This is a genomic window from Spirochaetota bacterium, assembly GCA_035477215.1.
Taxonomy (GTDB): Bacteria; Spirochaetota; UBA4802; order UBA4802; family UBA5368; genus MVZN01.
Genome location: DATIKU010000008.1, coordinates 115,343 through 160,532, shown reverse-complemented (window position 1 = coordinate 160,532; position 45,190 = coordinate 115,343). Strand labels below are relative to the sequence as shown.

The window sequence follows — 45,190 nt, the reverse complement described above, 5'->3', positions numbered from 1 at the left end:
GGTCATTCCGAACCGATAGTGTCCGCCTCGAGTTCTGACGGTGTCCGGCGCGTCCGATGGGCAGTGTATAGCATCGCAGCGGCGCACCTGTCAACGGATATATCATCCACATGATACTTGACATCCTCGCCGGGACCGGTTTGGCCATGGGCGCGAAGCCGCAGGCAGGCTGGTATGCCGGCTGGGTGGAGACGGACGACGATACATGGTTCTTCGCGATCAACCTGGATGTTCGCAAACCGGAGGATATACGCTTTAGGAAGGAGGCGCTATACGCGGCGATGCGCGAGACAGGGCTTGTCGAGTGATGTGGTGGGAATCAAGGCGAGCACCGTACTGTAAAATTAATACTTGATATATGTTTGAGTTGTGTATATAACTCAACGAGCGCCTGTCGAGTAAAACGGCGACGATCGTCGGAACCATTCCAGGCGGGACGGTTTCAGGATGGCAAGAGAAATAGATACAAAAGCACTCAAGCATATCGATGATCTCGACAATCCGTACCTCAGGCACTTCGTCAGGATACACAATCTCGACGATAAGGAGACCCTTATGCTCGGGCTGCTCATGGAGCAGACCGACCACATGCGCGTGGCGCTTCGAACGCGCTATCCCGTCCTCGCGCGCGATGCCGGCGTTTTCACCAGCGAGGCATATCGCCTCGTCCAGGCACTCCACCGTCGACGCATCCTGGAATCGCGAACCGACGGCGAGTATATTCGAATTACATTCTATCCCATCACGGAAACCGTGGACGAGATACGCCTTGCGTATAAGAACGCGCGCAGGCTCGATGTGGTAGAGAAGGATCTGCGAACCGTCAAAGGGAGGGACTATCTCCCGCGCGCGGACCTCTTCGACGAAATCTATCCCATCATGGGAGCGCTCATCGCGAAGAAGATGAGCGAGGCCCTGCGTTCACTCGCCCAGTACATCGACAAGAGGCTGGAGGCCGCGACAAGCCTCAGGCTGTGGCGCTACCGGGCACGGTCACGCATCAGCGGAGTGCCGGTGGGAGAACTGATTCTGCGCGACACGCTTCCGTTTATCGTAGAGGAGCTTTTCATCATCGAGAAAAAGAGCGGCATCCTCCTGGCCCACCATTCGCGAAAGGCCGAGGGCGATGTGGACCGCGACCTGGTTAGTGGAATGCTGACCGCCATCAGGGACTTCATCAAGACTTCATTCAGGAAGAAACACGACGAAGAGGTAAACGAGATTTCCTACGGTGATGCCCGTATCATGATCCGTGCGGAGCCGTATTTTTTTGCCGCGTTCGTCGTCAGCGGCACTCCCGATATGGAGTTCAATCTTGAAATGAACCGCTTCACGCTCGAGCTGCACCGGGGTAATCGCTCGCTGGTGCGCGCCTTCAAAGGCGATATGGATTCTCTCGAGCCGCTGCGTGGTCCGGTCAGGGGTTTCGTCGAGCGTTTCAGCACGCTTCCCGCAAAGGATACGGGTGAAACGGCCCCATTCGCACGCCTGAAGGCCGCGGGAGTGATTCTCGCCCTCATTTTTTTCTATCTGGGCGGCGCGGCACTCTATCACGTGTGGAACGATTCCCGTATTGAAGCCGCCCTGAACGAACGGCTGGGACGCACGATGCCGGCGCACCTGTACGACGTGAGTCTTGATGTCAACCGCGGCGCCGTAACGGCCACGGGGGTGGCTTCGTCGGAAGATGTTGTGCGCGGACTGGGCGAAACGCTTGCATCCGCGCCCGGGGTAAAAGGGTTGGACAACCGGGTGCTGGTGGTCGATATCGAGCGAATAAACCGTTTCCGCGAGGAGATGGGGGATATCAGGCGGCGCATGGACGCCGTTTTGCTCGCCCAGACCAGGGAGGAGCTCGAGAAGATCGTCATCCGCTTCCCCATTAATGTCGCCGTGATCGGTAAGGAGCAGGATTTTTTGGTCAAACGGATCTATGAAATCATTCGCCACCATCCGGCCGTGCATGTGGATGTTGTGGCTTTCGCGGACAATACGGGCAGCTTCCAGATAAACAAGTCGCTGGCCGAGCGGAGGATGGCGGCGGTGCGCGGCGGTCTTATCGCGAGGGGAATGGAGCCGGCGAGGGTGCATATGTTTCCGTTCGATCCGGCCCTGATAGAGTCCGATCCCCGTATGGCGGCGCACCGCGAGGAGCGGGGCATAATGATATTTGCCCGGGTGGCGGAAGGGAGATAGGCCATGCGGGAGACAAACAGGCGGGGAAAGGGGGCGTCGACTTCATGCTGATACGGAAGAAGGTGTGCCTTTTGGGCGATTTCGCGGTCGGCAAGACAAGCCTCATACAGCGATATGTGTACAATCAGTTCAGCGAGAACTATCTCACGACAATCGGCGTACACATCACCAAAAAAGAAATAACCCTTGGCTCCGACTCGATCGTTCTCATCATCTGGGATCTCGCTGGCGATTACGGGTTCCAGAAGGTCGCCGCTTCGTATCTTGCCGGAGCCGCGGGCGCCGTATTTGTCGGTGACCTCAGCCGCCCGGAAACGATCGGCGACATCCCTTCCCAGATGCGCGCGTTCGAAGAAGTGAATCCCGGTTCGTCCAGCGTGATCGCTTTCAATAAGAAAGATCTGCTTGCAGGGCCGGTTGACGTTCAGGAGATTGCCCGGAGGACCGGCATCTCCGGCGATATCCCCGCGTTATTAACAAGCTGCAGGACGGGTGAGAACGTGGAGAGGGCCTTTGCGTTGCTCGCTTCCCGGCTTCTGGATTGATGTCATGCGACGGAAATCTTATATGGCGCCTCGTGTCAATGCCAGTGCCCCGGAATGATGCTCCCCGACCCGGAAATAATAACGGCGCTCTGCGATCGTTTCGGCCTTCATTTCGTCTATCTCAACGGCGACCTGACCCTTTCCGATTCCGGCGAAAATATTTCGAGGACACTGGGACGTGAAATCCCCGACGGTGTTTCCGCGTTCATTATTTTTCCGGAGCTCGTCGGCCGGGAGGACGACATCGAAAGGGTGCTCGATGGAGGCGGCGAATTGTCTATCGCGAATATTCTATGCGCGAGCGGCAAGGTCTACTATGATCTCCATATTTACTCTTTGGCATCGAAAACCCGGCGTGCTCTCGTGGTCCTCCATGATGTAACGGGAGAACTCGAGGCCCGACGCCTGCTCCAGCAGGCGGGGCATGAGGTTTCGCTTCTCAGTGAAGCGCTCAGGCGAAAAGACGAGAACCTGAAAGCACTCAACGAAACGACCCTTCGGTATATAAACATGCTCCATGCCACCGAAGAATCGTTGACGAGGAGCCGCGAGGAGTTGCTGCGTCGTAACGACAGGATGACCAGGGAGCTGCGCATGGCCGAAAAGGTGCAGCGTGAGCTGGTCGAATTCACCCCGCCGGAGGTTTCGTGGCTGCGCACGGCCTATACCTATCGTCCGCTGGAGGAGGTTGGCGGGGATTTTTTGGCGCTCATGGAGATGGATGATGGCGCCTTCGCGGTCTATGTCGGTGACGTTACGGGACACGGGGTTACGGCCGCTTTATTCATCGCGCTCCTGAAGTCCTCCATCAGGCAGGTCTTCAGGGATTACGGCGCGACACCGGACGTTCTGCTCGAGCGACTCAATGAAATGCTCATCGGCAATCTGAACGAAAGCTATGTCACCTGCATTTACGGCATTCTCTCAAGGGTGGATGAGAATAACGCCCGGTTCGTGTTCGCGTCCGGAGGGCATCCGTCGCCGGTGGTGGTGCGTTCCGGCGGCGCGATCGATTTTCTGCGGGGAGATGGAATGATGCTGGGATTCAGGTCGCCGCTTCGGACAAGGACGGTAACGGTGTCGCTTCACCCGGGTGACAGATTGTTTCTCTATACCGACGGTCTTCCCGAATCGGGGAACGGCGCCGGCGGAATGATCGGTTTCGACGAGGGGCTCGAGGAGATGTTCGCCTTTTCCCGGGCATCGACCCTGGAAGAAACTCACGGAAGAATACTCGAATTCTGCGACCGGTTCCGTGATGACGAGTCCTTGCATGACGACATCACCATTCTTTCGTTCGAGATTACCGGCGTTCCCTAGTCATCCCATCTGAACCCTTTTTCCCTGAACAGGTTCAGACACGTGCCGACGATCTGAGAATCGTACAGCTTCCCGCTGTTCTTTTCGATTTCATCCAACGCGCTTTCAATACTTGACGAGTAGCGGTACGGACGGAACGTCGCCATGGCCTCGACCACATCGGCTACGATTATGATTTTTGATTCGAGCAGGATTTTATCCGCCGTGAGGCCGTCGGGGTATCCCGAACCGTCGCATTTTTCGTGGTGCTGGAGCGTAATTGTCGCGACCGGCCACGGAAACTCGATGTCGCGGAGTATCTCGTAGCCGACGCGTGAATGTGTCTGGACGACGCTGAATTCAGCTTCGGTGAGCCGCATGGGTTTGGTCAGAAACTCGCTCGGCACGTATATCTTTCCTATGTCGTGGAGCCGGCTCGCCATGTTTATTCCCTCGATGACATTGTCCGAAAGGCCGAGCTCCCGCCCGATGGCCGCCGCGAGGATGCTCACGCGCTGCTGGTGGCCGACCGTGTAGGGGTCCCGCTTTTCCATCGCGAACATGAGAGCGTTGACGGTCTGGCTGAAAAGCCTTTTGGAAAGATCAATGCTTGCCTGGAGCTCGTGGGTGCGTCTGTCCACCACCTTCTCGAGATCGCTGTTGAGCCGCTGAAGCTCTTCCTGGCTCCTGATGAGCTGATGGTTCTTCTCGGTGAGGTCTCGCTGGAGCAGTTCTATGTCGTTTCGTCGCTGCTGGAGGGATTGTCGTATCAGGCACTCGCCGGTCACATCCCTGATGATCAATGCAAGGGTCCCATCTTCGCTATCGTCTTTCAATATGTAAAGGTCGAAGAATATCTCCGAACCGTGATGATCGTTTAAAATCCTGTTGATACGTTTGATGGCGGTTTCGCGGCTTCCGCCATCGAGAATGGTGTGGATTTTATGTTCTATTCCGACGATTTCGGGGAAAAGAATACTTGCGTCGACGGTACTTTGGCCAACCTCGATCCCGAGGTAACGCTGGATCGAATCTCCATTAAGGTGAATGACAAGCTCGCGATCGATACGCGCCCGGTGCAGGCCGAACCTGTTGGTCATAAGCGCGTTCTCAAACATTGGGCGACCTCCCGGTTGGAAGCGTGGCGTGCGCATTGAAATCCCGCCGAATCATGATGTGTCCGAATGCCGAAATGGCAATGATTAATTGTAGCGCGGATCGGATGTTCTGGAATAATTTTATTGCATGCCCTCGGCCGATGATGTATAATTCAGCCAGCAGGAGGAAAAGCCCATGGCCCCGCGAAAAAAGCCGAACCCGAACCTTTCCCCGTCCACCAACGAGCTCAAGGGGGGCGATGCTGAATCGCTTAAAGTGTCTTTCGTCAACCATCTGGAGTTCTCGCTCAGCAAGGACGAGTACTCCGCCACGGAGCGGGACCTCTTCCACAGCCTTGCGCTCACGGTGCGGGACAGGCTCATCGAGCGTTGGATCGAGACCCAGCAGTCCTACTACAAATATGATGTGAAACGCGTCTACTACCTTTCCATGGAATACCTCATGGGACGGGCCCTGGGGAACAGCCTCATCAACCTGGGCCTCATGGAGAGCATGCGCCGCGCGGTGGATGAGCTCGGCCACTCCATGGACGCCCTCGCGGACCTGGAATGGGACGCGGGCCTGGGCAACGGCGGTCTCGGACGGCTTGCCGCCTGCTTCATGGACTCGCTCGCCACGCTCGAAATCCCCGCGGTGGGATACGGCATCCGCTACGACTACGGCATCTTCTTTCAGCGCATCATCAACGGCTATCAGGTGGAGACGCCGGACAACTGGCTGCGCTTCGGCAATCCCTGGGAGTTTCCGCGTCCGGAGTTTCTCTACCCGGTGAAGTTCTACGGCAGGGTGCACCAGTACCACGACGACGCGGGCCGCTTCCGCTCCGACTGGGTCGACTCCGAGGTCCTCCTCGCGATGGCCTATGACACGCCGGTACCGGGATTCCGCAACAACACGGTGAACAACCTGCGCCTGTGGTCGGCAAAGTCCACGCGCGAGTTCGATCTGGGCTATTTCAACCACGGCGACTACGAGAAGGCCGTGTCCGAGAAGGCCCAGTCCGAGACCATCTCCAAGGTGCTCTATCCAAACGACAACATCTTCGAGGGAAGGGAGCTGCGGCTCAAGCAGGAATACTTCTTCGTCTCGGCCACTCTTCAGGATATCATGCGCCGCTACCGCAAGACACACGACGGCTTCGCCGAGTTCCCGGAGAAGGTGGCCATCCAGCTTAACGATACGCACCCGGCGATCGCCATCCCCGAGCTCATGAGGGTTCTGGTCGACCGCGAGCGCCTTGAATGGGACGAGGCCTGGGACATCTGCCGCGGCACCTTCGGCTACACCAACCACACGGTGCTTCCCGAGGCGCTCGAGAAGTGGCCCGCTTCGCTGATGGAACGGCTGCTCCCGCGCCACCTGCAGATCATCTACGAGATCAACCGCCGGTTCCTGGAGCGCGTGAGCGTCGCCTTTCCCGGCGACCCGGCGCGGCTCTCGCGCATGTCCATCATCGAGGAGGGGCCCGAGAAGCGTGTTCGCATGGCCAGCCTCGCCATCACCGGAAGTCATTCGGTGAACGGCGTCGCCGCGCTCCACACGGACATCATCAAGGCGACGCTCTTCAAGGATTTTAACGAGCTGTGGCCCGAACGATTCAACAACAAGACCAACGGCATAACCCAGCGCCGATGGCTCATGCACTGCAACCCGGCCCTCTCGGCACTCATAAGCTCGCGTATCGGCGACGGCTGGGCGAAGGACCTGAACCACCTGCGCGCCCTCGAGCCGCTGGCCGGGGACGCCGCGTTTCGCGCGGAGTGGATGCGGGTAAAGAGGGCGAACAAGCAGGGACTGGCGCGCTTCATCGACGAGCGGTGCGATGTCGTGGTTGACCCGGAGTCGATCTTCGACTGCCAGGTGAAGCGCATACACGAGTACAAGCGGCAGCTCCTCAACGCGCTTCATGCGGTGACGCTTTACAATCGCGCGCGCAAAGGCCGCGATACCGGCGCCGCGCCGCGCACCATACTCTTCGCGGGAAAGGCCGCTCCGGGATACCATATCGCCAAGCTCATCATCAAGCTCATCACCTCGATCGCGCGCCTGGTCAATTCCGATCCGGCATCCCGGGATCGGCTTCGCGTCGTATTCCTGCCCAACTACTCGGTCTCCATGGCCGAGAAGCTCATCCCCGCGGCCGACCTCTCGGAGCAGATCTCGACGGCGGGCACCGAGGCCTCGGGCACCGGCAACATGAAGTTCGCGCTCAACGGTGCGCTCACCATCGGGACGCTCGACGGCGCGAACATCGAAATAGCGGAGGAGGTGGGGGATGATAACATCTTCATCTTCGGCCTCAAGGCGAACGAGGCGAACGAGCTTCGCGCGGGCGGCTACTCGCCGCGCGACTACTACGAGCGCGACGGGGAGCTTGCAGAAGCGATCGACATGATCGCCGGCGGCTTTTTCAGTCCGTCCGAGCCGGCGTTCTTCCGCTTGCTCACCGACTCGCTCCTTGGAGGCGATCACTATCTGCTGTGCGCCGATTACACGGCGTATGTCAGGTGCCAGGAGCGCGTTTCGGAAGTCTACGCGGACGTCGATCGATGGGCGCGCATGTCCATTCTCAACGTGGCGCGCATAGGGAAGTTCTCGAGCGACCGCACTATCGCCGAGTACTGCCGCGATATATGGGGGGCCGTGCCGGTTCCGATAGAGTTGGGCAGAAAAAAGCGCGCCTGACGGGTGGCGGGCCTGAGGGGAAGGGCTACCGTACTGGTTCGGCGTGTTTCACGCCGGGTGCGGCGGCGTTGTAGTCGTCAAGCGCCCTGAAGAGCGCGTCGATATTACCGGGCGGCGTTCCGGGGGGAATGTCGCACCCGGACGAGAGGACGAAATTGGGGTGGAGCGCGGTCTTCATCAACAGTTCGGCCGTTGTACGGTGTACACTCTCCTCCGTCCCGTTTTTTAGAATTCCCGCCGGATCGATGTTGCCGAAGGCGAGGGTTCCGGACGGCACCACTCCGAGAACCTCCGCCATGTCCGCGGCGTTGCCGAAGTGCAGTCCCATCGCCCCGGTCGACGCCATCGAGCCGACGTGGCGCCCGGACGCGGCGCAGTTGTGAAGAATTATCATGAAATGATCGTCCTGCACCGCCTCGACGATCGACCGGATATACCCGGATGAAAACTCGTCGCAGTGGGCCGGCGAAATGAGCCCCGCCGCGGGTTCGGCAATGACGAGCCCGTTGACTCCCGAACCCCTGAACGCACGGGCATACTCGACAAGGAACCCGGTCGCCTTCCTGATCACAACATGAAGCGTCTCCGGCTCGGCGTGGACGTTCATGAGCGCCTCGGTCATGCCGCACAACCTTCCGGCAAGCGAAAACGGTCCGATATGACAGCCGAAAACCGGCCTGTCGGTAACGGCCGAAGCGGTAAGAGCCGCCGCCTCCAGGTATATGCCGCTGCGTCCGGAGCCGACGGAGGGCGGAGAAAGGGCGTGCGCCCCGTCGGCATCCTTTACCAGGCTTCCGGTGATCGTCGGCGGTTCGTTCGGTATGCGGCGCACCTCGGCGCCGAAGGCCTCGGCCTCGACCGAAAGGTCCATCGCCGTTATCAAGGCAGCCGAGGGGTAACGCGCGGCGAGCGCGGCAAGACAGGAGGCCTGAATGCGGGCGTTTGACAGCATGTCGTCGACGGTCGCGTGCGTCAATTCGGCGCCGCTGAAAACCATGAGCGGGAAAGCCCGCCTTTTATTGGAGGACAGAATCTCGCCGACCCATTCACGCATGTTTCGCTTCATGACCGTCCCCCTCTTCTCGAATCGGCAATTCCACAGGAATCGCACCCGCGCCCGCTATGCAAGCAGGCGTTTCACCACGTCCACCGCGCTGGTGGCGTCGGAGGCGTATCCGTGCGCGCCAATCTCGTCGGCGAAGGCCTGTGTTACCGGTGCGCCGCCGATCATCACCTTTACCCTGTCGCCAAGCCCGGACACGCGAAGCGCTTCCATAACGACCTTCATGTACACCATTGTGGTGGTCAAAAGCGACGAGAGCCCGATGATCTGCGCGCCGCTTTCTTTCGCGGCCTCGATGAACTTCTCGTCCGGAGCGTCGATGCCGATGTCGATCACGTCGTAGCCGGCGCCCTGAAGCATATAGCAGACGATGTTCTTGCCGATGTCGTGGAGGTCGCCGAGCACGGTGCCCATCACGATCGTGCCCTTGGACTGCACCTTTTCCCGCAACAGAATGGGCTTGATGATCTCCAGCCCGGCCTTCATCGCGCGCGCCGCCACCAGCACCTCGGGCACGAACACCTCGTTTTCCCTGAACTTTACGCCGATCGAGTTCATGCCCGCGACGAGCCCGCCGTTGAGGATGTCGCTGACCGCGACTCCCCGTTCGATGCACGATTCCACGAGCGATTTGACGTCGTTCTGCCTGCCCGCTTCGACCTTCTCGGCGATCTCTTTTAGAATCTCCATGTCGTTTCCTCCGCAGGGGTAATCCCTGAATCTGTTCGCGTCATGCGACGTGGCGCCATCTCAAGGCCTTCTCTTCCCGTATTTTTTGCCCGACTCGAACATGGCGATGCAGTTCTGCGGATCGACCCCGGGATGAAGCGAATTCGAATCGCACAGGATGTAACCGCCCCCCTCGGCCGCGTCGGCGATCGCCTGGCGCACGGCTTCCTCCACTTCGGCCGGGGTGCCGTGCGGGAGCAGGTCCACACAGTCGATGTTCCCCACCAGGCAGAGCCGGTCACCGTAATGTTCCTTGACCTTTTTGAGCTCCATTCCCGCCTGCGGCTCGAGCGGATTGAGTCCGTCGTAGCCGGTTTCGAGTATGATGTCAAGCAGGGGCCAGAGGTTCCCGTCGCTGTGGGTGACGACCTTCATGCCCTCCCGGTGGGCCTTCGTGACAAGTTCCATATTATAGGGCGTGATGAATTCCTTGTATTGTTTGGGGGAGATGAGCGGCGAGTGCCTGTCGGCGATGTCGTCCTCGACCACCAGCACGTCGAGCCCGGCATCGACCAGCATGTCGAGCTGTTCCAGGCTGTAGTCGGTCACCATGCGGGCCACCCGGTGAACGAATTCGGGATTGTCGAACATCTGTACCATCAGGTTTTCCATACCCATCAGCCGCCACGAGCGGACGAACGCCCCGCGCATCAGCCAGAAGAGGGCCTTCTCTCCCTTAAAGCGGTCCCGGCCGAGGTCGAGGAGTAACAGGTGCCCCCGGTTGGGACGGGGAGGGGAGAAGCCGGCAAGGTCGCCCGGCTCCCGCACGGGATGCCCGGTCGCGACGGGAAGGCCGTGAGGGCTACGGGTATACACCACGCCCCAGTCGTCGGCGACGTGGCGCTCGTCCACTTCGGCCTCGTGGCCGATCTCGAACGAGGTGAATCCGTCGATGCCGAAATGCTCGTGTATAAGGAAGAGCGTATCCAAAAGTTTGCCCTTTTCCCGGTCGTTCATCTCGCGAAACTCCTTCGGATCGGGCAGGCCGTCGGTGATCTGCCGTCCGATTCCGATTATCGGGGCTTCGTTTATGCCGTGGATGTACAGCGGTACCCGGTCGGGCTCCCGTATGCTCAGAGCGGCCAGTATCCGCTCTTTACCATTCATCTCATCACCTCCCGTTGGCGCCGGTTCATCTCATCAAGGAATAATGATTGACAAAACATGATTATTAATCACAATGAATACGGTTCTGTTATTGAATTATATTCGTAATTCGAACACTGTTCGATTGTCAATACTTTTTTAGCTCCATAGTCCACTGTTGACGAATTCAGTGTAGACGGCTGTACCCGCCTGATCAGCGTGGAGGGGACGGAATTAAGCGTCGATTCGTCAAACCCCTGTAACCCGGGAGTCAGGCGGGGAACGTTGTAGCGTCTTTAAAGCGGTTCTCGGGCATGGTTACTGTTATAGGAAGCAGCATTGCCGTGATGAGCCGCCGCGCCCATGAAAGGCGGCACGCTGCTTGTAAAACTATCAGTACATGGAGATGAACTATGGTTATCCCTTTTCCTTTTGAAGCCCTGCTGGGGTTCGGATGGCTGGGCGTGATGCTTCTTCTCGGCGTATTTCTCCGCGCGAAGGTGGGCCTGTTACAGCGGTTTCTCTTTCCCAGCTGTCTCATCGGCGGGCTGGCGGGCCTGGCGCTTCTGCAGACGGGCCTGTTCAAGGTTGAAACATCCCTGCTCGAGACCTTCGCCTATCATCTGTTCAATATTTCGTTTATATCCGTCGGTCTTACCATTCGCAGCCCGGAGGAACAGAAAGCCTACGGCGGGCGGGAGGTTTTAAAGGGGTCCATCTGGATGGCCCTGGTGTCCGGTGTCATGATGCCCATGCAGGCTATTGTAGGGGGAGGCATGGTGCTGATGTTTAATTTTTTCGATTTCAATCTTTTCAAGACCTTCGGTTTTTTCGCCCCCCTGGGTTTTGTTCAGGGTCCGGGGCAGGTGCTTTCGGTCGGTAAGGTGTGGGAGACCCTGGGTTTCGCAAACGCCGCCACCATCGGCCTGACCTTCGCTACCATCGGCTTTCTTTTCGCATTCTTCGTGGGCGTGCCCATGGCGAACTGGGGTATTCGCAGGGGCATGGCGGAGTACGCCCCGAAGAGTTTACCTAAAGATCTTCTCGTGGGGATCGCCCCGAAGGGAGCGCCCCTGGAACCGGCGGGCAGGCTTACCATGCATTCCGGGAACATAGATACCCTCGCTTTCCAGTTCGCACTGGTCGGGCTGGTCTATCTGCTGACCTATGCGCTGGTGCACTGGGTTGCGGGACTGCTGCGGCCCGAGCTTGCCGCCACGCTGTGGGGATTTTTCTTTTTCGTCGGCCTGCTGGTTTCCATCGCGGTGCGGACCATTATCATTAAAATCGGGTACGGTCACATGGTCGATCCGGGAGTCCAGCGGAGAGTAACCGGGTGGTCGGTGGATTTTCTGATCGTGGCCACGGTGATGGCGGTGCAGCCGGCGATTGTGTGGCAATACGCCCTGCCCATAGGGACGATTTCGCTGGCGGTCGGCGTTCTTACCACGCTGGGGATCGTCTATCTGGGGAACCGGCTCTCGACGCTCAACATCGAACGAATGGTCGGCATTTACGGCATCTGCACCGGAACGGCCTCCTCGGGGCTGCTTTTGGTGCGGGTCGTGGACCCGGAGTTTCGCACAACCGCGGCGATGGAGCTTGGCTTTCAGGCGATTTTCGCCTCGGTGCCGGTGCTAAGCTGCATGCTTCTGGTAAGCGCGCCTCTGATCTGGAACTGGAGTGTTGAGCTCACCCTGGTAGTGTTCGCCGGGTTGATGCTGGTGTTTCTCGCGCTCCTGAAGATTTTAAAGTTCTGGGGAAAAAAACGGTTCTGAAATGACCGTGTAGTCCGGTGTACAGGTTAATACCGGCGCTTTTCATTAATGTTTTGCGCGAATTTTCCGGGATGCGTGGTGAGGTGGATGCTTGATTGCCAAGAAGATGTCGGGTCGGAAACAGATGGAAAAGGAGCACCGGAGGCGGGCCATTCTCGAGGCGGCGCGTGGCCTGCTTCTTGAAAAGGGCTATGATACCGTATCGATCCGTCAGATAGCCGGGATATGCGAACTCGGAACCGGCACCATCTACTCGTATTTCTCCGGCAAATTGGAGATTTACGCCACGCTCTCCACCGAGGTATTCGACCTTCTGCACGATCACTTTCAGGCCGCGTTCGCTCCCGGTGATGAACCGACCGAAAGTTTGCGCGCCATCGGTGCGGCCCTCCTCGACTTCAGCGTGAGGCACAGGGCCTATTACGATTTCCTGGATTATTTCATATCCTCATCCCGTACGATCTTCCCGGCCGAGATGAAGTCGCGTATCGACGAATACGGAGGGAGGGTGCTCGCGCCAATAAGAGATGCCATCGAAGCGGGGATACGCACCGGCGAGTTTATCCGAGTTGATTCCACACGGTACGCTCTTTTATTTGTCGGAATGATGCACGGCGTGATTCATTTCCGGAAACTCAAGGGCACCCTGCTGACCGAAACGGGTTTCGACGCGCTGTACCGTCAGGGCGTGGAATCCATGATCGATTCGCTCCGCGTTTCGCGTTAGGCGTGTGTCGACAGGACCGGCTGTTCGCCGCCTGCCGCACCGACCGGTCTTTTTCCCGCCTTTACCGCGTGCTTCGCGCTTCGATACGACGACTGCCGCGATACGACCCGCATGGAGCCAACCGACGATATCAGGGCGGCGATTGCCGCGCGCGGCGTGATGCAGGGGTATTCGCTGAATGATTGAGTGGGATTCTCCGGGGGTGCAACATATCAACAGTCGGGGGCGTCGGGCGGTTTTCCGGCAGCGCGGCCGGGGCATGTGCTGTTTTGCGTAAGTATTGTTCGACGGGTTTCCTGTGGAGGGAAACGGCCCGGGTGACGGGCAAATGAAAGAAGTGCTCTGCCGGGTCAGCGAAGTCCGGACAACTTGAAAATGACCGTATCACGGTCGAAGGGCTTTTTTATATATCCGTTGATTCCCAGCTTGATCAGTTCCTCTATCTTTTCACGTTCGCTATGTGAGGTAACCATCACGATTTTACAATCCGGAAGAGCGCCCCTGACTGTTTTAACCACTTCCACTCCGTTCAGGACCGGCATTTCGACGTCCACAAACAGGTAGTCGACGCGCAGGTTCTGGTTTTTCAGCTTCTCCACCGCGGCGCCTCCGTTGTCGATTTCCTCGATGACGTCGAATTTTACCGAGAGGAGTATCTGTTTTAAAATCTGACGCGCGGCGCGCGAATCATCGACGATTATCGCGCGATAGGATTTGCCGTCGGGCCTGATTCCCGGAGGCGGTTTTTTATAGATATTCTCGTTGTCTGAAACGGTGCCCATCTAAGATTTCACCTTTATCGTATCATTAAAGGATCTAAGTAACTGCAAATTGCCAAACTCCCTGATCCGGCGTCAATTTCAGTTCGAACATGCTTTCATAACTCAGTTTACCGTCAGAACCGTAGTTTTTCAACTAAAAACTGGAATGTGCTCCGATAAAACGAAAACAGCTCCCTTCATCATATAGCACGGTTATTTGTCGTGTGTCAATTTAAAATAAACATTGACAGATGCTCCGTGCAGGCAGTGATGCATGAATCATTGAAGTTATTGTTAATTAAAGGGCCTGGAGCGACAGTATTTTGTTCACGAAGAAACGATTGGCGAGATCACGGAAATGGAGTACGGCATTCCGGTGACATTCTTCTTATTGGTTCTGTTTACAAAAAACTTTAATTCTTGTATTGATTTTATTGAAGGGTATGCGTACCATGCTGTTTCACGGCATGATGGTGTCGAGAAGCCACCGGCTTCCGCCAATCCATCCAGAGAATCCACATCAGGAAGACTGTCATTATGAAGGTTCTGCTCATTAATGCGCCGTTCCCCTTCGAGGAGGCTCCCACGCCCCCGTTCGGATTAATGTCCCTGGCGGGCTATCTGCTTCGTGAGGGAATCGAGGTGATCATTGAAGATTATATCATCCAGCCCTATTCCAGGGAGCGGGTAAGGAGGGTTCTGAGGGAATTCCGGCCCGACGTAGTGGGAGCCACCGCGGTGACCATGAACGTGAAAAAGGCCCTGTCAATACTTAAAGATTTCCGCGAGGAAGATCCCGGCCTTGCGACGGTCATGGGCGGGCCCCATGTTTCTTTTGACGCGGACGGAATTTTGAAGAACAATCCCTTCGTTGATTTTATCGTCAGGGGCGAGGGCGAGGTGAGTTTTACCGAGCTCCTGGATTGCCTGAAGTCCGGGGGCAATCCTTCCGGCGTAAAGGGCGTGTCGTTCCGCCTTGGCGGGGAGGTCGTACATAACAAAGACCGGCCCCTGATACCCGACATCAATATCCTTCCCGAACCGGCGCGACATCTGGTACCCTTGAGCCGGTACCGGGCCCTGGGCTTTCCCATCAGCATGGTGACCTCCCGGGGCTGTCCCTACAAGTGTATCTTCTGCGTGGGGGCCCGAATGGTGGGACGAAAAGTGCGCAATTTCGAAGTAGGGCGGGTGGTTGACGAGTTCGAAGCGCTTTCGCAGATGGGGTTTGTACAGATCAATATCGTGGACGATCTTTTTACCGCCAACCAGACCCGCTGTAAGGAGATATGCGACGAGATAGTCCGCAGGGGCGTCGTTCACCCCTGGGGGGCCTTCGCCCGGGTCGACAGCGTGTCGCCGCAATTGTTGGAAAAGATGAAAACGGCGGGCTGCACCGCGCTCTGTTACGGCATAGAGAGCGGGGACCAGGCGATCCTCGACCGTATCAAGAAAAAGACCACCCTGGAGAAGTGCCGTGTAGCGGCCCGGATTTCCCGGGAGGCCGGAATAGAGCCCATGATGTCATTCATCCTGGGGCTTCCGGGGGAAACGGCCGAAACGGCGCGCACGACCATGGAGTTCGCCCGTACCCTCAGCACCAGTTACGGCTTTCATGTGCTGTCGCCCTTTCCCGGCACCGAGGTAAGGGACAGGGCGGCGGAATACGGCATGAAGGTGCTCACCGACGACTGGGACCTCTACGACGCCAATCACGCCGTCATGGATCCGGGGTCCATCGCGCCCGAAGAGGTGGAGCGTCTGGCCAACTGGTATGTCGACGGCATAACCGACTATATTGATGACCTGGAGCCCAGGAAGGCGCGGGGGGACGTTCTTTCCGAGGCGGATGAACGGGCCCTCCGGGGGGTCAGGGCGTTTCGCTTCAACCGCACCCTGATTCTTGACGAATTGATCGAACGGTATCCGGGCATAACCAATTGCGCACAGCGGGACACCATCCTGCTGGATTTCGCCGATTACCTCGAGCGCTTATTCGGGTACTCCAGGGACGAAATAAACGATCAGCTTCAGCGGCTCATCAATCTCAAATGCATCGACCTGTGCAATGACGCGCGGGGTTCCAGTGTCTGCTGGACCTGAGAGGCCGCGCGCGGGCGCAATTTTTCGCGCGCTTCGTTGAAATTCTTTCATTGATAAAATGATAAAATGCGTAAAACGTTTATTTGATGCGACAGATCAGGGTATTCGAGGAGGAGCCATGAAACGAACGCCTGTCATGATGATTATAACGGTCATCGTCGCACTATATCAGGTCTCCGCCGGTGCACAGACTTCAGCTGATGTCGCTCTTAAAAAGCCATCCATCGCTGGTATGAATCTAATCGAAGCGCTCGCCGCGCGCAGCTCGGTGCGCGCCTTTAACGAAAAACCGCTTTCAAATGACGATCTCGGCGCCATCCTCTGGGCCGCCAACGGCGTCAATCGCCCGGGCGGAAAGCGCACGGCGCCCGCGGCCTATGGAAGGCAGTATATCAAGCTCTATGTCGTTTCCGACGAAGGCGCCTGGCTCTACGATGCGGAGGCCCACAGACTCGCGGCGATCGCCAACGCCGGACGGAAAAAAGACGTTGCCACACAGGGATACGTGACCCGGGCACCGCACATCCTGGTGATCGTCGCCGACCTCGGCCGCTTTCCTCTCTTTGTCACCGGCAGGGATGACCGTATCCGCGTTGCGCATTCCACCGCCGGCTGCGTCGCGCAGAATGTTTACCTGATGGCCGCGGCGCTGAAGGCCGGCACCTGCATGGTGGCGGGCGTGGATGAGAAGGGGGCGCGCAGGGCGCTCAGTCTCACGAAGGATGAACTTCCGCTCTATGTGATGCCGCTCGGTTATCCGGCGAAATAAAGGGTCCTTTGCATGGCGTTCATTCACGGCAGGATTATTGTTTCAGATAATAAAACAGGTGTTTCCGTATGTTAATTTTCCCTGAATAACGACCGGCAGGGCCGGTCTTTTCCTGTCCGGAGGAAGCGATAAGCGACACGAGCGAGTAACTCAAAGAACAGGCCCTCTCCGATTTTGCCGAATACACCGATCCAATGAAGGTGCGTACGCTCAAGAGCGCCGGCATCGACATCATCGGGAAGAAGCGCGCCGGCGCCTGTACCCGGGACATAACCGGCAAACGCTACATCGATTGCCAGACCGGCTCGGGCATAATGAATGTGGGCAGGCGCAATCCCGAGATCGCCGCGGCGCTCAAGCAGGCGCTCGACGCCTACGACATGGGCGTCTTTCCGCTCTGCTCGCGCCGGGAAGCTCGCGGAGATCGCGCCGGGAGACGATCTCAGGGGAGTCATCTTCGGCGCGGAGGGGGATGAACGGTTTCGGGACCTCTTCCCTGAAAGTCCGCCTTAATGGCGGGAGCATCGCGAGGGAATCCGAAAGTCGTTGTTATGAACAGCGCACCATCTGCACGGGCCGCCCGGCCTTTGCGAGGCTGTCCGGCCCGGAAAATCCACCCCGACAAGTATATATCGCATAACATACATAATAACCGGTTTCCGCGGTTTTTTCCTGAAAAAAAGTATTATGTCTCATTTAATGCTTGCAATTTCAGGCCAAATGGAGTACAATATCTCAAGTTATACGAAAATATAGTGCTGTCGGTGGTTCCCCCGCCGAAGGCGGGGAGGGGGGTGTTGTAGAATCGCAAATAATTTTTTACGGATTCAAAAATAATAGTAAAATATTTGCGAAAAGGAACGAAAACAATAATAGACGGACAGCACGGCAGATTCTAAAAAATTATAATAGAGGAGAGATACAATGCCCAAGTGTGCAACCCCAAAGAAAGCAACGGCGAAAAAAGCGACCACGGCCAAGAAGAAGCCGGCCGCGAAGAAGGCCACCGTTGCCAAGAAGACGACCGCAAAGAAACCCGCGGCGAAGAAGACCGCCGCGAAGAAGACCGCGGCAAAGGCAAAAGCGAAGTAGAAGGGTCTCCGGCACGAACATAAAAGGCGGGTAATCCCCGCCTTTTTTTTATCCTCCGGTTAAATATCCCTCGATTCAATCACTCGCGCAAATCCAGGCTGCGGCACCGTAGAGATCATCGGCGATATGGTCGGGAATGACTAAAAGTTCGTCCCGGTGCCTGGTGCCGTGACCGGTAAGAAGGTAAACGGCCCGGGCGCCGGCGCGCGCGCCCATTTCCACATCGTGCGGGTGGTCGCCGACTACGAATGAAAGGGCGAGATCGATACCGTATTTATCGGCGGCGGCGGTCATAAAATGCGTGGAGGGTTTGCGGCAGACGCACGGTTCGTCATTTCGGTGCGGGCAGCAGTAGGTTTCGACAATATCGATTCCTTCCCGCGCTAAAAGTGCGTTGTATTCGTATTCGAACGAGCGATACCGGTCGAGATCGAACACTCCTTTCCCGATACCGGACTGGTTTGTAATAATGAAGATATCGAACCGCCCGGCGAGCATGCGGAGCGCGTCGACGGCGCCGGGAATGAACACCACGCGATCAATCTCGAAGAGATCCCCCACGTCTTCGTTGATGGTACCGTCCCTGTCGAGAAAAACAGCCTGTTTCATGCCGGTTGGAACCCCATGAGCAATTTACGCCTGGCCGCTGCCGACGCACCCAACCAGAATCCGCCGTGCCGCGGCCGTACCCCGCGTTGAGGAATATCCTGAACTCATTCATGTCGTATCTCAGCGCAGGAATTTTCTGAAGCCGCGCGCCGCGTCGGGAGGGTAGCCGACGGATTCGTAAAACCGGTGCGCGCCGGTCCGGTGCATGCCAGACACGATGTTGATGTAGAGGCATCGGCGTTCTTCCGCCTCCCGCTCAAGCGCCGCCATGAGTGCCTTCCCAATACCTTTTCCCCGGCGCTCCTCGGAGACAACGACGTTCTCCACAACAAGAAAGGGCCTGCATCCGCCGACCAGATCCCTGCACACGATGCCCATCGCGGTGCCGGCCAAAATTTCCCCGGAGCGGGCCCCCAGGAGGATGTAGGCCGGATCAGCCATGACTGCGCGGAGTTGATCGCGCATGAGCGGGCGATTAACGGTATCGCCCGACAGCTCTTCGAGCAGGGAGGCGAGTGCGTCCCCGTCCCCTTCGGCGATGCGATCGATTGTGATCATAGGTCGATATGGAGACACGTCATATAAGTCTACTGCTCCCGTACCGCCTTTCCGGCGATGTGCATGATGGAAGCCCCCAGGTTGGTCTCGCTCGTAACTTCACGAGTTGTGCCGCGGGCAGTATGCGACGCCGGAAATGATTATGGCAAGTATAACTTTCAACAAAAAATGAGCCTATATGTATTTTTAACGAAGAAATGGTTTAAGGCTCGGTCGATGAAAGAGGATGGCCGGTTTGCGTCGGTCGGTGATCAACAAGTGATGATTTCAAAGCTTTTTGCGTTGACATACTACAAATATGATTGTACATACAATAGAGGGGCCCGGCAGTCCGGGATCGGCCGCGTTCGCCTCGCTTTTCTATGCTTACATCATTACAAATAAAGTATGGAGGATTGGCATGAATGATACGTATTCCGAAAAACCGTGGTTGAAACAGTACGACAAAAACGTTGCGCCGAAGCTTGAGTACGAGGAAAAGTGCTTTGCCGGCAAGTTCGCGGAGATCGTGGCGAAGTATCCGGACAAGACCGCCCTCATCTACATGGGCGCGCGCATTTCCTTCAGGGAGCTCGACGCGCTTTCGAACAGGCTGGCGAATTATCTCATCAAATCGGGATTGAAACCGGACGATGTGGTGGGGTTGCATCTTCCAAACATACCGGCGCACTATATCGGCGTCATTGGCGTGCAGAAGGCCGGGTGCGTCTCCACTGGCCTAAGCCCGCTCCTCACCGCACCGGAGATGGAGCACCAGCTCAAAGATTCGGGCACAAAGGTGGTTTTAACCGTCGATGTGCTGTACGCGAAGATTGCCGAGGTGGGGGGAAAGGCGCCGTTCTCCACCGTGATAGTCTCGGAAATAGCCGATTTTTTGCCGGGGGTAAAGCGGGTGCTGGGTAAGCTTTTAAAGAAGATACCGACTGCCGAGGTTGGCCCGATTCAGGGGAAGAAGGTCGTCCGCTTCATGGATGTGATGAAAGAGTCCCCGGCCGACCCCGTGGCGGTTAAGCGCGGTTTCGACGACATGATCTTCATGATGTACACCGGCGGCACCACGGGGCCCTCCAAGGGAGCGGTGCTCACGCAGAGAAGCTACATGTCGAACCGCCAGCAGGTGATGGAGTGGCTGGACATCAGCCCGGAGGACCTGGTGCTCTCCGCGTTCCCTCTATTTCATATCGCCGGCCTTGCCATCGGCGGTTTCAGCATGATCCGGGGGTGCACCCAGATCTGCGTGCCCAATCCCCGCGACGCGCTTTTTCTTATTAACGCTCTGAAGTCATATCGTCCGACGATTTTTGTAAACGTGCCGACAGTCTTTTTCGAGCTCCTCAAGCGTCCCGAATTCAGAAGTCTGAAGCTGCGCGAACACCTCAAGTGGTGCCTGAGCGCGGCGGCGCCGTTCCCCGCGGAATATGTCAAAGACCTTGAGTCGGTCATCGGAGAGGGGAACTTCATCGAGCTCTACGGAATGACTGAAACGTCGCCGGTGACGATCTGCAACCCGCGCTACGGGAAGAAAAAACCATCGTCCATCGGCATGCCCGTCTCCGATACCGACGTGAAGCTTATCGATCCGGAGAGCAATCAGCCCGCCAAGCCGGGTGAACCCGGTGAAATCGTTATACGCGGACCACAACTCATGAGAGGCTATCACAACAAGCCCGGGGAAACCAAAAACGCGATCAGGGACGGATGGATGTACACCGGCGACGTGGCGAAAATGGACGAGGACGGTTACTTCTACATCGTCGACAGGGTGAAGGACATGGTCATCGTGTCCGGCTTCAAGGTGTTTACACGCGAGGTGGACGAGGTGCTGGCCAAGCACCCGGACGTGGAGCTCGGCGCGTCGATCGGTCTCCCCGATCCGGAGCGTCCCGGTTCGGAGCGTGTGGTATGCGCCATAGTCCTGAAGCCCGGTGTCGAGAAGAGCGATGCCGAAAAGGCGAAAATACTGCAGTTTCTCAAGGAGAAGATCGCGCCGTACAAGGTTCCTAAAGTTATAGAGTTCATGGACCAGCTTCCGACCAGCGGCGTGGGTAAAATTTTAAAGAGGGAGATAAAGAGGATGATGATGGAGGGGCGTTCCTGAAACAGTCTGCAGGGCGCCATGCCCTTCGCACCCGGGGTCGCTCCCCCCGGGCGCGAAGGGGGCTTCGCCTGTGGTCAAATCGATCGTCAGGATAAATGCTTGCAATCCGCGGCCGATCAATGATGGATTCTTTCAAAAAACGTTCCCAAACAGAGACACTCGGGGCGGGCGCCAAATCAGGCGCCCGTCTTTGTTTGTCGCGGTCCGGCAGTCAATCGCTACGCCGGTAACCCGTTTTATTCGTTGAGCCCGTCAATTCGCCAGCGACTTCATATAGAGCCGCGACGCGGTTCCGAGCCGCTGTAAAATGGGGACCATGGCCCTGTCCATCTTTTCCGCTGCCGTGGGATTTTCCCGTTTCAGGAATCCGTAGACATCGATCTCCGGTTCGGTCACGCCAAAGAGAAAGGCCGGATCGGAGACGTATTTAATTGGGAACGATTCGCCCATCAGATCGTCGATATCGTCGGCAACGGCGTATGACGCGATTGAGACGACGTCCCGTACGTAGCGGTCCGAATACGGGACGGCCTTTGCGTCGGGCGAAGTATCGGCCAGTGTGGAAAGCAAGGGGCTGTCGTACGCCTTCTTCCCCATCAGGTCGATCAGCGCGTAATACTGGTATTTCTCGAACACGAGGTGGCGGTTGGACAGGATGTTCAGCAGACCGCTCCTCTTCTCCCCGGAGTAGAACAGGTTGGCCCAGATGAGCCGGAGCGTGCCGATGCCGGGAGTCATCCTTGCGTGGTAAGGGACGGCCATGTCCTGGATGTAATGCAGCGCCCATCCCGCGAAGCGGTAACCCCAGTAGTCGTGGCCGGTTTTAAACGCCAGGGACGCCAGCGACGTATACAGGCGGATGCGGTATTCAACATGCGAAATTTTCGAGAACGGCGCCGCGAGCTTGATGATGAAGTTCTCGTGGAAGAAGGCCATGTGGAAGGGGGCCTGCGTGCCGAAATCGAGCCCGGGGTTGCCGAAGGGCTGCGTGCCGAAACCGTACTCCGCGCCGAACGGCGTTTTGTTGTCGGTAAACAGCCCTACATCCATTCCGAAATCCGGCTCCTCGCTGGCCGTTTCGAGTACCTCGAGCGCGGTGACGGTTTCGCCCGCGGCAAGCGCGAAGAGCGGCGGATTGGCTATGTCCGCGGTAACGAGGGAGACGCGGCCAACCGGTATAACGCGTTTTCCCGTTTTCGCCGATCCCGAGGGTGTCTGCAGATACAGGGGGAAGCTGAATCCGGGATTGATCCGTATCGCGCGCGAGAATCCGGCGGTCAGGTCTCTCGCCGTGCCGGTTCCGACGAACCTCAGTGCTTCCGGTACGGGCGGATATCCCGGAATGTTTTTGATGAACCATTCCTCCTCGCTTTTCAAAAGGGCCCTTATTCCGTCCCGCTCCGATGCAAGAAAAGCGCCCAGGGGCTCCACCAATACCTGTTTTTCGAGGGACTTGTCGTTTTTAAACACTACCCGCGTCAGGTTGCAATGGGAAGACCATGCGTAAGCCGTTGAGGCCGCAAACGCGTATACCGCCGAGATTATCAGGAATATTGCAATGTTTTTTCTCATCATCATCTCCGTGGAAATGGCAGAATGGGCGCTTTCGTCACCGCCTGTGTCTGTCATGGTATGGAGATGAGGATAAAACGCAAGAAGAAAGCGCTCCGATGCCGGGAAGTTCGTACCGAATAAGATCATTGACAAGTGCCCGGAACGGTTTATCCTCGGGTGCGTTGCAAACGGCCGATTGTGGCCGGCGTTATTGACGGAGACAGGGCGGATGGATTTTACCGGAGGTGCCATGACAGGGCGCGCATACGCCGCACGGGAGAGGCTGGAGATAAACGGCAGCTTCACCTGCCTGATACTTTTCATCGTGATCGGGATCGTGGCGATAACTTTTCAGGTGATAGCGCATGTCAGGCTTTTTAACGTCATGTTTTCCGCGGTGTTTCTGGCGATCATGGTCTTCCTCGCGTTTCTGATCTTCAGGCGGAAAAAACGCGGTGCCTCCACTGCCGCCCTCGAATGGCCGGTGGGCTGTTTGTCCATCAGCATCGCCATGCTCACCAAGATCAATTATGGCCGTACCCTGGACTGGACCTATGCCGCATGGGGCTTTGTTCAGGGGGAGGAGACTTTTTTCGGAGGGGGTGATTTTCGATGGCGTTCGATATGTCCCGGAAATTTTTGCTGAAAGGGGACGCAGTTTCCTTGATATTTAAATTAAAGCGGAGCGAGGAATAAATTAATATGAACACGGACATTAATACCCGTAGATCGATGATCATGCACGGAGGAATCGTTGCGCTGCTCGGCGCATTCTCGGGCCTCGGATTCGCCCTGGCGATAAGCGGGGACATACCCGGCAGCGTACGGGCGTGGCATCTTGCACACCTGCAGGGCATCCTGACCGGCATCCTGATCATAGCGGTCTCGTCATGCGTTTCGCACATAACCCTGGACGCGAAGAAAATGAAAATCATGAAGCTCTGCTTTATCGTCACGGGGTACTGCTACGCCGTCGGCCCCGTCTGGGGAGCCGTCTTCGGAGTCCGCGGTCTTGCGCCGGAGATGCCCGCGGCGAATATCGTCATGTTCCTGTCAAATACGGTGGCGAGCATTTCGGTTTTGATCGGGCTCGGTTTACTGATTGCCGGAGCACGCAGAAAGTGATCCGTTCGGTGTCGGCGATCAGGGGCGGTTTTCGAACTCCGTTATCGATGAAATTGTGCTGGAACTAATGATCCATATAACAAAGAAGGACTTGGATTCGAAAACGTGAAGAAACACAGGCCGGTATCTATGGCTGTATTATTTTAAGCTTCGTGTGTTTTGCCATAATGTCAAAATCGCGGTCCTTGTGAAGCAGCGGCAGGCCGCTTTTAATTGCTGCATAAGCTATCAGGCAATCCAGGCTTTTCCGGATCGTTACACCCTGTTTTTTCAGCGAACGGTACAGGTCAGACGCGCCAACAGCATCCGGCACAGCGTCTTCTGTTACAAATTGGTATGATAGAAGAATATCCTTGACCGCGGCGTGGTCCCTGTCCGACCGGAATCCCTGCAGGATTTCCATCAGTATTATTGAATGCAGGTATATCATTTTATCCGATCCGGCGGCATCAGTTAAAAAATCCGATTGCCGGTTTTGTACGCCATTGAAAAAGTCAATCCATATGGAGGTGTCGACGATCAATCGGTTTGCCTCGTGGTCCTCATTTTATCCAGATCGCCTTCCCATTTCGCCTTGCCGCGAAAACGAAGAATGCTTTTCCGCTTGGTAATTCGAATCAACTCGTTCAGCGCGACATGCACCACTTCTTTTTTTGATTTAAGCTTTGTGGCGGCCATGGCCTCATGCATAAGCTTGTCGTCTATGTCTATGTTGGTTCTCATAACAATCTCCTTATACACAAAAATAGCGATATTTATACACATTGTCAAATGCTTTTTAAAGACGCAATGGGAAACGGCGAATTATTAGGTATCGGCTGATTGAGGGGCGAAATTCGAACCTAATAATATGACGGAAAATGCCAATATCCGGTATTCCGATAATAAGAAAAGCCGTAAAATATTACGGCTTTTCTTATCGAGTTCGAAAATATGGTCTGCAGGCCACGAGGGACTCGAACCCCCAACCCTCGGTTTTGGAGACCGATGCTCTACCAATTGAGCTAGTGACCTATGTGGCTGTACAGAAAATCACGGAAGTGACTTCTGTCAAGTAATTTTACCCCTCAATAGTATTCGTTCATCGCCATGTCTTCGAAAAGATACTTCTGTTTGCTCTCGTCCTCGCTGTGTTCGAACTCCACCGGGTAGTTGCCGTCGAAGCAGGCGGTGCAGAACCTGAGCTCGGGCCGGTCAATGGCCGCAAGGAGCGACTCCACGGTCATGTATTCGATCGAATCCACCCTCAGGTACTTGCGTATCTCCTCGGTGGAATGGGACGAGGCGATGAGCTCGCTTCGCGTGGGGATGTCGATTCCGTAAAAGCAGGGGAAGCGCGTGGGCGGGGCGGAAATGCGCACGTGGACCTCCCTGGCTCCGCCGCCTCGGAACATCGTGATAATCTTGCGCATGGTGGTGCCGCGCATGATCGAGTCGTCGACCACCACGATGCGCTTTTCGTTGACGACCGGGCGAACGACGTTGTACTTGATCTTCGCGCCGAAGTCGCGGATCTTCTGCGAGGGCTCGATGAAGGTGCGGCCGATATAGTGGCTGCGGATCATGCCCTTCTCATAGAGGATGCCGGATTCGCGCGCGTACCCGAGCGCCGCGCAGATGGACGAGTCGGGGATCGGCACCGTTATGTCGGCCTCGACGCCGGACTGTTTCGCGAGCATGCGCCCAAGCTGGACGCGCATTTCGTGGACCGAGCTCCCGAAGATGATCGAGTCGGGCCTCGAAAAATAGATATATTCGAAGACGCACAGCGACTGCTTATGCCGTTCGAAGGGGAAGTAGGACTTAACGCCGCCGGCGGTAATCTCCAACAGCTCGCCCGGCTGTACCTCGCGCACGTACTGCGCGTTGATGATGTCAAGGGCGCAGGTCTCGGACGCCACCACCCAGGCGTCGTCCAGTTTGCCGAGCACGAGAGGCCTGAATCCGTGCGGATCGCGGACGGCATAGAGGTGGTTTCTGTTCATGACAAGCAGCGAATAGGCCCCCTTCGTCTGCCGCAGCGCATGGATCAGCGCCTCCAGAAAATCGCCCTTTCCGGAGCGCGCCATGAGGTGCACGATTACCTCGGTGTCGATGGAGGTCTGGAAGATCGATCCGTCACGTTCCAGCGCGAGGCGGAGCGATCCGGCGTTTACCAGGTTGCCGTTATGTGAAAGGACAATCGGTCCGAGGATGGAGTCCGCGCGAAAGGGCTGTGCGTTGCGGAGGAAGGAGCTTCCGGTGGTCGAATAGCGGTTATGGCCGATGGCCATATGTCCGAAGAGGCTTTCGATATGTTCCTCTTTAAAAATATCGACCACCTTGCCCATCCCGCTGTAGCGGTAGATATGTTCCTCATCGCTCGAGGCTATTCCCGCCGATTCCTGGCCGCGGTGCTGTAGCGCGTACAGGCCGAGGTAGGTGAGATTGGCGGCCCGGTCGGTGCCGTAAATGCCGAAAACCCCGCACTCATCCTCTGGTCGGATGCCGTGCGGGGAGCACGAATGATCGGTGATGTTCATAATAGGGTTATCTGCCGCGTGATGGTTTTAAAGACGGGAATACTCTATGAGTGCTCCGTATGGTGTAAAGCATTTTATTACCGCTCTCCAGAGCTTCCACCAGGACACTAACATAGCGGGAAACGAGGCCAAAATCAAGGAGTAATCGGGCCGGGTGTTTCGCCGGTGTAAAAAAAGCGATAATCGCCCCGTTTTACCCCCGGAAGGCCCCGGTGGGCCTCAGGCGTGCTGCTGTGCGTAGATGACGGCCAGAATCCTGGCCGGTGTCTCACCGACGCAGGAGACGCGGTGGGGAGTGGTTGAGTCGTAGTAGATGGTGTCGCCCGGCTCCAGAACGTCGGTGAACTCGCCGAGCTGGACCTCGACCCTGCCATCGATCACGAAGAGGAATTCCTCGCCCTCGTGGCTGTAGGCCGCGCCTTTTTTATCGATGGGCTCCAGCGTTACGATAAACGGCTCCATGTGGCGGTTGATCTTGTCGGGGGCCAGGGACTCGTACGAGTAACCGTAGCGGACCCCTTCCTTGGAAGCGACGCGCGAGGTGGGTTGCCGTTCGTCCCTGCGCACGATGGTAAAAGGGGATTTCCCCACCTGGTTGAAGAGCCTGCCGATTTCGATGTTCAGCGAGCGCGCTATGGTGGTGATCGCGCCGAGCGGAGGAGAGATGAGATGGTTCTCCAGTTGAGAGAGATACGCCGTGGAGAAACCCGTGCGGTCCGCGACGTCCTTAAGCGTAAGGCCCTGCGACTCCCGCAGATCCTTGATCCTTTCTCCGACTCTCACATCTCCCGCTGCCATGGCGCCTCCATCCCGACGTTCTCCGAGTGTACGGTGCGAGCGTAGCAGGCGGCGCGGGCGAAGTCAATTAAAACTTTTCGAGATCGTCAGGGTGGTTGATGTTGATGAATACGCGCGACGGATCGGCCATTCGGCTTATCCAGCCGGCCTCCACGCGCCGCACCATCACCTCACCGAAAAAGCTCACAACCCGGCGTTCACCGCGCCCGATGCTCCGCCGGGCGGCCTCGAGACATTTCGGCGAGTAAAACGCATGCAGCGCCTCGTAGTTGCCGTCGAGAAAGGGGATCACGACGTCGTTTCCGGGGACGAGTTCGGCCATGCCGCGTATAAGCGGCGCGGAAAGAAACGGCATGTCACAGGCGACGACAAAGCAGCCGCCGGGACGCGCGTGGTGCAGCGCCGTGAAGATGCCGCCTGTCGGCCCCAATCCCCTGACCGTATCGGGATGGCAGGCAACGCCGAGGCCTGCGAATCGATCGAGGTCGTCGGCGACGATGGAGATGTCATCGAAAACATCCCCGAGGGCCGTTAAAACGCGCTCGACGAGGGGGATACCTTCAACCGGGTAGAAGGCCTTGTCGTGCCCGAACCGCCTGCTCTTTCCGCCGGCGATGATGAACGCATTGATGGCATCTATGAGCGGTGGCATATTCGCTTGACAGGCGCGATTGAGCCTGTAGTGTCATTATGTCTCCGGGCGCTGTCGTGCATCCGGAGTCCCTGTATCTTGGGAGAGAAAAACATGCCATTCATCGTATCGATCGTGGGCCGTTCCGGTTCGGGCAAGACCACCCTCATTGAAAAGCTCATACGTCATTTCAATGAAAGTGGCCATAAAATAGCAATTATTAAACACCTTCGCCACGACTTCGATATCGACCATCCCGGCAAGGACACCTGGCGGTACCGCGCCGCCGGCTGCGGAGGGGTCGCCATCACCAACGACAGCGAGTGCGCGATGGTCGAGCGGCTCGAGCGCCCGGCCGGATCGGTCGAGCTCGCGCTCCGGTTCTTCGGCGGATATGATATCATTTTAGTGGAAGGGGACAAGGAGGCGGACGTTTTCAAGATCGAGGTGGTGGGAGACTCCCCAGAGGGGCCGCTCTGCACCGCGGGAGTGGGGAACATAGTCGCGGTGGCAAGCGACAGGCCGGTCCCCGGAAGCCTCCCTCATTTCGCACGGAACGACGCGGCCGGCGTCGGTCATTTCATTGAAAACCTCCGGTTCGAGACGAACCGCTGAGGCGATACGGTCCGGAAGGCGCCACGATATGTCATTCAACGTGTACACATCCGGCATGCTCGAGACGCTCGCCGAAAACCTGGCATCCCGCCTGCGACGCCCGCTGCGCTCTCACTTCGAAAAAGAAACCATAGTCGTCATGAGCGTGGGCATGGGGCGCTGGCTCTCACAGCGCATGGCCGCTCGCCTCGGCGTGTGGGCCAACTTCGAGTATGTGTTCCCAACCGTCATAATCGAGCGGATATTCGGAAGCCTGGCGGGGCAGGGCGTGCCCGGGGAGCCGTTCAGTCGTGAAGTGCTCTCGTGGCGCATAATGGGGCTCCTGCCCCGGTGCGCCCGCCTTCCCGGATACGAGTCGCTCAACTCCTACATGGGGGACGGCTCGAACGAGCTCAAGCGCCGCCAGCTCGCCGAGCGGATCGCCGGTGTCTTCGACCAGTACGTGGTGCACCGGCCCGAGATGGTCCTCGAATGGGAGGGCGGCCCCGCTCCGGAAAAAGACGGCGACGAGCGATGGCAGGCTGACCTGTGGCGTCGCCTTTTCGCGGGAAAACGCCCCGCGCACCACGCCGCGCTGGCGGCGCGCCTCTTCGCCGAAATCGGTTCGCTCGCGCCGGAGCGCCTGCGGGCGCTGCCGTCGCGGATATCGCTTTTCGGGGTCGCCACGCTTCCGCCGCTGTACGTACGCGTGTTGTACGCCCTTTCACGGCACGTCGAGATAAATTTTTTCGTCCTCAATCCATCGCGCTATTACTGGGGCGACATCGCCTCGGTGCGGGAACAGGCGCGGATCGCGCGGCGGCTGAAGGGGGGCGTTTCCGCCGCGGACCGCCACCTTTACGCGGGCAACGGCCTGCTGGCCTCGATGGGACGGGTAGGGCGCGATTTCCTGTTCAGGGTGCTCCTCGATGCCGACGAGTCCGTGGACTTTATCGACGATTACCCCGACGCCGGCACGCGGAGCACATCGACGCTCCTGACCTGTATCCAGGAAGATATACGGGAGCTCATCGACCGGGGCTTTGCCGGATCGAGCGATGGCACTTCCCTGACGGCGAGGAGGGATATCTCCGCGGGTGACGAATCGATCAGCATCCATTCATGCCACAGCCCCATGCGGGAGGTGGAGGCGCTCTACGATTACCTGCTCGACATGTTCGAAAAACAGCCCGATATGGAGCCGCACGACGTAGTCATACTGACGCCTGATATCGAGACCTACAGCCCGTTTTTCGAGGCGGTATTCGGCGCCCCCAGGAGCGAAGGTCTGCGCATACCCTATTCCGTGGCCGATCGCAGCCTTCGTTCGGAAAACGGCATGGCGGGGGCGTTATTCGCCATACTCGACCTGCACGGCAGCCGCTTTCCCGCGGGACAGGTGCTCGATATCATGGAATGCGATTCCATCCTCACGCGGCACGGCCTGGGGCCGTCCGATCGCGAGACCATCCGCCGTTGGGTGGAGGACACCCGTATACGCTGGGGGATCGACGCCGCGGACCGGCTCGACAGGGCCGAGAAGCTCCCCCCCATGGAGGAGAACACCTGGAGGCACGGGCTGGACCGTATGGTCCTCGGCAGCGCCCTGCCGAACGACGAAACGCGGCTTTTCGAGGGCATCCTGCCCTACGATCCCATAGAGGGAGGCGACACCGCGGTGCTCGGCGGCCTTGTCGATCTGCTCGAACGACTGTTCGAGGCGGCGCGCTCGCTTGCGCTTCCCCGGCCCCCGGGTGAATGGGCAAAACACCTGCTCGCGCTCGTTGAGGGCTTTTTCGGGGACGACGACACGGTCGGCGATCTCACGTCGCTCCGTCGCGTGATAACGCGTCTTGCGGATGAGACGGCGGAAGCGGGCTTCACCGATGCCGTCGGCTTCCCGGTGGTGCGCTCGTGGCTGGAGGGCTCGCTCAGGGAGGAGAAGGCGCACGGCGCCTTTTTATCGGGAGGCGTGACCGTCTGTGCCATGCTGCCCATGCGAAGCATCCCGTTTCGCGTGATCTGCATGGTGGGCATGAGCGACGGCGCCTATCCCCGCAGGGACATCGAGGCCGGGTTCAATTTAATGAAGAAAGCGTACCGGCCCGGCGACCGTTCGCGCCGCAACGACGACCGCTATATATTTCTCGAGGCCCTTGTGTCGGCTCGCGACCGTCTCTTCATCAGCTACGTGGGGCGGAGCATCGCCGACAACAAATCCGTCCCGCCCTCGGTGCTCGTCAGCGAACTGCTCGACTACATCGAACAGGGATATGCGCCGGCCTCCGCCGGCGGCGCGGATGAAGCCGGCTCGCTCCGTTCGGCCATACTCACCGAACACCGGCTACAGTCATTCAGCCCGGCCTATTTCACCGGCGACTCCAGGCTGTACAGCTACGCACCGGAGCTGTGTTCCGCGGCCGAAAGCTTCAACGGGGAGACGTCGGAGTACGCCCCGTTCATGATGGGCAAGGCGGCGGAGGAAGGAGACGTCGTACTTCATCTGTCGGACGTCCTGGACTTTTTCCGCGGCCCGGCGCGTCATTTTCTCAACCGGACGCTGGGTATATGGCTCGACACGACCGGAGAGATGCCCGGCGACAGCGAAGTCTTTGCCCTCGAAGGCCTCGACTCGTACACACTCGCGGAGAAAATGTGCGAGGAGGCGCTTCGCGGCGCGGACCCGGCCGGACTCTACGAGGCGTTCCGGGCGATGGGGATACTGCCGCACGGCTCCCTTGGGGAATACGCGTTCCGCCGGATGCTGCCCGGCGTGCGCTCGTTCGCGCGCACCGTGGCCGGCCTGCATGGCGGGGATGAGCTTCCGCCGCTCGAACTTGAAATCGAGATCGACGGGCGAACGCTCGCCGGCAGGATCGACCGCGTCTATCCGGGAGGGATCGTCCATCACCGCTACGCCTCCATAAAAGCGACCGACCGGCTTCGCGCGTGGATCGTGCACTGCGCGGCCTGCTGCCGGGCTGACACCGGCTCCCGTTCCGTCGTGTATCTCGTCGGGAGAAACAAGAGTGCGCCGGCCGTCATAGAAATGAAGGACGGCGGTATATGCCATGCGCATCTAAAGAAGCTTGTGGACATATACCGCGAGGGGCGCCGTTCCATCGTCCCCTTTTTCCCCGAGGCTTCGCTCGCGTTCGCGAAGGAATATGCCGAAAACCGCTCGGCTGACGAAGCGCTCGCCAAAGCGCGGGCGGTGTTCGAGGGAAATTATTACACAAGGGGCGATTCAACCGACCCCTACACCGAGCGATGTTTTCGAAAGATGGACCCCTTCGACAAACGATTTTTCCAGGATGAGTTCATCCGGCTCGCACGGGCCGTGTACGATCCCCTGCTGAAATTCCAGGAGGAGCGATGAGCGCAGTGTCGCGTTTCGACATCATCGAAAGCCCGCTCTCTGGGACCGTGCTGATCGAGGCAAGCGCGGGCACGGGCAAGACCTACGCCATCTCCGGGCTCTATCTCCGCCTCATCCTCGAAAAGGAGTTTGAAGTGGAGAACATCCTTGTCGTCACCTTCACCGTGGCCGCCACGGGAGAGCTTCGCGAACGCCTGCGCGGCCGCCTGCGCGCCACGCTCTCCATGCTCGAAGACCCGGACTGCCGCGGGGGATGCGGGCGGGACCTTCTCGAACTCAGGGGGAAATACGCGGACGATCCGCTGCAGCGCGCGCTCGTGGAGCGCTTCGGCTCCGATCCGGAGGCGCGCGAGCGGCTTTCCCGCGCCATACGAAATTTCGACGAGGCCTCCATCTTCACCATCCACTCGTTCTGCCAGCGCGCCCTGCTCGAGAACGCGTTCGAGAGCGGCGTACTCTTCGAGTCGGAGCTCGAGGCCGCCGACGCCGAGGCGATCGACGACATCGCGGCGGACTTCTTCCGTAAGAACTGGTACGGGGCGCCGCTCTCGTTTGTCGAGTTCTCCGCGGCCGAAAAGGTCTCGCCGGCGTATTTCTCGCTTCTCGCGCGGAAGCGGCCGCTCGATCCCGATTACATACTCGAGGGCGGGGCCGGTGACATCGACGCGGACGGCGTGCTCGAAATCGCGCGGCGCCTGGACGATGAGTACCCCCGTTTCTGCGAATCCTGGCGCCGTGATCGCTCACAGGCCGGGGACTTTCTGCCGGGCGCGCTGCGCGATGGGGTGCTCAAGGCGAACATGTATTCTGAAGCGATCATCGCCCGGATGATGGAGCAGATGGACGCCTATACCGCCGGGGGACTTCCGCTCGCGACAGAAGACCTGAAAAAATTCCGGGCCGCCTCGATCGTGAAGGCCTTCAGGAAGGGCAGGAGCGCCGAGCTTCCGCCCGTTATGGCGCTTTGCGATGAATTTTTAGGCCTGTGTGATGAAGCGCGCCTGCGCTTCGACGGCTATCTCGTCTCATTGAAAAAAGAATTTCTTGCCTATGTGCAGAGTGAGCTTGCGCGTCGGAAGGAGCTTCGCGCCGTCCGCTCGTTCGACGATCTGATACGGGGCATGCACGAAGCCCTGCAGCGGGGAGGTGGCCCGGCCCTCGCGCGCCTGGTGCGGCGCCGGTACGCCGCCGCGCTCATCGACGAGTTCCAGGACACCGACCCTGTCCAGTATTCAATCTTTACCACCATCTTCGGTTGGGGCGAATCGCTCCTTTATCTGATAGGAGATCCCAAGCAGGCGATCTACGGCTTCCGCGGGGCCGACATATTCGCCTATATGCGGGCGGCCGCGTCGGCGGGCACAAAGGCCACCATGGACGTCAATCGTCGCTCGGCGCCGGAGCTTATCGGCGCGGTGAACGCGATTTTCTCGCGGGTCCGCGATCCCTTTGTCTTTCCCGAGATCGGCTTTACTCCCGTTTCGGCGGCCGCCGGCCAGGAGGGCAAGGGTGGCGACGATTCGCCGGGAATGCGGATTTGGTTTATTCCATCCAGTCTCGCGGCCGTCGAGGGCAGGGCCGTCAGCAAGGAGCGGGCGGGCGAGGTGACCGTCGCCGCGATCGCGGCGGAAACGGTGGAGCTGGTTTCCTCCGGCCTGTACGCGCCGGGGGACATCGCCGTGCTGGTGCGGACCAGGCACCAGGCGCGCGAGGTGCAGGAATCGCTGCGATCGGTCGGCATCCCCTCGGTGCTCTACGGCACCGAAAGCGTCTTCGCGTCGATCGAGGCTCTGGAGGTGCTGCACATACTTCGGGCCGTCAACGACCCGGGGAGCGCGCGCCTCCTGCGCGCCGCCCTGGCGACCGATATCATCGGCCTGACGGGCGACGACATCGCTCGTCTCTCCATCGACGATAACGCGTGGGAGAAGGAGATCGAGCGCTTCTTCGGCTACCACGAAACATGGGAGCGGCACGGATTCATGAGGATGTTTCACTCGCTCCTTCGCGGCGAACGGGTGCACGGGCGCCTGCTTCGCAGGCCGGACGGGGAGCGTGTGATGACCAACGTCTTCCATCTGGCCGAGCTGCTGCATCATGCACAGAGGGAGGAGCGTATGGGCGGCGACGGAATCATCAAATGGCTGAGCGGGAGCATCGACGGGTCGGACGAACCGAACGGCGCCGACGAGCATCAGCTCCGCCTTGAAACCGACGAAAACGCCGTTACGCTCATCACCATGCACCGGAGCAAGGGGCTCGAGTTTCCCGTGGTCTTCTGCCCGTTCACCTGGGATACCAGGGACATCGGCGATCCGTTTCTCTATCACGACCCCGCGCGCGGCAATCGTCCGGTGTTCAACATCGGCCAAGCGGGCGATGAAAACGGTGGCGGCCGCGCGGCCGCGTCCCGCGAACAGCTCGCCGAAAACCTCAGGCTCTTCTACGTGGCCGTAACGCGTGCGAAGCGGCGCTGTTACCTGGTCTGGGGGCGCATCAACAACAGTTTCGGATCGGCGCCCGCATACCTGTTCCATAACCCCGGAGATATTGACGGCGACGATATGGAGAAGAAGCTCGCGGTCCATGTAAAGACCCTCGACGACGGCGCGATGATGCGCGCTCTCAAAGAACTCGCAAAGTCGTCCGCCGGCTGTATCGAGGTCGGGGAGGTCCCGGTAAAAGGCGCGCGCGTTATCAGTCCGGTGCGGGTGAAGCGGCCCGATCTGCGGTGCAGAACCTTTGGCGGCGCCATCGCCGGCGGACGACGGGTGACAAGCTTCAGCGCGCTCGCGCAGGGTGCGGATGCCGAGCGCGATTACGACCGCGAATACATACGGCCGGCCGGGCCGGGGAAGCCGGAGCCGGGAAGCATCTTCGCCTTTCCCCGGGGCGCCCGCGCGGGAAGCTGCATCCACTCGGTGTTTGAGGATATCGATTTCTCGCTCTCCGACCGCTCGGAGTCCGAAAGGACGGTCCGCGAAAAGCTCGAACTGCACGGGTTTGACACGGCCTGGACGGGTGCGCTCCTGGGCATGGCCTCGTCGGTGCTCCGCTCCCCGCTCGGGGTTCCCGGCGGCGTTTGCCTTTTGGAATCGCTCGGCCGGGTGGACCGCCTGCACGAGCTCGAATTCACCCTGCCGCTGGGAAGCGTCACCCCGGAGGGGCTCGGCCGTGTATTCGAAAGCGCGGGAGGAAGCGGGCTCGTCGGCGATTTTGCTGCCTCAATTGCGAAGCTCGGCTTCCGGCCGGTGAAGGGATTTTTACGCGGCTTCATCGACATGGTGTTCGCGCACGGCGGCCGCTATTATCTGCTCGACTGGAAATCAAATCACCTGGGCGATTCGCCCCCGGATTATTCGGCCGACCGCATGGCCGCCGAGATGGCGCGTCACCACTATATACTCCAGTATCATCTGTATGCCGTCGCCCTGCATCGATATCTCGCGCTTCGCCTGGAAGGGTACGGGTACGCCCGTCATTTCGGCGGAGTTTTTTATCTTTTCGTCCGTGGCATGGACCCGTCGGACACGTCGCGTCCCGGGGTCTTTTTCGACCTTCCGCCGGCCGGCATGATCGAATCGCTCGGCCGCTATTTCGATGAAGGGGAGGCCTCGCGATGACTGCGCGGGACGACGTATTCAGCGCGTACGACAACGCCTTCGCCGGTCTCATGTGTCGCCTGGCCGGCGGTGACGGCGGAGTGCTCGCCCTGGCGGCCCGCCTGGCGAGCAACCGGACGGCCGCCGGCGACGTGTGCCTGGATATCGTCGCCGCCGCGGAGGGGGGCCTTCCGGAATACCCGCCCGGGCTTCTTCCGGACAATGCCGGGCGCTGGATCGAAGCGCTCCGCAAATCCCCCGTGGTCGGCGCGCCCGGCGACTACCGTCCGCTCATTCTCGACGCGAAGGGACGGCTCTACCTTCATCGTTACTGGAAATACGAGAATATCCTGGCCGGGGCGATCGCGCGAATGAACTCCCGCGTGCGCAACGACTATGATTCCGCGCTTCTCGGCGAAGGGCTCGACCGGATGTTCGGCCGGGCCGCCATGGGCGCACCCGACCTGCAGCGCCTCGCGGCCGCCGTCGCCGTGCTGAAGTCCTTCGTCGTGGTTTCGGGCGGTCCGGGGACCGGCAAAACGTCCACGGTCGTGCGCATACTCGCGCTTCTGGCGGAGCAGGCCATCGCATCGGGGCGGCGCATGCGCGCGGCGCTCGCCGCTCCGACCGGCAAGGCGGCGGTGCGGCTGCAGGAGGCCGTGCGGGGGGCCGTGGACGCCCTTCCGTGCGGTCCCGCCGTGAAACAGTGCGTTCCGACCGAGGCGCTAACGCTGCACCGACTCCTCAAAAGCCTTCCGGGCACGCCCTATTTCAGGCACAATGCCGAAAATCCGCTTCCGTACGACGTCGTCGTGGTGGACGAGTCGTCCATGGCCGACCTGCCGCTCATGGCGAAGCTTGCGGACGCCCTGCCTGCGGACGCGCGACTCATTCTGCTCGGAGACCGCGATCAGCTTTCGTCCGTGGAGGCGGGGGCCGTGCTGGGCGATATATGCAACACCGGCGCCGAGCATTATTTCTCGGAGCGCTTCGCGGCCGGGGTGGCCGGCCTGACGGGAGGTGCTCCGCCCGCTTCACGCGCGGGCGTACCGCCGGTCGCCGATTCGATCGTGGTATTGAAGAAGAGCTACCGCTTCGACGAAACGGGAGGCATCGGCGCCCTCGCCAGGGCGGTGCGCGAGGGGAACTCCGGGGAAGCCCTTCGAATACTGCGCTCGGGCGCTGACGGTGTCAGCCTGCGGGAGAACGTGAATACCGAGACACTGGCCCGCGTGCTTCGCGAATCCGTGCTGGAGGGCCTGACGGCTGTCGCCTCGGGTCGCAGGCCGCTGGAAGTGTTTCCGCGCATGAGCGAACTGGCCCTGCTCTGCGCCGTGCGCCGCGGCGTGCTCGGCGTGGAGGGGCTGAACGATTCCGCCGAGAGGATGCTTCGCGACGGGGGGATCGTTGACCCGCGGCAGCGCTGGTATGCCGGACGCCCCGTGATGGTAACGCGAAACGATTATTCCCTGGGGCTCTATAACGGCGACATCGGCGTCATACTCGACGGGGCCGAAGGGCTCCGCGCGTGGTTTTCATCCCGGGATGGCGGCGCTCGATCGTTCATGCCGCGCCTTCTTCCGGAACACGAGACCGTCTACGCCATGACGGTCCACAAAAGCCAGGGCTCCGAATTCGACCGTGTGGTGCTGGTCATGCCGGAGAAGACCTCGCCGGTGCTCACCAGGGAGCTGGTGTACACTGGAGTGACCAGGGCGCGTCGATCGGTCGAAATATGGTCGCCGGCTGATGTGCTGGCCCCGGCGATTGAGACCCCGGTGAGGCGGACCTCGGGACTGCGCGATGCACTGTGGGGGAATTAGACGGATTGGAGCAGGTCTACTCGTTATTTTCTTGATTTTCAATCGGTATGCTGGTAGGACTCATCATGTCAGTGTAGAAGTATAAATACGAAATACCGGAATTCTTCGCGCCATGTATTAGTGGAGCCATTTCGAACCCGAAGGGATTGAAACAAGGATGAATATGAAACGCTCCGAGGTTGAAAAAAACTCAAAGGTCAGAGACCTGTTGGATGATATCACAGAGAAGCTGAGGACAATATATGGCGGATCCCTGCATTCGGTAATAGTCTATGGATCATATGCGCGGGGTGGTCAAAGCGATGAATCAGATATAGATATTATGGTACTTTTAAATGCCGATGAAGATACAATTAAGCTTAAAAATATTTTTCTTATGGAAACCGTGGCCACTCTTTCACTTGAACATGGAATAATTGTTTCTATCATCGAACAATCATATGAAAAATATATGCAATATATTGAGTATGTTCCCTTTTACTCCAATGTTAACAGGGAAGGGATGAATATATATGAACGAAAGAATCAAAGAGCTCTCTAAATACCGGATAGAGAAGGCACGGGAAGACCTGAAAGCCTCGAAAATTCTATATGAAGCCGGCAGTTATGCTCAATCGCTGAATCGTTCATATTACGCCGACTTCCACGCGATACGCGCCATTACGGCGTTTGATAAATTTGATTCGAAAAACACTCCGGTATTATCGCTTTTTTCAATTGCAGTTATGTAAAAACCGGAAAGTTTGATCTCGTATACAGTAAGTATATTTCCTCCGCTTTCAATATAAGGACGAAAGGGGATTATGATGATTTCTATATCGCGAGTAAACCTGATGCCGAGACGCAACTTTCGAATGCAAATCGATTTATAAATGCCATAGAACTTTTTATCGCGAATACTCATGGTGGGAAAAACAATGACAGGCATGAAAATTTGTAACTGTTTTATTCTTGTTTTATCGTTATTGCTGTCGCTGTCGTCATGTTCCGGGAAAAAGAGGATATGGATTTACACCAGCATATACAAGGAAGTCATCGAGACGATGCGCGAACCGCTCCAGAAGGCGCTTCCCGCGGACGTGGAGGTGATGTGGTTCCAGAGCGGGAGCGAGAACATCGCCAGCAAGGTGAACGCGGAGCTCGCCGCGGGCGCGACGCGGGCGGACCTCATCCTCACCAGCGATCCATTCTGGTATTACGAGCTGAAACAGGAGGGGAAACTCCTCCCTTATAAAAGCCCGGCCGCGAAGGACATACCGGCGATCTACGTCGATCCCGACGGGGCGTTCGCCGGGGTCAGGCTTCCGGTGATGGTGATCGGGTATAACTCGCGGTATTTCACGAACGAAGCCGACCTGCCGAAAAGCTGGAAAGACCTCGCCGATCCCCGGTATAAACGGCTGATCTCGATGCCCAACCCGCTCGAGTCCGGCTCGAGCTTCACCGCGGTAGCGCTTTTGCAAAAAAAATACGGCTGGGACTATTTCGACAAGCTCCGGAACAACGACATCATCGCGGCGGGGGGCAACAGCTCCGTCATCACCCGAATCGAGACGAGGGAGAGGCCGCTCGGGATCGTGCTCCTCGAAAACGTGCTCAAGGCGTGGGACAAGGGCTCGCCGGTTAGGCCCGTGTATCCGGCCGACGGCACCATACCGATACAGAGCCCCATCGCGATCCTCCGCGACTCGCGCAATCCCGAAGCGGCCAGACTGGCCTACGACTGGTTCTACACGAAAGAAGCCCAGGATGCGATAGTACGCGGTTCAATGTATTCGCTATTCGAGTCCGCGCCGTCACCCGAACACGCGCGGTCCTATGCGGAGCTCAAATCGACCATGATGCCCTGGTCGGCGGATATACTCGCGCTGATGTACGCCGACCGCGCCGCGATCAAATCGAAATTTTCCGAGACCGTTCTCCGCTGAGATGTTCGCCGACGGGATATCCAACGCGGCGGTAATCGAGGCGCTCCTGCGCTCGCTCTCGCTCAGCATTGCGGTCGCCCTCATCTCGGGCGCCGCCGGCTGCCTGGTGGCGTGGCTCGTCACGCGCTCGGACATAGGCGGGGGCAGGGCGCTTTCCGGCCTTTTCTCGATTCCGTACGCCATCCCGGCATACCTGCTGGGAATGGCCTGGATCGTGCTCGGCAATCCCGCCGTCGGCGCCGTCAGGGGAATATTTCCGGAAAGCGGCGTGTACGGGTTCCACGGGATGGTGCTGGTGGAGAGCACCGTCGCTTTCGCCTTCCCGTATCTGGAACTCAAGGCAGGGTTTGAGCGGATGGACCCCTCGCTCGAGGAGGCCGCGCGTATGAGCGGTGCAAGGCCCTGGCGCGTCTTTCGCGATGTCAGCTTTCCGTTGTTGTGGCCGCCGCTGGTCAACGGGATGTGCCTTTCATTTCTCTATACGCTTTCCTCGTTCGGCGTGCCCGCCATGCTCGGCATGCCGGTGCGGCAGTTCGTGCTCACCACGCTCATCTATTCCCAGTTCAAACTGGGCGGGATGGCGGGTATCGCCGCCGGACTCAGGCTCTCGCTCATCCTCCTCGCAATGGCGATGCTGGTCCTGGCGCTCTCCAACCGTCTCGTCGGCCTGCAGCGACGCCGCGGGGGCGCGATCACGGGCTCGCGCGTTTCGCGTCCGGCCCTGGTGCATCTGGGCAGGGGGCGCGTCCCCGTCAGCGCGGCAGTCTGGGCGGTATTCGCCGCGGCCGTGGTGCTTCCCTGGGGCGCGCTCGCCTTTTCGGCGCTGGCTCCCGTTGCGGGGAATTACTCCCCCTCCGAATGGACTTTAAGAAACCTGGAATACGTTTTGGCGCTCCCCGAATTCAGCGAGGCGCTTGTCAATTCGCTCGCGCTGTCGCTGTCGGTCGCGACGCTTGTGGTCGCTTTGGGGTTCCTGCTGGCCTTCGCGGCGGTGCGCCGGGGAAGCCGCGCGGCGCAGTGGATCATCGAAGCCATGGGAGTCCCGTTCTCGACGCCGGGGACCGTGATCGCGATTCTTTTGATTTTCGTTTCGACCTGGGCAGCGGCGGCGATGGGGCGCTTTGGCCTTTCGTTCGACTCGCCGCTCTTCTGGATGGCGCTCGCCTACGCCCTCAAGTACTGCGCGGTGAGCGCGCGCATGCTCGCCGCAGCCTACCGCCAGGTGCACCCCTCGCTCGAGGAGGCGGCCGTGGTGAGCGGCGCGACGACATTGATATTGCTTCGCACCATCTGGCTTCCACTTCTTTCACGGACCGTGCTTGCCGCCTGGTTTCTCACCGCGCTTCCCATGTTCACGGAGCTCACCATGAGTGTGCTCCTCACGGGCCCCGGCGGTGCGACAATGGGCACCGTGCTCTTCCAGCTTCAAGAGTACGCCGACCAGCCGTCGGCCGCGGCGCTTGCGTGGATATTGCTCAGCGCGGCGCTCATGGGGGCGTTCTTCATGCGGGGCCGCAGGGCCGGGGAAATTCTGGAGGGTAGATGATGAGCGACCTTCGCCTCAAAGGTGTCGCAAAGCTCTTCGGCGACAAGGTCGTGCTCGCGCCGATGAATATCGTGGTGACGGACGGCTCGTTCGTTTCGCTCCTGGGGCCCAGCGGCTGCGGCAAGACCACCCTGCTTCGCCTCATCGCAGGGCTCGAAACGCCCTCGGCGGGCGAGATCTTGCTGGGCGACACCGTGTTGTACGGGCCGGGCGTCAACATCCCGCCCGAAAAACGCCGCTTCGGCATGGTCTTTCAATCGTATGCCGTCTGGCCGCACATGACCGTTTTTGAGAACGTCGAGTATCCGCTTAAAGTCCGCGGTATGGACCGGAAAGAACGCGCGGCGGGGGTGATGAAGACGCTCGACCTGTTGCATATGGACGAACTCGCGGGCCGTTATCCGCACCAGCTTTCCGGCGGGCAGCAGCAACGCACGGCGCTCGCGCGCGGGCTCGTGATGGAGCCGCCGGTGCTCCTACTCGACGAACCGCTCTCGAACCTGGACGCGCGTCTGCGCGCCGAGATGCGCCGCGAGATCCGCGACCTGCACCGGGCGCTCGGTATCACCATCCTCTACGTAACGCACGACCAGCGCGAGGCCTTTGAAATGGCGACGAAAATCGTTATCATTAATGATGGCAGGATAGAGCAGGAGGGGACCTCCGAGGAGATTCGGAACGATCCGGCCCCCGGGTTTGTGAGCGAGTTCCTGTCGCACGCCTGACGGCATCGTGGAGGTTAAGGCCGGTGGAATGCGGAATCATCGTCGAGATTAAGGGAACGATGGCGCTCGTGGAGGCGTCGGCGGGCGAGGCATGCGCATCGTGCTCGTCGCGCGGTTCGTGTTCGCTGTTGGGCGCGGAATCGAAGCGGCGGCTGTGGATCGAAAACCGTGCCGGTGGCCGGATGGGCGATATGGTCGAGTTCGCGATCGCACCGCGCGCCGTCGTACAGATGAGCCTGCTTCTGTACGCGTTTCCGGTGGCCGCGCTCATCATCGGGACGGCCGCTGGAATGGCGGGTGCGCCGCGCATGGGAATGGACGCCGATCTCGCCGCCGCGCTCTTCGGGGCGGGGGCGTTCGTCCTCTCGTTCGGAATCATAAAAACGCTTTCGTCCGTTCTGGCCGGCAGGAAGTCGTTTCAACCGGTAATGATTCGCGTGCTGGAGGAGGACGGGGCGAGCGAATGACGGGGATCAGGGAACGGGGTATAAAAAAGGCTGGATTTTATCCCGCAAGGATTGGACAATCGAAGGACCGTGGGCCATCACAATCAAAAGGAGCGGCGTAATGAGTGATGACATCGAACTGAAAAAGCGGAAAATGCGCGAGGAGCTCGAACAGCTCAAGTACGAATTCAAGGTCGAGCTTCCCAGGAAGATCGCGGAAGCGCGCGCCTACGGCGATCTCAAGGAGAACGCCGAATACCATGCCGCCAAAGAGCGACAGTCCTTTCTCAACGCCCTCATCACCCGGATCAGCAGTCAGCTCAGCCAGCTCAGCAACCTCAGCGTGTCCGACATCGCGAAAGACCGCATCGGGTTCGGCTCTACGGTCACCGTTTTCGACCTGGAATCCGAAGAAACAATGGAATTCACCTTCGTATCCCCGAACGAGGTGAAACCGGCCGAGGGTAAGATATCGCTTTCATCGCCCGTCGGTATGGCGCTGCAGAACAAGTGCGCGGGCGAAGAGGTGGAAATCAGCATTCCCGCGGGAAAGAAGCGCTACCGGATAGAACGCTTTACCACCATGCACGGAGAATCCTTCGAGTAGTCGGTTCGGCTGCGTCCCGTCGTCGGTCAACCGACCGCGTAGCGCACCACGTCGGCCCAGGTTGTATACACCACAAGCCCCAGAATGAGCACCCAGCCGGTGATCGCAAGCGGCTGGTGGGCTCTCGCCGCCGAAGAATGGAGCTTTTCCATAAGGTAGAGGAGCGCCTTTCCCCCGTCCAGGGCGGGCAGCGGCAGCAGGTTGAATATTGCCAGGTTGAGGCCGAGCACCGCCGCGAACTGCGCGGCCTTGAAGGCGCTTCCGCCTACGAACGCCGTGCCCTGGGCCACTATACCCACTATGCCGGATATCTCGCCGCCGCCGGAGAAGAGCCGGCCGAACGCATCGAGGATGCGCATGGCCATCACCGCCGTCTGTTCGAAAGGCTTCAGAAACGCGCCCGTAAACGAGAAGCCGCCGGTCGCGGAGTTAAGGATTCCAAGGAGCACAAGCGTCATCGCCAGGTTCGCGACGGGGCCTCCGAGCGTCATAACGAGGCGGCTGGAAACGGGGATCGCGAAAAACTCCTTTTCATCCCCGATCGCCGGGAGCACATATCCCCCCAGGGGGATGGCCGACAGCCGGTACTCCGTTTCGCCCCGCCTGATCCCGACGAGCTTCGGCCCGAAACCGACCGAGAAAAGCGCGACCGGTATGCCCGAAAGGCGCGCGGCCGCGAAATGCCCCGCCTCGTGCACCAGTATTACGAGTCCGATTATGAAGATGACGCCGATGTACTCCATGATGCCTCTCTCGAAGGGGGATGGCCGGATGGCGGCCTTCTGTTCGGAGTTATGGGCAGCCGGATTGTTACACGGATATCACCGGCGGGAGCGCCTCGGCGCGCTAATTATTTCTTGTAAAAAAGCCTCGCATCCGCACAATTGCCGGATTATACAATGAGTCGAAAGACCGGGAGCCGTTCAGCGGATCCGTCGCCACGACAGGCCGAATAAGCCGGGTGCCGCACTGACCTCATATCCGGCTGCCCGGCAGGACGGCATAAATAGGGCTGTTACTTTACTGAGTGTCATTGCGAGCCCCGGCTTTATCGGGGCGCGGCAATCTCATAAAGCATTTTGTTTTTTAGTAAAAACTTGTTGCCTTTTGAGATCGCCGCGTCGGCCTCCTCGCGATGGCATTTTTGTCATTTACGCAACAAGACTAATAATCGGGAGAACCTGAAAAACATGGCAAAAATACGGGAATTTGCGGGCCTTCGCCCGGAAAGGGGGCTCGCGGTGCAGGTGGCCGAGCTGCCGTACGACGTGGTTTCATCGGAGGAGGCGCGCGCGATCGCGAAAAACAGGCCGCACAGTTTTTTCCACATTTCAAAGCCCGAAATCGATTTTCCCGAAAGCGTTTCGCCGTACGACGACAGGGTCTACGCGAAGGCCCGGGAGAACTTTGAACGGTTTATCGGCGACGGTGTGCTGCGCGGCGATGACGAGCCGGGCCTGTACCTGTATACTCTCGTCATGGGCGGACGCGAGCAGACGGGCGTCGTCGGCTGCCTGGACATCGACGATTACCTCGAAGACAGGATAAAGAAGCACGAGCTCACCCGCGAGGACAAGGAGCGCGACAGGATGCGCCATGTTGACAGCCTGAGCGCGCAGACGGGACTCGTCTTCACCTTTTACCGCGAGAACGGCGCGGGCCGGCCGCTTTTTGCACGGGCGCTCGAGGCCGCCCCCGAGGTCGATTTTACCTCCGAAGACGGCATACGACACATGCTTCGCCGCGTAAGCGACGGCGAGCTCATCGCTTCGTTTAAAGAGCTTCTGCGTTCGCAAGCGCTGTATATCGCCGACGGCCATCACCGGGCCGCCGCGGCCGTCAAGGTCGGCCTTCTGCGCCGGAAGGCCAATCCGAACCATACCGGCGAGGAGGAATATAACCGCTTTCTCGCCGTCGTCTTTCCCCACGAGCAGTTGAAAATCCTGCCGTATAACAGGGTGGTGCGCGATCTCAACGGCCAGAGCGTCGACGAATTTCTCGAACGGCTCGGCCAAAGCTACTCGATCGAGGATATCGTGTCCGGAAAACCGCCGGGGCCGCGTCGCATCTGCATGTACCTCCGCGGTCGCTGGAGGCTCCTCACCCCCCGCTCACGGCCGGAGGGTGATATTGTCGCGCGGCTCGACGTCTCTGTCTTGCAGAAAACCATACTCGAACCGCTGCTGGGGATCGGCGACCCCAGGAAGGACATGCGCATAGATTTTGTTGGCGGGATTCGGGGGCCCGCCGAGCTCGAAAGGCTGGTGCGGGACGGAGGTTTCGCCGTGGCCTTTTCGCTCTTTCCCACGTCGATAGAGGAGCTCATCGCGGTCGCCGACAACGGGGGTCTCATGCCGCCGAAATCGACATGGTTCGAGCCGAAGCTCCGCAGCGGCCTGGCCATCCACCGGATCGAGCGGATACCCGCCGGGCAGTAATTATCTTGACATTGTGCCGGAATTGTGGTAACACTCGGCAGGGTGTGGAGACGAGGGGAATCGAACCCCTGACCTCTTGAATGCCATTCAAGCGCTCTCCCAACTGAGCTACGCCCCCGGGTGCGTCCGGTCGTTACGAACGATGAGGATAGTGGGCCGGGGGTGGGGGGTTTGTCAATATTAATTTATGCGCACGGGCGCGGTGGATGCGGACCGGAAAACGATGAACAATCGACGGATAGGTGCCGAAACCTA

At 58.9% G+C, this 45,190-nt stretch carries 41 protein-coding genes and 2 tRNA genes; 27 read left to right on the top strand and 16 right to left on the bottom strand.

Features of this window, described 5'->3' with window-relative positions; genetic code table 11:
- Window positions 1-110: 110 nt before the first annotated feature.
- From VLM75_01690 to VLM75_01675, 4 genes are all read left to right on the top strand, one after another.
- Window positions 111-308: a hypothetical protein gene (locus tag VLM75_01690; GenBank protein ID HSV95624.1), complete on the top strand. Its 198-nt coding sequence runs from the start codon at window positions 111-113 to the stop codon at window positions 306-308.
- A gap of 139 nt (window positions 309-447) precedes the next feature.
- Window positions 448-2,196: a hypothetical protein gene (locus VLM75_01685; protein HSV95623.1), complete on the top strand. Its 1,749-nt coding sequence runs from the start codon at window positions 448-450 to the stop codon at window positions 2,194-2,196.
- Between the two features lie 44 nt (window positions 2,197-2,240).
- Window positions 2,241-2,741, top strand: coding sequence for a Rab family GTPase (locus VLM75_01680; protein ID HSV95622.1), 501 nt, complete (start codon window positions 2,241-2,243; stop codon window positions 2,739-2,741).
- Between the two features lie 54 nt (window positions 2,742-2,795).
- The gene (locus tag VLM75_01675; GenBank protein HSV95621.1) at window positions 2,796-4,061 is read left to right on the top strand and encodes a SpoIIE family protein phosphatase; all 1,266 of its coding nucleotides are present in this window, start codon (window positions 2,796-2,798) and stop codon (window positions 4,059-4,061) included.
- Here the strand turns inward: VLM75_01675 and VLM75_01670 are convergent.
- Complete coding sequence (locus VLM75_01670) at window positions 4,058-5,158, bottom strand: HD domain-containing phosphohydrolase (protein HSV95620.1); 1,101 nt, start codon at window positions 5,156-5,158, stop codon at window positions 4,058-4,060. The two genes, VLM75_01675 and VLM75_01670, sit on opposite strands and share 4 nt — an antisense overlap.
- A 175-nt stretch (window positions 5,159-5,333) precedes the next feature.
- Here VLM75_01670 and VLM75_01665 point away from each other — a divergent pair, with 175 nt between their 5' ends.
- Window positions 5,334-7,844, top strand: a complete 2,511-nt coding sequence (locus VLM75_01665; protein ID HSV95619.1) for a glycogen/starch/alpha-glucan phosphorylase — start codon at window positions 5,334-5,336, stop codon at window positions 7,842-7,844.
- A gap of 25 nt (window positions 7,845-7,869) precedes the next feature.
- Here the strand turns inward: VLM75_01665 and VLM75_01660 are convergent, their stop codons facing one another.
- The 3 genes from VLM75_01660 to VLM75_01650 are packed head-to-tail and all read right to left on the bottom strand — an operon-like array spanning window position 7,870 to window position 10,743.
- Window positions 7,870-8,910 carry a uroporphyrinogen decarboxylase family protein gene (locus VLM75_01660; protein ID HSV95618.1) on the bottom strand — a complete coding sequence of 347 codons (1,041 nt, stop codon included), beginning with the start codon at window positions 8,908-8,910 and terminating at the stop codon, window positions 7,870-7,872.
- A gap of 54 nt (window positions 8,911-8,964) precedes the next feature.
- Window positions 8,965-9,597 (bottom strand): corrinoid protein, encoded by a 633-nt coding sequence (locus VLM75_01655; GenBank protein ID HSV95617.1) that lies wholly within the window; start codon window positions 9,595-9,597, stop codon window positions 8,965-8,967.
- A 60-nt stretch (window positions 9,598-9,657) separates the two neighbouring features.
- Window positions 9,658-10,743 (bottom strand): uroporphyrinogen decarboxylase family protein, encoded by a 1,086-nt coding sequence (locus tag VLM75_01650; GenBank protein ID HSV95616.1) that lies wholly within the window; start codon window positions 10,741-10,743, stop codon window positions 9,658-9,660.
- A 392-nt stretch (window positions 10,744-11,135) separates the two neighbouring features.
- Between VLM75_01650 and VLM75_01645 the strand changes: the two genes are divergently transcribed.
- Together VLM75_01645 and VLM75_01640 are read left to right on the top strand one after the other, a co-directional pair.
- A complete protein-coding gene (locus VLM75_01645; protein HSV95615.1) occupies window positions 11,136-12,500 on the top strand; it encodes a sodium/glutamate symporter in 1,365 nt (454 codons plus the stop codon).
- A 91-nt stretch (window positions 12,501-12,591) separates the two neighbouring features.
- The gene (locus tag VLM75_01640; protein ID HSV95614.1) at window positions 12,592-13,227 is read left to right on the top strand and encodes a TetR/AcrR family transcriptional regulator; all 636 of its coding nucleotides are present in this window, start codon (window positions 12,592-12,594) and stop codon (window positions 13,225-13,227) included.
- 350 nt (window positions 13,228-13,577) lie between these two features.
- Here the strand turns inward: VLM75_01640 and VLM75_01635 are convergent, their stop codons facing one another.
- The gene (locus VLM75_01635) at window positions 13,578-14,009 is read right to left on the bottom strand and encodes a response regulator (protein ID HSV95613.1); all 432 of its coding nucleotides are present in this window, start codon (window positions 14,007-14,009) and stop codon (window positions 13,578-13,580) included.
- 516 nt (window positions 14,010-14,525) lie between these two features.
- Between VLM75_01635 and VLM75_01630 the strand changes: the two genes are divergently transcribed.
- From VLM75_01630 to VLM75_01615, 4 genes are all read left to right on the top strand, one after another.
- Entirely contained in the window at window positions 14,526-16,091 is a 1,566-nt protein-coding gene (locus tag VLM75_01630; GenBank protein HSV95612.1) for a radical SAM protein, read from the top strand.
- A 118-nt stretch (window positions 16,092-16,209) separates the two neighbouring features.
- Window positions 16,210-16,860, top strand: a complete 651-nt coding sequence (locus tag VLM75_01625; protein ID HSV95611.1) for a nitroreductase family protein — start codon at window positions 16,210-16,212, stop codon at window positions 16,858-16,860.
- A gap of 194 nt (window positions 16,861-17,054) precedes the next feature.
- Window positions 17,055-17,336, top strand: coding sequence for a hypothetical protein (locus VLM75_01620; GenBank protein HSV95610.1), 282 nt, complete (start codon window positions 17,055-17,057; stop codon window positions 17,334-17,336).
- A 448-nt stretch (window positions 17,337-17,784) separates the two neighbouring features.
- Window positions 17,785-17,952 carry a hypothetical protein gene (locus tag VLM75_01615; protein ID HSV95609.1) on the top strand — a complete coding sequence of 56 codons (168 nt, stop codon included), beginning with the start codon at window positions 17,785-17,787 and terminating at the stop codon, window positions 17,950-17,952.
- 75 nt (window positions 17,953-18,027) lie between these two features.
- Here the strand turns inward: VLM75_01615 and VLM75_01610 are convergent, their stop codons facing one another.
- Complete coding sequence (locus VLM75_01610; protein HSV95608.1) at window positions 18,028-18,561, bottom strand: HAD-IIIA family hydrolase; 534 nt, start codon at window positions 18,559-18,561, stop codon at window positions 18,028-18,030.
- A gap of 120 nt (window positions 18,562-18,681) precedes the next feature.
- On the bottom strand, window positions 18,682-19,119 hold the full coding sequence (locus VLM75_01605; GenBank protein HSV95607.1) for a GNAT family N-acetyltransferase: 438 nt from the start codon (window positions 19,117-19,119) through the stop codon (window positions 18,682-18,684).
- Window positions 19,120-19,519: 400 nt separating this feature from the next.
- On the opposite strand from VLM75_01605, the gene VLM75_01600 reads away from it, so the two are divergent.
- Window positions 19,520-21,217: an AMP-binding protein gene (locus VLM75_01600; protein HSV95606.1), complete on the top strand. Its 1,698-nt coding sequence runs from the start codon at window positions 19,520-19,522 to the stop codon at window positions 21,215-21,217.
- A 252-nt stretch (window positions 21,218-21,469) separates the two neighbouring features.
- Here the strand turns inward: VLM75_01600 and VLM75_01595 are convergent, their stop codons facing one another.
- Window positions 21,470-22,789: a hypothetical protein gene (locus VLM75_01595; protein HSV95605.1), complete on the bottom strand. Its 1,320-nt coding sequence runs from the start codon at window positions 22,787-22,789 to the stop codon at window positions 21,470-21,472.
- A gap of 232 nt (window positions 22,790-23,021) precedes the next feature.
- Between VLM75_01595 and VLM75_01590 the strand changes: the two genes are divergently transcribed.
- Together VLM75_01590 and VLM75_01585 are read left to right on the top strand one after the other, a co-directional pair.
- Entirely contained in the window at window positions 23,022-23,417 is a 396-nt protein-coding gene (locus tag VLM75_01590; protein HSV95604.1) for a hypothetical protein, read from the top strand.
- A 56-nt stretch (window positions 23,418-23,473) separates the two neighbouring features.
- Window positions 23,474-23,896 (top strand): hypothetical protein, encoded by a 423-nt coding sequence (locus VLM75_01585; GenBank protein ID HSV95603.1) that lies wholly within the window; start codon window positions 23,474-23,476, stop codon window positions 23,894-23,896.
- 127 nt (window positions 23,897-24,023) lie between these two features.
- Here the strand turns inward: VLM75_01585 and VLM75_01580 are convergent, their stop codons facing one another.
- The 6 genes from VLM75_01580 to VLM75_01555 all read right to left on the bottom strand — a co-directional run bounded on the left by VLM75_01580 (window position 24,024) and on the right by VLM75_01555 (window position 27,868).
- Complete coding sequence (locus VLM75_01580; protein HSV95602.1) at window positions 24,024-24,419, bottom strand: PIN domain-containing protein; 396 nt, start codon at window positions 24,417-24,419, stop codon at window positions 24,024-24,026.
- Entirely contained in the window at window positions 24,416-24,619 is a 204-nt protein-coding gene (locus VLM75_01575; protein ID HSV95601.1) for a type II toxin-antitoxin system VapB family antitoxin, read from the bottom strand. The genes VLM75_01580 and VLM75_01575 overlap by 4 nt, the downstream gene beginning before the upstream one ends.
- Before the next feature lie 218 nt (window positions 24,620-24,837).
- A tRNA-Trp gene (locus VLM75_01570) sits at window positions 24,838-24,910 on the bottom strand.
- Window positions 24,911-24,963: 53 nt separating this feature from the next.
- Window positions 24,964-26,418 carry an amidophosphoribosyltransferase gene (gene purF, locus VLM75_01565; GenBank protein HSV95600.1) on the bottom strand — a complete coding sequence of 485 codons (1,455 nt, stop codon included), beginning with the start codon at window positions 26,416-26,418 and terminating at the stop codon, window positions 24,964-24,966.
- Window positions 26,419-26,637: 219 nt separating this feature from the next.
- Window positions 26,638-27,216 (bottom strand): XRE family transcriptional regulator, encoded by a 579-nt coding sequence (locus VLM75_01560; GenBank protein HSV95599.1) that lies wholly within the window; start codon window positions 27,214-27,216, stop codon window positions 26,638-26,640.
- A 67-nt stretch (window positions 27,217-27,283) separates the two neighbouring features.
- Window positions 27,284-27,868, bottom strand: a complete 585-nt coding sequence (locus VLM75_01555) for a molybdenum cofactor guanylyltransferase (GenBank protein HSV95598.1) — start codon at window positions 27,866-27,868, stop codon at window positions 27,284-27,286.
- Between the two features lie 93 nt (window positions 27,869-27,961).
- Between VLM75_01555 and mobB the strand changes: the two genes are divergently transcribed.
- The 12 genes from mobB to greA all read left to right on the top strand — a co-directional run bounded on the left by mobB (window position 27,962) and on the right by greA (window position 42,497).
- On the top strand, window positions 27,962-28,462 hold the full coding sequence (mobB, locus tag VLM75_01550; GenBank protein ID HSV95597.1) for a molybdopterin-guanine dinucleotide biosynthesis protein B: 501 nt from the start codon (window positions 27,962-27,964) through the stop codon (window positions 28,460-28,462).
- 28 nt (window positions 28,463-28,490) lie between these two features.
- Entirely contained in the window at window positions 28,491-31,820 is a 3,330-nt protein-coding gene (recC, locus tag VLM75_01545; GenBank protein ID HSV95596.1) for an exodeoxyribonuclease V subunit gamma, read from the top strand.
- On the top strand, window positions 31,817-35,443 hold the full coding sequence (recB, locus tag VLM75_01540) for an exodeoxyribonuclease V subunit beta (protein HSV95595.1): 3,627 nt from the start codon (window positions 31,817-31,819) through the stop codon (window positions 35,441-35,443). The genes recC and recB overlap by 4 nt, the downstream gene beginning before the upstream one ends.
- Window positions 35,440-37,245: an exodeoxyribonuclease V subunit alpha gene (recD, locus tag VLM75_01535; protein HSV95594.1), complete on the top strand. Its 1,806-nt coding sequence runs from the start codon at window positions 35,440-35,442 to the stop codon at window positions 37,243-37,245. The genes recB and recD overlap by 4 nt, the downstream gene beginning before the upstream one ends.
- Before the next feature lie 163 nt (window positions 37,246-37,408).
- Window positions 37,409-37,786 (top strand): nucleotidyltransferase domain-containing protein, encoded by a 378-nt coding sequence (locus VLM75_01530; protein ID HSV95593.1) that lies wholly within the window; start codon window positions 37,409-37,411, stop codon window positions 37,784-37,786.
- A complete protein-coding gene (locus VLM75_01525; protein HSV95592.1) occupies window positions 37,758-37,976 on the top strand; it encodes a HEPN domain-containing protein in 219 nt (72 codons plus the stop codon). Before VLM75_01530 ends, VLM75_01525 begins: the two co-directional genes overlap by 29 nt.
- Entirely contained in the window at window positions 37,946-38,185 is a 240-nt protein-coding gene (locus tag VLM75_01520) for a hypothetical protein (protein HSV95591.1), read from the top strand. The genes VLM75_01525 and VLM75_01520 overlap by 31 nt, the downstream gene beginning before the upstream one ends.
- Window positions 38,163-39,173 carry an ABC transporter substrate-binding protein gene (locus tag VLM75_01515; protein ID HSV95590.1) on the top strand — a complete coding sequence of 337 codons (1,011 nt, stop codon included), beginning with the start codon at window positions 38,163-38,165 and terminating at the stop codon, window positions 39,171-39,173. Before VLM75_01520 ends, VLM75_01515 begins: the two co-directional genes overlap by 23 nt.
- Window position 39,174: 1 nt before the next feature.
- Entirely contained in the window at window positions 39,175-40,719 is a 1,545-nt protein-coding gene (locus VLM75_01510; GenBank protein ID HSV95589.1) for an iron ABC transporter permease, read from the top strand.
- On the top strand, window positions 40,716-41,444 hold the full coding sequence (locus VLM75_01505; GenBank protein HSV95588.1) for an ABC transporter ATP-binding protein: 729 nt from the start codon (window positions 40,716-40,718) through the stop codon (window positions 41,442-41,444). The genes VLM75_01510 and VLM75_01505 overlap by 4 nt, the downstream gene beginning before the upstream one ends.
- A 23-nt stretch (window positions 41,445-41,467) precedes the next feature.
- Window positions 41,468-41,911, top strand: a complete 444-nt coding sequence (locus tag VLM75_01500) for a SoxR reducing system RseC family protein (GenBank protein ID HSV95587.1) — start codon at window positions 41,468-41,470, stop codon at window positions 41,909-41,911.
- 100 nt (window positions 41,912-42,011) lie between these two features.
- On the top strand, window positions 42,012-42,497 hold the full coding sequence (greA, locus tag VLM75_01495; GenBank protein ID HSV95586.1) for a transcription elongation factor GreA: 486 nt from the start codon (window positions 42,012-42,014) through the stop codon (window positions 42,495-42,497).
- Window positions 42,498-42,523: 26 nt separating this feature from the next.
- Here the strand turns inward: greA and VLM75_01490 are convergent, their stop codons facing one another.
- Window positions 42,524-43,240: a site-2 protease family protein gene (locus VLM75_01490; GenBank protein HSV95585.1), complete on the bottom strand. Its 717-nt coding sequence runs from the start codon at window positions 43,238-43,240 to the stop codon at window positions 42,524-42,526.
- Window positions 43,241-43,687: 447 nt separating this feature from the next.
- On the opposite strand from VLM75_01490, the gene VLM75_01485 reads away from it, so the two are divergent.
- The gene (locus VLM75_01485) at window positions 43,688-44,935 is read left to right on the top strand and encodes a DUF1015 family protein (GenBank protein HSV95584.1); all 1,248 of its coding nucleotides are present in this window, start codon (window positions 43,688-43,690) and stop codon (window positions 44,933-44,935) included.
- A 45-nt stretch (window positions 44,936-44,980) separates the two neighbouring features.
- On the opposite strand, the gene VLM75_01480 is transcribed toward VLM75_01485, so the two are convergent.
- A tRNA-Ala gene (locus tag VLM75_01480) sits at window positions 44,981-45,053 on the bottom strand.
- Window positions 45,054-45,190: the final 137 nt, after the last annotated feature.

What these genes read in the sequence shown, in the direction of transcription:
- VLM75_01690 (HSV95624.1), top strand. Translation starts at nt 111, where the DNA reads ATGATACTTGACATCCTCGCCGGGACCGGTTTGGCCATGGGCGCGAAG.
- VLM75_01685 (HSV95623.1), top strand. Translation starts at nt 448, where the DNA reads ATGGCAAGAGAAATAGATACAAAAGCACTCAAGCATATCGATGATCTC.
- VLM75_01680 (HSV95622.1), top strand. Translation starts at nt 2,241, where the DNA reads ATGCTGATACGGAAGAAGGTGTGCCTTTTGGGCGATTTCGCGGTCGGC.
- VLM75_01675 (HSV95621.1), top strand. Translation starts at nt 2,796, where the DNA reads ATGATGCTCCCCGACCCGGAAATAATAACGGCGCTCTGCGATCGTTTC.
- VLM75_01670 (HSV95620.1), bottom strand. Translation starts at nt 5,158, where the DNA reads ATGTTTGAGAACGCGCTTATGACCAACAGGTTCGGCCTGCACCGGGCG.
- VLM75_01665 (HSV95619.1), top strand. Translation starts at nt 5,334, where the DNA reads ATGGCCCCGCGAAAAAAGCCGAACCCGAACCTTTCCCCGTCCACCAAC.
- VLM75_01660 (HSV95618.1), bottom strand. Translation starts at nt 8,910, where the DNA reads ATGAAGCGAAACATGCGTGAATGGGTCGGCGAGATTCTGTCCTCCAAT.
- VLM75_01655 (HSV95617.1), bottom strand. Translation starts at nt 9,597, where the DNA reads ATGGAGATTCTAAAAGAGATCGCCGAGAAGGTCGAAGCGGGCAGGCAG.
- VLM75_01650 (HSV95616.1), bottom strand. Translation starts at nt 10,743, where the DNA reads ATGAATGGTAAAGAGCGGATACTGGCCGCTCTGAGCATACGGGAGCCC.
- VLM75_01645 (HSV95615.1), top strand. Translation starts at nt 11,136, where the DNA reads ATGGTTATCCCTTTTCCTTTTGAAGCCCTGCTGGGGTTCGGATGGCTG.
- VLM75_01635 (HSV95613.1), bottom strand. Translation starts at nt 14,009, where the DNA reads ATGGGCACCGTTTCAGACAACGAGAATATCTATAAAAAACCGCCTCCG.
- VLM75_01630 (HSV95612.1), top strand. Translation starts at nt 14,526, where the DNA reads ATGAAGGTTCTGCTCATTAATGCGCCGTTCCCCTTCGAGGAGGCTCCC.
- VLM75_01625 (HSV95611.1), top strand. Translation starts at nt 16,210, where the DNA reads ATGAAACGAACGCCTGTCATGATGATTATAACGGTCATCGTCGCACTA.
- VLM75_01620 (HSV95610.1), top strand. Translation starts at nt 17,055, where the DNA reads ATGAAGGTGCGTACGCTCAAGAGCGCCGGCATCGACATCATCGGGAAG.
- VLM75_01615 (HSV95609.1), top strand. Translation starts at nt 17,785, where the DNA reads ATGCCCAAGTGTGCAACCCCAAAGAAAGCAACGGCGAAAAAAGCGACC.
- VLM75_01610 (HSV95608.1), bottom strand. Translation starts at nt 18,561, where the DNA reads ATGAAACAGGCTGTTTTTCTCGACAGGGACGGTACCATCAACGAAGAC.
- VLM75_01605 (HSV95607.1), bottom strand. Translation starts at nt 19,119, where the DNA reads ATGATCACAATCGATCGCATCGCCGAAGGGGACGGGGACGCACTCGCC.
- VLM75_01600 (HSV95606.1), top strand. Translation starts at nt 19,520, where the DNA reads ATGAATGATACGTATTCCGAAAAACCGTGGTTGAAACAGTACGACAAA.
- VLM75_01595 (HSV95605.1), bottom strand. Translation starts at nt 22,789, where the DNA reads ATGAGAAAAAACATTGCAATATTCCTGATAATCTCGGCGGTATACGCG.
- VLM75_01590 (HSV95604.1), top strand. Translation starts at nt 23,022, where the DNA reads ATGACAGGGCGCGCATACGCCGCACGGGAGAGGCTGGAGATAAACGGC.
- VLM75_01585 (HSV95603.1), top strand. Translation starts at nt 23,474, where the DNA reads ATGAACACGGACATTAATACCCGTAGATCGATGATCATGCACGGAGGA.
- VLM75_01575 (HSV95601.1), bottom strand. Translation starts at nt 24,619, where the DNA reads ATGAGAACCAACATAGACATAGACGACAAGCTTATGCATGAGGCCATG.
- purF (HSV95600.1), bottom strand. Translation starts at nt 26,418, where the DNA reads ATGAACATCACCGATCATTCGTGCTCCCCGCACGGCATCCGACCAGAG.
- VLM75_01560 (HSV95599.1), bottom strand. Translation starts at nt 27,216, where the DNA reads ATGGCAGCGGGAGATGTGAGAGTCGGAGAAAGGATCAAGGATCTGCGG.
- VLM75_01555 (HSV95598.1), bottom strand. Translation starts at nt 27,868, where the DNA reads ATGCCACCGCTCATAGATGCCATCAATGCGTTCATCATCGCCGGCGGA.
- mobB (HSV95597.1), top strand. Translation starts at nt 27,962, where the DNA reads ATGCCATTCATCGTATCGATCGTGGGCCGTTCCGGTTCGGGCAAGACC.
- recC (HSV95596.1), top strand. Translation starts at nt 28,491, where the DNA reads ATGTCATTCAACGTGTACACATCCGGCATGCTCGAGACGCTCGCCGAA.
- recB (HSV95595.1), top strand. Translation starts at nt 31,817, where the DNA reads ATGAGCGCAGTGTCGCGTTTCGACATCATCGAAAGCCCGCTCTCTGGG.
- recD (HSV95594.1), top strand. Translation starts at nt 35,440, where the DNA reads ATGACTGCGCGGGACGACGTATTCAGCGCGTACGACAACGCCTTCGCC.
- VLM75_01530 (HSV95593.1), top strand. Translation starts at nt 37,409, where the DNA reads ATGAAACGCTCCGAGGTTGAAAAAAACTCAAAGGTCAGAGACCTGTTG.
- VLM75_01525 (HSV95592.1), top strand. Translation starts at nt 37,758, where the DNA reads ATGAACGAAAGAATCAAAGAGCTCTCTAAATACCGGATAGAGAAGGCA.
- VLM75_01515 (HSV95590.1), top strand. Translation starts at nt 38,163, where the DNA reads ATGACAGGCATGAAAATTTGTAACTGTTTTATTCTTGTTTTATCGTTA.
- VLM75_01510 (HSV95589.1), top strand. Translation starts at nt 39,175, where the DNA reads ATGTTCGCCGACGGGATATCCAACGCGGCGGTAATCGAGGCGCTCCTG.
- VLM75_01505 (HSV95588.1), top strand. Translation starts at nt 40,716, where the DNA reads ATGATGAGCGACCTTCGCCTCAAAGGTGTCGCAAAGCTCTTCGGCGAC.
- greA (HSV95586.1), top strand. Translation starts at nt 42,012, where the DNA reads ATGAGTGATGACATCGAACTGAAAAAGCGGAAAATGCGCGAGGAGCTC.
- VLM75_01490 (HSV95585.1), bottom strand. Translation starts at nt 43,240, where the DNA reads ATGGAGTACATCGGCGTCATCTTCATAATCGGACTCGTAATACTGGTG.
- VLM75_01485 (HSV95584.1), top strand. Translation starts at nt 43,688, where the DNA reads ATGGCAAAAATACGGGAATTTGCGGGCCTTCGCCCGGAAAGGGGGCTC.